50 protein-coding genes, 1 tRNA gene and 2 pseudogenes (1 of these 53 only partly in view) are annotated in these 57,671 nt (G+C 47.9%); 23 read left to right on the top strand and 30 right to left on the bottom strand.

Features of this window, described 5'->3' with window-relative positions; translation table 11 throughout:
- The first annotated feature begins 998 nt into the window (after window positions 1–998).
- From DYC63_RS12645 to DYC63_RS07275, 3 genes are all read left to right on the top strand, one after another.
- On the top strand, window positions 999–1,586 hold the full coding sequence (locus DYC63_RS12645) for a hypothetical protein (RefSeq protein ID WP_172459450.1): 588 nt from the start codon (window positions 999–1,001) through the stop codon (window positions 1,584–1,586).
- Window positions 1,577–2,179, top strand: coding sequence for a transferrin-binding protein-like solute binding protein (locus DYC63_RS12390; RefSeq protein ID WP_147284942.1), 603 nt, complete (start codon window positions 1,577–1,579; stop codon window positions 2,177–2,179). Before DYC63_RS12645 ends, DYC63_RS12390 begins: the two co-directional genes overlap by 10 nt.
- Window positions 2,180–2,438: 259 nt before the next feature.
- Complete coding sequence (locus DYC63_RS07275; RefSeq protein WP_115218617.1) at window positions 2,439–3,860, top strand: surface lipoprotein assembly modifier; 1,422 nt, start codon at window positions 2,439–2,441, stop codon at window positions 3,858–3,860.
- A 558-nt stretch (window positions 3,861–4,418) separates the two neighbouring features.
- On the opposite strand, the gene DYC63_RS07270 is transcribed toward DYC63_RS07275, so the two are convergent.
- The 8 genes from DYC63_RS07270 to surE all read right to left on the bottom strand — a co-directional run bounded on the left by DYC63_RS07270 (window position 4,419) and on the right by surE (window position 16,992).
- Window positions 4,419–4,495: transfer RNA gene (locus DYC63_RS07270), tRNA-Arg, on the bottom strand.
- 205 nt (window positions 4,496–4,700) lie between these two features.
- Window positions 4,701–5,828, bottom strand: coding sequence for an RNA-guided endonuclease TnpB family protein (locus DYC63_RS07265; protein ID WP_115218616.1), 1,128 nt, complete (start codon window positions 5,826–5,828; stop codon window positions 4,701–4,703).
- A 151-nt stretch (window positions 5,829–5,979) separates the two neighbouring features.
- Complete coding sequence (locus tag DYC63_RS07260; protein ID WP_115218615.1) at window positions 5,980–12,336, bottom strand: Ig-like domain-containing protein; 6,357 nt, start codon at window positions 12,334–12,336, stop codon at window positions 5,980–5,982.
- A 321-nt stretch (window positions 12,337–12,657) separates the two neighbouring features.
- Window positions 12,658–13,299, bottom strand: a complete 642-nt coding sequence (locus DYC63_RS07255) for a carbonic anhydrase (RefSeq protein ID WP_115218614.1) — start codon at window positions 13,297–13,299, stop codon at window positions 12,658–12,660.
- Between the two features lies 1 nt (window position 13,300).
- Window positions 13,301–14,911, bottom strand: coding sequence for a peptidoglycan-binding domain-containing protein (locus tag DYC63_RS07250; RefSeq protein ID WP_115218613.1), 1,611 nt, complete (start codon window positions 14,909–14,911; stop codon window positions 13,301–13,303).
- A gap of 13 nt (window positions 14,912–14,924) precedes the next feature.
- Entirely contained in the window at window positions 14,925–15,518 is a 594-nt protein-coding gene (locus DYC63_RS07245; protein WP_115218612.1) for an NUDIX domain-containing protein, read from the bottom strand.
- Between the two features lie 9 nt (window positions 15,519–15,527).
- Complete coding sequence (locus DYC63_RS07240; protein ID WP_115218611.1) at window positions 15,528–16,235, bottom strand: peptidoglycan DD-metalloendopeptidase family protein; 708 nt, start codon at window positions 16,233–16,235, stop codon at window positions 15,528–15,530.
- A 7-nt stretch (window positions 16,236–16,242) separates the two neighbouring features.
- Complete coding sequence (surE, locus tag DYC63_RS07235; protein WP_115218610.1) at window positions 16,243–16,992, bottom strand: 5'/3'-nucleotidase SurE; 750 nt, start codon at window positions 16,990–16,992, stop codon at window positions 16,243–16,245.
- A 181-nt stretch (window positions 16,993–17,173) separates the two neighbouring features.
- On the opposite strand from surE, the gene htpX reads away from it, so the two are divergent.
- Together htpX and abc-f are read left to right on the top strand one after the other, a co-directional pair.
- Entirely contained in the window at window positions 17,174–18,040 is an 867-nt protein-coding gene (gene htpX / locus DYC63_RS07230) for a protease HtpX (protein WP_115218609.1), read from the top strand.
- A complete protein-coding gene (gene abc-f, locus DYC63_RS07225) occupies window positions 18,037–19,950 on the top strand; it encodes a ribosomal protection-like ABC-F family protein (RefSeq protein ID WP_115218608.1) in 1,914 nt (637 codons plus the stop codon). Before htpX ends, abc-f begins: the two co-directional genes overlap by 4 nt.
- A 57-nt stretch (window positions 19,951–20,007) precedes the next feature.
- On the opposite strand, the gene truA is transcribed toward abc-f, so the two are convergent.
- Window positions 20,008–20,799, bottom strand: a complete 792-nt coding sequence (gene truA / locus DYC63_RS07220) for a tRNA pseudouridine(38-40) synthase TruA (RefSeq protein ID WP_115218607.1) — start codon at window positions 20,797–20,799, stop codon at window positions 20,008–20,010.
- Window positions 20,799–23,501 (bottom strand): FimV/HubP family polar landmark protein, encoded by a 2,703-nt coding sequence (locus DYC63_RS07215; protein ID WP_115218606.1) that lies wholly within the window; start codon window positions 23,499–23,501, stop codon window positions 20,799–20,801. Before DYC63_RS07215 ends, truA begins: the two co-directional genes overlap by 1 nt.
- A 143-nt stretch (window positions 23,502–23,644) precedes the next feature.
- Here DYC63_RS07215 and DYC63_RS07210 point away from each other — a divergent pair.
- Both DYC63_RS07210 and DYC63_RS07205 read left to right on the top strand, forming a co-directional pair.
- A pseudogene (locus tag DYC63_RS07210) lies at window positions 23,645–24,141 on the top strand (IS5 family transposase); the annotation flags it as partial.
- 122 nt (window positions 24,142–24,263) lie between these two features.
- Window positions 24,264–24,503, top strand: coding sequence for a transposase (locus DYC63_RS07205; protein WP_115218604.1), 240 nt, complete (start codon window positions 24,264–24,266; stop codon window positions 24,501–24,503).
- Between the two features lie 13 nt (window positions 24,504–24,516).
- Here the strand turns inward: DYC63_RS07205 and lysA are convergent, their stop codons facing one another.
- Together lysA and lptM are read right to left on the bottom strand one after the other, a co-directional pair.
- Window positions 24,517–25,770, bottom strand: coding sequence for a diaminopimelate decarboxylase (lysA, locus tag DYC63_RS07200; protein ID WP_115218603.1), 1,254 nt, complete (start codon window positions 25,768–25,770; stop codon window positions 24,517–24,519).
- The gene (lptM, locus tag DYC63_RS07195; RefSeq protein WP_112862624.1) at window positions 25,763–25,897 is read right to left on the bottom strand and encodes an LPS translocon maturation chaperone LptM; all 135 of its coding nucleotides are present in this window, start codon (window positions 25,895–25,897) and stop codon (window positions 25,763–25,765) included. The genes lysA and lptM overlap by 8 nt, the downstream gene beginning before the upstream one ends.
- 27 nt (window positions 25,898–25,924) lie before the next feature.
- Between lptM and DYC63_RS07190 the strand changes: the two genes are divergently transcribed.
- The gene (locus DYC63_RS07190; protein ID WP_115218602.1) at window positions 25,925–26,569 is read left to right on the top strand and encodes an alpha/beta hydrolase; all 645 of its coding nucleotides are present in this window, start codon (window positions 25,925–25,927) and stop codon (window positions 26,567–26,569) included.
- An 81-nt stretch (window positions 26,570–26,650) separates the two neighbouring features.
- On the opposite strand, the gene DYC63_RS07185 is transcribed toward DYC63_RS07190, so the two are convergent.
- Both DYC63_RS07185 and DYC63_RS07180 read right to left on the bottom strand, forming a co-directional pair.
- A complete protein-coding gene (locus DYC63_RS07185) occupies window positions 26,651–26,965 on the bottom strand; it encodes a cell division protein ZapA (RefSeq protein ID WP_115218601.1) in 315 nt (104 codons plus the stop codon).
- On the bottom strand, window positions 26,958–27,377 hold the full coding sequence (locus DYC63_RS07180) for a hypothetical protein (RefSeq protein ID WP_115218600.1): 420 nt from the start codon (window positions 27,375–27,377) through the stop codon (window positions 26,958–26,960). Before DYC63_RS07180 ends, DYC63_RS07185 begins: the two co-directional genes overlap by 8 nt.
- 180 nt (window positions 27,378–27,557) lie before the next feature.
- Here DYC63_RS07180 and DYC63_RS07175 point away from each other — a divergent pair, with 180 nt between their 5' ends.
- The gene (locus DYC63_RS07175; protein WP_115218599.1) at window positions 27,558–28,049 is read left to right on the top strand and encodes a UPF0149 family protein; all 492 of its coding nucleotides are present in this window, start codon (window positions 27,558–27,560) and stop codon (window positions 28,047–28,049) included.
- Here DYC63_RS07175 and rseP read toward each other — a convergent pair whose 3' ends face one another.
- The 7 genes from rseP to rpsB form a co-directional block, all read right to left on the bottom strand.
- Entirely contained in the window at window positions 28,050–29,456 is a 1,407-nt protein-coding gene (rseP, locus tag DYC63_RS07170; protein WP_115218598.1) for an RIP metalloprotease RseP, read from the bottom strand.
- A gap of 16 nt (window positions 29,457–29,472) precedes the next feature.
- Window positions 29,473–30,306 (bottom strand): phosphatidate cytidylyltransferase, encoded by an 834-nt coding sequence (locus tag DYC63_RS07165; RefSeq protein WP_115218597.1) that lies wholly within the window; start codon window positions 30,304–30,306, stop codon window positions 29,473–29,475.
- Window positions 30,307–30,316: 10 nt separating this feature from the next.
- Window positions 30,317–31,033: a polyprenyl diphosphate synthase gene (gene uppS / locus DYC63_RS07160; protein WP_115218596.1), complete on the bottom strand. Its 717-nt coding sequence runs from the start codon at window positions 31,031–31,033 to the stop codon at window positions 30,317–30,319.
- The gene (frr, locus tag DYC63_RS07155) at window positions 31,033–31,590 is read right to left on the bottom strand and encodes a ribosome recycling factor (RefSeq protein ID WP_115218595.1); all 558 of its coding nucleotides are present in this window, start codon (window positions 31,588–31,590) and stop codon (window positions 31,033–31,035) included. The genes uppS and frr overlap by 1 nt, the downstream gene beginning before the upstream one ends.
- 9 nt (window positions 31,591–31,599) lie before the next feature.
- Entirely contained in the window at window positions 31,600–32,328 is a 729-nt protein-coding gene (gene pyrH, locus DYC63_RS07150; protein WP_115218594.1) for a UMP kinase, read from the bottom strand.
- Window positions 32,329–32,466: 138 nt separating this feature from the next.
- Window positions 32,467–33,348: a translation elongation factor Ts gene (gene tsf / locus DYC63_RS07145; protein ID WP_115218593.1), complete on the bottom strand. Its 882-nt coding sequence runs from the start codon at window positions 33,346–33,348 to the stop codon at window positions 32,467–32,469.
- A 49-nt stretch (window positions 33,349–33,397) separates the two neighbouring features.
- The gene (rpsB, locus tag DYC63_RS07140; protein WP_115218592.1) at window positions 33,398–34,168 is read right to left on the bottom strand and encodes a 30S ribosomal protein S2; all 771 of its coding nucleotides are present in this window, start codon (window positions 34,166–34,168) and stop codon (window positions 33,398–33,400) included.
- Between the two features lie 272 nt (window positions 34,169–34,440).
- Here rpsB and map point away from each other — a divergent pair, with 272 nt between their 5' ends.
- From map to DYC63_RS07125, 3 genes are read left to right on the top strand one after another with little or no spacing between them, the layout of a single operon-like run.
- On the top strand, window positions 34,441–35,232 hold the full coding sequence (gene map, locus DYC63_RS07135; protein WP_115218591.1) for a type I methionyl aminopeptidase: 792 nt from the start codon (window positions 34,441–34,443) through the stop codon (window positions 35,230–35,232).
- Window positions 35,207–37,744: a [protein-PII] uridylyltransferase gene (gene glnD, locus DYC63_RS07130; protein WP_115218590.1), complete on the top strand. Its 2,538-nt coding sequence runs from the start codon at window positions 35,207–35,209 to the stop codon at window positions 37,742–37,744. Before map ends, glnD begins: the two co-directional genes overlap by 26 nt.
- A gap of 9 nt (window positions 37,745–37,753) precedes the next feature.
- The gene (locus DYC63_RS07125; RefSeq protein WP_115218589.1) at window positions 37,754–37,936 is read left to right on the top strand and encodes a hypothetical protein; all 183 of its coding nucleotides are present in this window, start codon (window positions 37,754–37,756) and stop codon (window positions 37,934–37,936) included.
- A gap of 11 nt (window positions 37,937–37,947) precedes the next feature.
- On the opposite strand, the gene DYC63_RS07120 is transcribed toward DYC63_RS07125, so the two are convergent.
- The 3 genes from DYC63_RS07120 to DYC63_RS07110 all read right to left on the bottom strand — a co-directional run bounded on the left by DYC63_RS07120 (window position 37,948) and on the right by DYC63_RS07110 (window position 40,649).
- Window positions 37,948–39,162: an aromatic amino acid transport family protein gene (locus tag DYC63_RS07120; RefSeq protein WP_115218588.1), complete on the bottom strand. Its 1,215-nt coding sequence runs from the start codon at window positions 39,160–39,162 to the stop codon at window positions 37,948–37,950.
- Window positions 39,163–39,226: 64 nt separating this feature from the next.
- Window positions 39,227–40,126: a 50S ribosomal protein L3 N(5)-glutamine methyltransferase gene (prmB, locus tag DYC63_RS07115; protein WP_115218587.1), complete on the bottom strand. Its 900-nt coding sequence runs from the start codon at window positions 40,124–40,126 to the stop codon at window positions 39,227–39,229.
- 52 nt (window positions 40,127–40,178) lie between these two features.
- Complete coding sequence (locus tag DYC63_RS07110; RefSeq protein WP_115218586.1) at window positions 40,179–40,649, bottom strand: PTS sugar transporter subunit IIA; 471 nt, start codon at window positions 40,647–40,649, stop codon at window positions 40,179–40,181.
- A 125-nt stretch (window positions 40,650–40,774) separates the two neighbouring features.
- Here DYC63_RS07110 and hslV point away from each other — a divergent pair, with 125 nt between their 5' ends.
- The 7 genes from hslV to DYC63_RS07075 all read left to right on the top strand — a co-directional run bounded on the left by hslV (window position 40,775) and on the right by DYC63_RS07075 (window position 46,739).
- Window positions 40,775–41,317, top strand: a complete 543-nt coding sequence (gene hslV, locus DYC63_RS07105; protein WP_115218585.1) for an ATP-dependent protease subunit HslV — start codon at window positions 40,775–40,777, stop codon at window positions 41,315–41,317.
- Entirely contained in the window at window positions 41,317–42,687 is a 1,371-nt protein-coding gene (gene hslU, locus DYC63_RS07100) for an ATP-dependent protease ATPase subunit HslU (RefSeq protein WP_115218584.1), read from the top strand. The genes hslV and hslU overlap by 1 nt, the downstream gene beginning before the upstream one ends.
- Before the next feature lie 74 nt (window positions 42,688–42,761).
- Entirely contained in the window at window positions 42,762–43,370 is a 609-nt protein-coding gene (locus DYC63_RS07095; RefSeq protein ID WP_115218583.1) for a superoxide dismutase, read from the top strand.
- A gap of 55 nt (window positions 43,371–43,425) precedes the next feature.
- Window positions 43,426–43,911: a lactoylglutathione lyase gene (gene gloA / locus DYC63_RS07090; protein ID WP_115218582.1), complete on the top strand. Its 486-nt coding sequence runs from the start codon at window positions 43,426–43,428 to the stop codon at window positions 43,909–43,911.
- A gap of 74 nt (window positions 43,912–43,985) precedes the next feature.
- Window positions 43,986–44,843, top strand: a complete 858-nt coding sequence (locus DYC63_RS07085; protein ID WP_115218581.1) for an EamA family transporter — start codon at window positions 43,986–43,988, stop codon at window positions 44,841–44,843.
- Window positions 44,840–45,880 carry an A/G-specific adenine glycosylase gene (gene mutY / locus DYC63_RS07080; RefSeq protein WP_115218580.1) on the top strand — a complete coding sequence of 347 codons (1,041 nt, stop codon included), beginning with the start codon at window positions 44,840–44,842 and terminating at the stop codon, window positions 45,878–45,880. Before DYC63_RS07085 ends, mutY begins: the two co-directional genes overlap by 4 nt.
- 280 nt (window positions 45,881–46,160) lie before the next feature.
- The gene (locus DYC63_RS07075) at window positions 46,161–46,739 is read left to right on the top strand and encodes a hypothetical protein (RefSeq protein ID WP_115218579.1); all 579 of its coding nucleotides are present in this window, start codon (window positions 46,161–46,163) and stop codon (window positions 46,737–46,739) included.
- 413 nt (window positions 46,740–47,152) lie between these two features.
- Here the strand turns inward: DYC63_RS07075 and DYC63_RS07070 are convergent, their stop codons facing one another.
- The 3 genes from DYC63_RS07070 to DYC63_RS07060 form a co-directional block, all read right to left on the bottom strand.
- Window positions 47,153–47,341, bottom strand: a complete 189-nt coding sequence (locus DYC63_RS07070; RefSeq protein WP_218564578.1) for a transposase — start codon at window positions 47,339–47,341, stop codon at window positions 47,153–47,155.
- Between the two features lie 220 nt (window positions 47,342–47,561).
- The gene (locus tag DYC63_RS12640; protein WP_115218578.1) at window positions 47,562–47,741 is read right to left on the bottom strand and encodes a hypothetical protein; all 180 of its coding nucleotides are present in this window, start codon (window positions 47,739–47,741) and stop codon (window positions 47,562–47,564) included.
- A gap of 88 nt (window positions 47,742–47,829) precedes the next feature.
- Window positions 47,830–48,705 (bottom strand): IS982 family transposase, encoded by an 876-nt coding sequence (locus tag DYC63_RS07060; RefSeq protein ID WP_115218577.1) that lies wholly within the window; start codon window positions 48,703–48,705, stop codon window positions 47,830–47,832.
- A 236-nt stretch (window positions 48,706–48,941) separates the two neighbouring features.
- On the opposite strand from DYC63_RS07060, the gene DYC63_RS07055 reads away from it, so the two are divergent.
- The 4 genes from DYC63_RS07055 to DYC63_RS07040 are packed head-to-tail and all read left to right on the top strand — an operon-like array spanning window position 48,942 to window position 55,967.
- Window positions 48,942–50,579: a class I SAM-dependent DNA methyltransferase gene (locus DYC63_RS07055; RefSeq protein ID WP_115218576.1), complete on the top strand. Its 1,638-nt coding sequence runs from the start codon at window positions 48,942–48,944 to the stop codon at window positions 50,577–50,579.
- Window position 50,580: 1 nt separating this feature from the next.
- On the top strand, window positions 50,581–51,858 hold the full coding sequence (locus DYC63_RS07050) for a restriction endonuclease subunit S (protein WP_115218575.1): 1,278 nt from the start codon (window positions 50,581–50,583) through the stop codon (window positions 51,856–51,858).
- Window positions 51,855–52,787 carry a hypothetical protein gene (locus tag DYC63_RS07045; protein ID WP_115218574.1) on the top strand — a complete coding sequence of 311 codons (933 nt, stop codon included), beginning with the start codon at window positions 51,855–51,857 and terminating at the stop codon, window positions 52,785–52,787. Before DYC63_RS07050 ends, DYC63_RS07045 begins: the two co-directional genes overlap by 4 nt.
- A gap of 15 nt (window positions 52,788–52,802) precedes the next feature.
- On the top strand, window positions 52,803–55,967 hold the full coding sequence (locus tag DYC63_RS07040) for a type I restriction endonuclease subunit R (RefSeq protein WP_115218573.1): 3,165 nt from the start codon (window positions 52,803–52,805) through the stop codon (window positions 55,965–55,967).
- Between the two features lie 54 nt (window positions 55,968–56,021).
- Here DYC63_RS07040 and DYC63_RS07035 read toward each other — a convergent pair.
- The 3 genes and pseudogenes from DYC63_RS07035 to DYC63_RS07025 form a co-directional block, all read right to left on the bottom strand.
- Window positions 56,022–56,267 (bottom strand): annotated as a pseudogene (locus DYC63_RS07035) (zinc-binding dehydrogenase); the annotation flags it as partial.
- A gap of 100 nt (window positions 56,268–56,367) precedes the next feature.
- Entirely contained in the window at window positions 56,368–57,027 is a 660-nt protein-coding gene (locus DYC63_RS07030) for an NAD(P)H-dependent oxidoreductase (protein WP_003672168.1), read from the bottom strand.
- A 107-nt stretch (window positions 57,028–57,134) separates the two neighbouring features.
- Window positions 57,135–57,671 carry the 3' portion of an NADH:flavin oxidoreductase/NADH oxidase gene (locus DYC63_RS07025; RefSeq protein WP_115218572.1) on the bottom strand. 525 nt of this gene lie beyond the right edge of the window, so 537 of the gene's 1,062 nt are visible here — the last part of the coding sequence; its start codon lies off the right edge, out of view; its stop codon occupies window positions 57,135–57,137.

The raw sequence follows: 57,671 nt of genomic DNA, 5'->3' as shown, positions 1-57,671 counted from the left end.
ATGGTAAAAATTTTAGCACAAAGGCATAAAACTTTCTATCATACTTAAAACTTTTCTAAAAAATAGCTGGAGTTAAAAGTATGATAAAAACTCACTTTGAAAAAACAGAAACCAAGTTCCCAAAAATCGGCATTCCCTAGCAAATTCAGTCACTTTACACTACGCCCACTGTATCAGACAAAGGCAAACGACCATACAAAACCGTATCTCCCAAATCCTCAATATCAAACATCCTATCGTTCAAGCGCCCATGAGTTGGCTTACCGACGCGCATTTATAGTCAAAGAATCCAAAAAAAGACTACACTAAAACTTATGGCATACTCAAAAGATTACAGACAAATGATATTGAACAAGCTGGCATCAGGTCATATAGTCGGAGAAGTGAAAAAGTAGTACAAGGCGGCGAGCCGCAGACAGTACAGATAGTACGGCAAGGCGAGCCAACGCCGTACGCTCTTGTACTGTCTACGGCTCGCCGCCTTGTATAGTACCTTAACTTCAAAATGAGACTTAGGGATACACATTTTGTCAGGAGAAGCGTTAGAATAATCTCATTTTGAAGTTAAGAGACTATACTACTTTTCCACTTCTCCAGCGATAGGGGATAAAAATGTCAACTTTTCAGACAAAATGCCCTGTACTTTTAGCCTATAATGCAAGAAGAGACCTTCATCCCATTATTTATCTGGATCTGGATGAAACTAGACTTAAGTTATATCTAAGAGCCAGATATAGATACAGTTTGCAAAGATTTCAGACCATATCAAAATATAGATATATTTGAAAGGTAGCTGTAAAAATGTGTTGACTTTACAAAAGTCCAGAAGGTCTCAATTTCAAAACTTTATTTTTAATTCTATGGAGACATTATCATGCAGACAAAAGCACTTTTACTTTTAGTCTTATCAATAACTTTAGCCGCTTGTGGCAGTAGCAATAATAAAAGTAATTTAACAGATTCAAATATTTCAGGCTCAACCGGTAAAACCGGCAGCAATGCTGGCGGCAATACTGGCGGCAATACTGGCGGCAATACTGGCGGCAATACTGGCGGCAATACTGGCGGCAATACTGGCGGCAATACTGGCGGTAACACCGGCGGTAACACTGGCGGCAATACTAGCGGCAATACTGGCGGCAATACTGGCGGTAACACTGGTGGCAATACTGGCGGTAATACTGGCGGTAATACTGGCGGCAATGCTGGCGGCAATACTGGTGGTAACACTGGCGGCAATACTGGCGGTAACACTGGCGGTAACACTGGCGGTAACACTGGTGGTAACACTGGTGGTAACACTGGTGGTAACACTGGTGGTAACACTGGTGGTAACACTGGTGGTAACACTGGCGGTAACACTGGCGGCAATGCTGGCGGCAATGCTGGCGGTAACACCGGCAGCAATGCTGGTGGTAACACTGGCGGTAATACTGGCGGTAATACTGGCGGTAATACTGGCGGTAACACTGGCGGCAATGCTGGCGGTAACACTGGCGGTAACACTGGCGGTAACACTGGCGGTAATACTGGCGGTAATACTGGCGGTAATACTGCTAAATACGAAGGTCTGTTATTGGCAATAGATCCTTCCTCAGTAAATTCTTCTTCTCCTCTTAAATACATAAGTAATAAATTCACAAATGATACGCGTACAAGTATTATTGTTAATGGACAGACTATTTCTCTAGTTCCAGCAGCTGAATTTACTAAAAATTTCCCACAATCTTTTTCTTCTTTCGGCAAAGTTGAGTTATCAGACGGAACGCCTTACCTTTACAGTTTTGGCGAAATTACCTCGGATATGCCAACAGCAGGTAAAGCGAGATATGAGGGTAAATATTATGAAGCAGTATATAATTCAGCTGCTGAAGAGGGCGAGGGCTATGAACGATCAGGAAACTTCGCAGCACTTGTAGATTTTGCTAATAAATCGATTTTTGTAGGAATTGGAACTGAACATTTAGCACGTTCAATTAAAGCTAAAATTGAAGGCTCTAGCTTTACTGGCATTGACAGAGAAATCTTCGGCGGTGACATCGAAAGCGTAGAAGGTAGATTCTATGGTCCGCAAGCATCAGAAATTGGCGGTGTTTATCATGGTAAACATAAATATGTAAAAGACGGCCTTAACTTTATGGGCTCATTCGGTGGCACAAGAGGACACATAGAAGAGTAACAAGCAGCTTTTATCATTAAAGAAAGTGGATAAATCCGCTTTCTTTTTGTTTGGTATTTTTAAATTATATAGTCTCTTAACTTCAAAATGAGATTATTCTAAGCGCTTCTCCTGACAAAATGTGTATCTCTAAGTCTCATTTTGAAGTTAAGGTACTATATTTTTAAATTATACATGATAAATTAATTTATTCTTTATCAAAATCAATAAATTGAATTATCTCACAAATCTGTGTCTATATTTACCGCCAAGAGGTTTTATGTTTTTTCTAAGAATTTTTTCTCAAGCACTGATGCTTACTACAGTTTTTTTATCTACTTCCATATATTCGCAATCTGTTGAACCTCTTTCCCCAGATGAACGGCCAACTTTTCATCTCTCAAAAAATACGCTTGAATTATTGCAAGAGACAGAAGAGAAACAATCAACTGTAATACAAGAACAAAATATGACTTCTCAAGAATTGCTTGCCCAACCTGTATTGCTTACTCAAGCATTAAATTCCGCTATCACTTTACAAGATGAGTCTGCTTTGATATTGCTCCTGCCATTATATGCACAGCTTCCGAAAAAAGACGAAATGCTTTATAAGTATGGACAGGCAATGCTATTTTTTTTACAAGAAAATCCTAAAGAAGCGGTTCAATTATACGAAGAAATTTTAACCTCTTATCCTAATTCTTCCCCCCTTCGCTTTCAACTGGCTTTATCTCTTTTAGCAGACAAGAGATTAGCTGCTGCTAATGAGCAATTTACACAATTAAATAATGAAGAATTACCGCCAGAAATACGGCAAACAATAAAAAACCTGCAAGCAGGCATTGCTAAGCAACTAGAGTGGCAATTCAACTTTCATGCACATGGTTTGATGGAGCGTAATATCAATGGTAGTCCTGTGAAACAGCAAGTCGGCGCTTGGAAATTCGCACCGCCTGAAAAAGCTTATGGATTAGCTTATGGCTTATCGGCAGATAAACTCTGGGCACTAGATGGGCATTGGTATTTAGCCGTTTCTGCTTCCGCAAATGGTAAAACTTTTTGGCAAAAACATGAATACGATGATTTATTACTACGTAGCAGCATAGGTCTAATGTGGAAAAACAGCAAAAATGAATGGGGTATACTCCCTTTTCATGAGCGGAGATTTTATGGCAGCGACAGCTATTCCTATGGTAATGGTTTGCGCCTACAAGGAAATTGGCAGATTAACGAGCATTGGAAATGGTTCGCTAATTATGAAATTGCCGATAACCGTTTTTTTACGCGTAAACATTTAGATGGCATTAGCCAGCGCTTAGGAAATACCTTATTCTATCGTCCAGATATAAAACAATACTTTACCTTTGGTATAGACTTAGGTAAGGAGGCCGCTAAAGATAGAAGTAATGCTTATGACTATTATGGACTACGTTTAGGCTGGGGGAAAGAATGGCAGCAAGGTATTTCAAGCATGATACAAATACATGCTTTAAAAAAAGACTATGCAGAAAAAGACTTTATTCAAATTAAGCGTCAAGATGAGCGTTACGGATTAAATCTCAGTCTGTGGAAACGCGATTGGCATTGGCAAAACTTTACCCCGCGCCTAACTTATCAATGGAAACGGCAGCGCAGCAATCATTTTGCTTATGATCAAGCTGCTGAGCAGAATATATTTATTGAAATTAGCAAGGATTTTTAGCCAGATAACATTAGGCAGATTCAAGTATGATTGCAACGCGCCCAGCTGTTTTAGCATTTTCGGGCGCTCTGAAATATCTATAGTCAAAGAATTGAAAAAGTATTACGGCGTTGGCTCGCCTTGCCGTACGCTCTTGTACTGTCTACGGCTCGCCGCCTTGTACTACTTTTTCACTTCTCCGACTATACTCTGTTGGGAATGTGTCCGCGTCTGTCATGAGCTTTGAAGCCACGTTTGCGGTAGGTTTTCTGACTACGCAGATGACGATATATAGTCGATTCATGACAAAGTTGCACACCTAAAAAATATCAAGCTTTACTATTGTGCGGGCTAACATATATAGTACCTTAACTTCAAAATGAGACTTAGAGATACACATTTTGTCAGGAGAAGCGCTTAGAATAATCTCATTTTGAAGTTAAGAGACTATAAAAACTATGTTTTTATTTGAGCTGAATTGACTATAATTTCCACTTTCCCGATTATCGCGTTGGAAATTCCTGCGAAAATTTCAGCTTAGGCAATAAAAAACCACTGCATTGCAGTGGTTTGGCAATCTGGCGCGCCCGGAAGGATTCGAACCTCCGACCGCCTGGTTCGTAGCCAGGTACTCTATCCAGCTGAGCTACGGGCGCGTTTTGAAGCCGCGCATTATGCAGAACTTGCCGATGTCTGTCAAGCAATTTTCTTGCACAGTCATCTTTACTTGACATACTCCCACCACCAAACCTAGCGGTTATGGTAGGGGGAATCCTTGCGACCCATAACAACTAACTTAGATTGAGTTGTTACCTTTCGCCATGCCACTATCGCTGAATAGTATCGGCATGAGGGAACTCTTTATACAGCACTAAGTCCTAGTGCATCAGCTAAGGCTTGCTTTCGTATATTGCTTGCTGCATTGGCATCACGGTCATGGCGTGTTTGACAGCTAGGACACGTCCAATTTCTCACAGATAATGGCAAATTATCTAGCTTGTGATGACAATGCGAACAAATTTTACTACTGGCAAAGAACCGATTGACTTTTAGAATGTTTTTACCATACCAATTTGCTTTGTAGGTAAGCAGGGTAACAAATTGCCCCCAACCGACATCATGAATAACTTTGGCAAGTTTACGGTTTTTTACCATGTTTTTCACCGCTAAATCTTCAAGTGCATAACTGGTAGCTTGGTTTTCACAGATAAGGCTATGCGTGATTTTGTGGTGTAAGTCTAAGCGCCCGTTGCGTACTTTTTCATGAATACGAGCAACGGCTAATTTTTGTTTTTGATGGTTTTTACTTTGTTTTTGTTTGCGAGCAAAGATTTTTTGTTGTACTGCCAGTCGCTTACTGGCATGGGCTAAATGTTTTGGATTATCAAACTTGCTGCCGTCTGATAAGTTAAGTAAGTGGCTGATACCTAAGTCAATACCAACAGTTAGGCTAGGCTCTATTGTGGTAGGTGTTGGTACAACTTCATTGTTTTCAACTAAAATGCTTGCATGGTATTTGCCTGTGGCGGTTTTGCTAATCGTTACTGTCTTAACCCTGCCCTCAAATTCACGGCTAAATACGGTTTTAATGCCTTTGATTTTGGGTAGATTGATAATGCCTTGTTCAAAGTTTACGCTGCAATGTTGGGGACATTGGTAGCTACGCTGTGGAATTTTTTTAGATTTGAAGCGTGGAAACTTGGCACGACCTTTGAAGAAATTGCTAAAGGCGGTATGCACATTTAGCAAGGCATTAAGTAGCGATTGGCTATTAACTTCGTTTAGCCATGCAAATTTGCTTGTTTTCTTTTTCTTGACTAATTGGTTTTGTATTTGAGTACGGGATAATGACTTGCCAAAGATTTTGTAATATCTATTTTGCAATGCTAACGCCCAATTGAACACAAAACGGCTACAGCCAAAATGCTTTTCGATTAGCAAGGCTTGTTCGCTGTTTGGGTAAATCCTGTATTTATAAGCTTTGAGCATGGCTTGTTAGCTGATTGAAATATGGGTATAAATTTAGCATTGTTGATGCCATCAGACAATATATCGAAAAACAAAAACGCCCTGATTAGAGCTTACTGCTTACATCTCCACCTAAATCAAAGATTATAGGTGGAGAATTACGCAGGATAGGTTAAACAATCGAGAAATGCTCGTATTGCAGGCTGTTAAGCGGATTACTCAAGGTGGCAAAATGAATCGCATCCGTGATGCCCTTGCCGTCGCTATCGTAAGTCAGTTTTCCGCTTGTTTTATCATATTGAATATAATCTTCAAATTCCGACTGCGTGATGTTCGCCAATGCGGTAAAAATCAGCTTGGATAATTCGATACGGTCTTCATTCGGATTGAAATCCTCGATGATATCGACCTTGCCGTTTAATGCCGTTTGGAAAACAAAGGTATCCGCGCCGTTGCCACCGACCAAGATATCCGCCCCCAAACCGCCGATTAAGCGGTCATTGCCGTCCATACCCTCCAAATGCGCGCCGACATTATTGGCAATTAGGATATTATCCAATTCATTGCCGATAGCGGATTTAGCCATCGTGCCGGTGAGCGTCAGGTTTTCCACATGCTCCGGCAGGCGGTAATCAATCAGGCTTAAGACGCTATCTTTGCCCTCATCCGCCAATTCAATCACTTCATCACCGCCATCATCGACCACATAGGTATCGTCGCCGCCCTCGCCGCGCATGATATCCGCACCTTCGCCGCCGTCGATATAATCATTACCCAAGCCGCCTTTAATCGTATCCCTGCCTTTGCCGCCGTAGATATTATTATCGGCTTTATTGCCGGTCAGGGTATCGTCGTGCGCCGAGCCGATGAGGTTTTCAATTTGCGTGCCGAAGCCGATAAAGGCTTGGTTTTCGGTGTAGCTGTTGAAAGAAGCCAAGGCATTATTATTGGCAACCGCAGCATCGTCCGCCAAATCAAAGAATTCGCGCAGGGTATAACTTTCCTTGTTCTTAATGGTCAGGGTTTTGGCAATGGCGCCGCGATAGCTCCAAGAACCCGGGGTTAAATTCACGTTCACCGCCATCTCTTCATTCGAAGCGTCGAAGGTATCCACGCCCGCGCCGTCCCAGATATAGACGCCCGCATCAGAGCTATGCACATTGTATGTGCCGAAGGTATAAACATCATCGCCGGCACGCGCATTCGGATTCACGCCGTAGCGGTACTGCAGTCCGGCAAGCTGATAAATGCGCAAATCATTCTTCACTAAATCATAATTGTAAGAATAAGACATATAAGAAAATTCGCCGTGATCCTCCAAACTGCCCGCGCCGACACCGTACTTTTCTTTCATCTTGGCAAAATCATTGGAATGCCCGAAAGTATGACTCATGGTCAAAGAATGTCCGACTTCGTGCAGTCCAAAATAAGCTACTGCGCCGTCAAATTTGCTCATCGGCTTATTCCAGAACACCCAACCGCCGTTAACCGCCCAAGCGATCGCACTTGAATTCTGCTGCGCCATGCTCACATTGATGCCCGAGCCATCCAGAATATAGCTGCTGCTTTCTACAAATTCGACGTTCAAATAGCTGCTGAGCATCGCAAAGGATTCGCGCATAATCGCCTGATTAGTCGGCGAGAGTTGCTCATACGTGCCGGCAATCGACAAATTGCCGTGTTTGACGCCGTAAGTCGCCTCATCTTCCGCCGTGACGAAATAATAGTAAATCTTATGTCTCTGCTCATTGCCGCCGACGGCGATTTTCGTATTGTAGCCGTAGCTGCCGCTCACGCCTTGTGCATTGATAAAATAGGGGAAATTGTAATCGGCTGCGGTGTGGTCTAATTTACGCTCCGCCTGCTTAATATTCCCATGCTTAGCCACAAAATCGCCGCTCAAGGTCTTAAAGCCGAGATAGGCTTCCGTGTCCTGCACGCTGATGGCATTGCCGGCGCGGTCATGGCTGTGCAAAGTGGCGGTCAGCGATTTCTCATCATTCTGCGCCAAAACATCGCGCGCCACTTCAAGGCTGAAGGAATGATCCGCCTGTACGGTGGTTTTAAAATGCTTATCGCCGATTTGCACCTCAACCGTATCGCCGACGCTCGCCCCTGTCGTTTGCCCGCTAATCTGGGTATTGTCTAACAAGGCTTTGGCATTAAAGGTTTGCACGCCGTTCGCATCGGTTTGGATAAAAGCACTGTTAAAATTAATGCTTTCATACTCAACATTTTCCACCGTCACTTTTCTGGCGGAATGAACGCCTTTATTGTCGACCAATTCAAAGGCTTTCTTATAATTTCCATCCGCCGAATTTGCCGCGCGGTTGAATTCCACACTGATGGCTTTGCCGTCTAGGGCTTTCAAATCTTCGGCGGAAAGATTAAATGTGAAAGTTTTGCCGCTATGATCCAAGCCGATTTTGTAGCTTTTATCGCCTGCTTTAATCACTAATTCGCGCACAAACATGGCGTTTTTACCTTGGGCATAAATGCCTGAATACGTAATTTCGCCATTCATGCGCAACATTTGCGCGCCCGTGCTGGAAAAGTTTTCCCCAATCTTTGTCACATCGATGGATGCCGCCGCATCAGGCGCAACGGCATAAACTTTTGCCGCCGATGCCTGCGCGCTGCCGCTGCGTGCCTGCGCAACAATGCGGTAGTCTTGATTATTCAGCAAATCCTGCGTTTTTACGTCCAGACTAAATTTGCCGCCCTGCACATCTGCTTCAAAGGATTGCTGATTAATCAGCAAACTAACCTTGTTCACAGCGTCAGCATCCGCGCCTGAAACCGTACCGGAGATTTTGGTCGTCGCCGCCTGCGCTTCGCTGACATTAAGCAGATTATCCGGCGTGAGATTATCCAGCTGAATGTGAAGGTTTTGGCTCACGATCCGATAAGCCGCTTGGCTTTGTACGGTCTGGCTGTTGCCCGCCGCATCATGGCTTTCAATACTGGCGCTTACCGTCAAATCAGGATTGCCCGCCAAGACATTCGCCGCCACTTCAAGGCTGAATGCACCGCCGTCTTTGATGTCGACTTGATACGTGTCTTGATGAATCCGAATGCTAACTTTATCGCTAGGCTGGAATTCGCCCGACACCTGCCCTGTCAACAGCACCGTATCTGTGCTGTCGGCAGAGACATCGCCAATCGTCTGCAACTGCAATTGCGTTTTCGGCGGGGTCAAATCCACTGCATAATCTAGGCTGTTTTCGGCTTCGGCAAGATTGCCGTTCACACCGAGCGCCTTTGCATAGACTTTCAGCGTTTGCTCGCCGTGGCGGCTTGCCAAAGGATTCTTGGCATTATCGGCAGCATTGAGCATCAATTGCCAGCTTTGACTGCTTTCATCTACCACCGCCTGATAGCGCTGACCGTGAATTTCCACGCTGACTTCTACCGTGCCGCTGCGCACCGCCGCGCTGTCATAGCTCAGGCTGCCGCTGATTAAGAGATTCTCGCCTGCCTGCGCAATATTAATCGCATTGCCGCCGTTGATGTCTTCCGTGCTTAAAGCTAATGCCGGCGGGCTTAATTCAATCGCAAAACTTTGGCTGTTGGAGGTCTTGCTCAAACTATTGCCCACATTATCGGAACGCGTAGCTTCCACGCTTAAGGTATTTACGCCCGCGGCAGCGGCTTTTTCCAATTCCGCAAAAGGCACATAGAATAAAGCGCCTAATTTCCGCTCGAGACCGACAATCGCATCGGCGGCACTGTAAGTCTTACCGTTCAGGCTTAATACGGCTGTTCCGATATCGCCGTTCACCACATTGCTATACAACGCCGTGATTTCCACCATGCCCTGCTCTTGATGACTTTGATTTAAATAGCCATCAATGCCGATGCTTTGCAAAGTAATGTCGAACTTCGGCAGGCTGGCTTTCCAGTTAAGATGGTAAATACTCTGTTCCGCCGCCACATGGATGCCGTCGCCGTAATCGGCGTTATAGTCCGCCGTAAAGCGCGATTGACGGCTGCCGTTAGCGCTGCCAAAAGTGTTAAGCTGATGAAATACCGAAGCGGCTGTAGCTTGAAAACTGAAACTCAAATCCGCTTGAATCACGGCTTCATGATCTTGGGTTTTATTGCCTGCAAGGGTCTGTTTAATCCGCAGCACTTGCCCTGCCACGCCGTTTTCAACGACGCCGCTAATCGTTATCATCTTATCGCCGCTGAAATTAGACAAATTCAAACGCTGATCACTGCCGATATAGCCCTGCAATTCCGTTTGGCTGATGCCCAATATCTCTGCGATTTCTTGCGCATTGAGCAGATTATCGTCGCTAATCGCATTAAAGCGAATCACCGGTTTGCTATTGCTGTCGATGACGGCGAATGTCTGCGTATGCGTATAAAAAGCCTCATTTAATGCCGCATCTTTGACCGCAACCTCGACCCCGATTTCCGCCTTGCTTAAGGCCGTGAGTTTATTGGCGGCAAGATTGAGCGACCAGCTGCGGCTTGCCGCATCCACCTGAGCCGCCATGACTTCTTCGCCGACCTTGACGCGCACCGCAACACTGTTCCAATCTACATCATTATCTACACTCAACTGCCCCTTAATCGCCACCTCGCCGGCGGCTTCGACTGAATTAATCACATTATCTTCAGCAATCACAATACTGGTAACAGGCTGAGACAGTTCCGTATCGATGGCATAGGTTTTTTCCTTGCTAATCGCCTCATTATTTTTCAGCACCGCCTTAATCGTCGGCACGGCATTATTCGTCAACAAATCCGCGCCTTTGACGTCCAGACTGAATTTGCCGTTCTCATCGACCTTTGCCACGCCCTCCAGCGTCTTCCAACCACCCGAACAAGCCTCACAGGCGCAAAGGAACACCAGCTCATCGCCGGTTTCGCCCAGCACCACATTGCCCGATAAAGTGACCGTGCTTTTGCTTTCCGCATCGTTCAAGACATTATCTGCGGTCACATGATCGACATTAATCACTTTACCGTCGGAAAAATCGATTTGATACTGATGCGAGACTTGCGCCGTATGCGTATTCTGCGCCGCATCCTGCGTACTCAATTGCAGGATAAAATCGTCTTTGTGATTGATTAAGGCGACAGTCCCTACTTCTATCTCAAAACCTAAACTGCCGTCTTGTTTTGCAATCAATTGCGTGCTGTGTTGGGTCGTGCCTAAACGGATAATCACGCTGTCGCCGACTTTCGCCGCCGAACCCTCAACATTTTCCACTTGACCGGAAATCAGGGTTTTCGGATTTTGGCTTTCCAGATAACTGATGACATCATCGCCCGTAATCGGATTGATGAGAATCTGCGGCGCTGTAATCACGGTATCCACCGCATAATGAACCGTCTGCGTCGCCTCTGCCGAACCGGCGGCATTGCTCGTTATCGCCTGCAATTGCAATACATTATCGCCTTGTGCCTGCGCCAATTTCGCACCGGCAACCACCGCCTGCCATTGATTGCCGCTAATCTGCGCGGCAAAAGTTTCGCCGTCCAGCATAAGATTCAAGCGCACATCGCTGCCGCTGTCATAAGCAATACTGCCTTTCAGAACAATATCTTCACCCGCTTCCTGCCGATTAATCACATTATCGTCGGTAATGCTATCCATACGAATGCTTGCCGGCGACGGCGGCGTAAGAGGCGGGGTTTGCTCTTGCGTTGTCGGCTGAGTCGCTTGCTCTTCTTCCGCTGTCGGCTGTGCAGGTTTTTCCGCAGGTTTTTCTTCTTCCGCTTGTGGTTGCGCGGGTTTTTCTTCTTCCGCTTGTGGTTGCGCGGGTTTTTCTTCTTCCGCTTGTGGTTGCGCAGGTTTTTCTTCTTCCGCTGTAGGTTGTGCAGGCTTTTCTTCTTCCGCTTGTGGTTGTGCAGGTTTTTCTTCTTCCGCTTGTGGTTGCGCGGGTTTTTCTTCTTCCGCTTGTGGTTGCGCAGGTTTCTCTTCTTCCGCTTTAGGCTGCGCAGGTTTTTCTTCTTCCGCTTGTGGTTGCGCGGGTTTTTCTTCTTCCGCTTGTGGTTGCACAGGTTGCTCTTCTTCCGCTTGTGGTTGCGCAGGTTTTTCTTCTTCCGCTGTAGGCTGTGCAGGTTGTTCTTCTTCCGCTTTAGGCTGTGCAGGTTTTTCCGCAGTATCGGATTGACCGCCATTGCTTAAAGAGACTGCGGCAACCGCGCCTAATGCCGCCGGTACCGCCACAAGACCTGCCGAAACACCTGCTTGAGCAGGTAAGACTTGCGAAGCCAGCATGGACTCGACGCTTTGAACGGTGGCAAAAGTACTTTCCAATTGCTGTAAATCCTGCCAATCTTCAATCACGATATAGTCCGAATAATTTTCTAAAACCAATTCGGCTTCGGCATCTTCATCAATAAAAACAAAAAGATCATTTCCTAGCAATTCAGTGCGCGGCTGCGCAATCAGCTGTCCTGCCTCATCGAGAATTTGATAACGCACATTAGCCTTCGTTTGTAAGCGCAGAGTTTCAGCTGACAATACATGCGTTTGCACTTCAGCGTTTTGAATTACGAGTAAACGATACATTGATAATAATTTTCCTTTTGAAATAAGATAGATAAACTTTCCGCCTTCAGGCAGGCAAAGGCGGGGGATTATAGCGGATTATGGAAGATAAGACACTGTTTTCGGCATGATTTTTGATGTTTTTTATCACTCTTGCAATAAGTTTATTTAATAAAAACTAAATCAAAAGCCATTTTTAATGAGTTTTACCAAACAAAAAATATAATCTCACTGTCATCAGTGAGATATCTCATCTCTTGCTTTAATAAATTTAAGGAAAATGTGTCTTATGAATAAGAGAATCGATTGCCTGATGCCGGCAATCGATTGAGAGAATAAATGCTAGCTAAATTTCATGCGGTAGGCGCGGCGTACTTGCCCTAAACCATTGAAAGTACAATTGGTATCGATAATCCGCCCGCTGTGCATATCAAAAACCCAGCCATGCACCGCCAATTGCATTTTGCGGTGCCAAGCGCGTTGCACAATCGAAGTCAGCGCCACCGAATGGGTCTGCTCGACCACATTCAGTTCCACCAAGCGGTTCACGCGTTGCTTTTCATCGGCAATCGCCTCAAGCTCTTCCTGATAGCGGTCGTACACGTCTTGGATATGGCGCAGCCAGTTATCCAAAAGCCCCACCGGTTCGCGCACCATTGCTGCCTGCACGCCGCCGCAGCCGTAATGCCCGCAAACGATAATATGCTTCACCGCTAAGGCATTGACCGCATAGTCTAAAACGCTCAGCAAATTGGTATCGGTATGCACCACCACATTGGCAATATTGCGATGCACAAACACATCGCCGGGCTGGGTGTCGATAATGCGGTTTTCCGGCACGCGGCTGTCCGCGCAGCCTATCCATAAGACTTGCGGATTTTGTCCCGCCGCCAGTTTGGTAAAATAATCAGGATCTTTGCGCAAACGCCGCTGCACCCAGTCGCGGTTGCGTTGCAAGAGCTGATGATATAAATCTTCCGCCATGTTATTTACAACGCAAACTCAAGACGGTGCCGGTTTTGCTGATGACCGCATCGCACTGCTTATTTGCGCCAGTGGCGAAATAAGTGCGACACCAGCCGGCATCCAGTTTTTGCCCATTGATATGACAATGGTTTTCCCCGCCGGTATAAACCAAAGTACCGCTCACGGTAACAAAATTGCCTTTGCGCACGCCGCCGCTGATGCTGCTGCGTATGGCGGTTGCCGTGGCATTACCACTGACCGTCGGCGCGGTGGAAGTGCTTTGCAGACGCGTTTGCCGTGCCAAAGCCTCTTGTTTGGCGCGCTCTTCCTGCGCACGGCGTTCTGCCGCCGCTTTCTCCACCTGCGCTTTGGCGGCAGCTTCCTGCTGCTTGGCACGTTCGCTTGCCAAACGCGCAGCTTCGGCTTGCTGCCGTGCAATCTCCGCTTGACGCGCCGCCTCTTGCTGCTGCGCTAATTGTGCCTGACGAGCGGCCTCCGCCTGCTGTGCCGCTTGGGCGCGTTTTGCCGCTTCTGCGGCTTGCTGCTGCGCTAATTGCGCTTGACGTGCCGCCTCCGCTTGTTTAGCTAATTCCGCCTGACGTAGTTGTTCGGCAGCTTGTGCCTGCTGCTGCGCCAATTGCGCCTGACGAGCGGCTTCCGCTTGCTGTGCCGCTTGGGCGCGTTTTGCCGCTTCTGCAGCTTGCTGCTGCGATAATTGCGCTTGACGTGCCGTCTCCGCTTGTTTAGCTAATTCCGCCTGACGTACTTGTTCGGCAGCTTGTGCCTGCTGCTGCGCCAATTGCGCCTGACGCGCCGCTTCCGCTTCTTTGGCAGCCAATGCGGCGGCTTTTTCTTCCGCTTCGCGACGCGCTTTTTCCGCAGCTTGCGCTTGGCGGCGGCGTTTCTCCGCTTCCTGCTTGGCTTTTGCCTGCGCCGCCAAAGCGGCTTTCTGCGCGGCAAGCGCTTCTTTTTCGCGCTGCTCAATCGCTACTTTGGTGCGCTCATTATCGGCAATCATCAATTGATACATCAGCTGATAATCGATTTGCCCGAATTCCGGATGGTCCAATTTCTCGCGCGTACGGAAAGCGCGCATGGCTTTTTGCGTATTCGCGCCGATGATGCCGTCCGCCGCACCGCCGCCAAAGCCTAAGCGGTTCAAATCTCTTTGTACTTGCTTGGTAATTTGCACATAAAAAACAGACAGCCAATCGCCGGAAATACTACCGCTTTGCTTTATGCCCAAGCTTTTTTGATAGGCTTTGACCGCTTGCTGGGTCGTTTGATTAAATACGCCGTCAATCGGGCCGGCATCATGGTCGATATAGCGCATGCCGGTCTGAATCAGGCGGATTAAGGCAGGGCTGTATTTGCCTTTTTGCGCGGCATGACCTTGTTCTAATAAGCTTTGTAATGATGTATTGCCCGTCAATGCCGCCACATCATATAAACCCAAGCCGCGTTCATTGCTGATGTCTAAGGGGCATTGCGCGCTTTGATAAGCTTCAATCACATGGTTATCGCGCTGATAAGCGGCGGCGAATAATGTCGCCGTATCTGTACAATCAAGGGCTTGCGCCCACTGTGCCGACAGCAAAGCCAGCAGCAAAAAAGGATAGCGTAAAGGCATTATCCACCTCTTTTTACATAAAATATTGCGAGTATTTCAAAACAAAGGCCTGCAAAGCGATGAGCAGGGTGGAATTATCCGCCTGCCCCGATTGCAACAGCACATAAGCCTCGGCAAAGGATAGGCGCACAACACGGATATCTTCACCTTCGGCACGTAAACCGGTATAAGCGGCGGTTTCATCGACATCAATGCGGGCAAAATATAAAAGCGTCCGCCCTGCGCTGCCGCCCGGACTGCCGTAATATTCATAAACAAATTCTAAGTCTTGGGCTGTGGTGCCGATCTCTTCCGCCAATTCGCGCTGCATAGCCGTTTCAGGGCTTTCGCCGGCTTTGTCCATAAAGCCCGCCACCACTTCTTTCTGCCAAGGCTGATCGCCCGCCGCCATGGCACCGATGCGAAATTGCTCGACCAAGACGAATTCTTTGCGTGCCAAATCATAGGGCAAGGCGGCAACCACCCGCCCTTTCTTGCCCAAACATTCGCGGATGAGTGTACCGCTGCGACTGCCGTCATAATATTCGATATCGACCGCGTAGCGGCTGACGTGGAAAAAACCGCTGTAAACGCTTTCCTCTTCTAAGACAGTGTATTGATATTGCATAGGATATTCCTAATAACGCGGCGTGGTGCCGATGTAGCCGTAAGGATTGACCGCCTTGCCCTGTTTACGGGTTTCAAAATGCAGAGTCGGCATATTTTGCGAGCCGATGCCCATGGTGCCGATTTGCTGTCCGCGGCTTAATTTCTGCCCTTCGCTGACGTTTACACTGTCCAAATAACCGTAGGCGGACAAAACGCGGTTGGGATGACGGATGATGACCATGCGCCCGAAGCCGGATAAGCCCGTGCCGGTATAAGCCACTTCGCCGGCTGCCGCCGCATGAATGGCTTGTCCACGTTGGCCGCGCAAGCGTATGCCCTGCCGTCCCGGTTGATTGGCGGAATATTGCTGCACCACGTCGCCGCGCGTCGGCCAAGTCCAGCCGGGCAAACCGGCACTGGTTACCGTCGGCGCAATCACTTTCGCCGGCGTCACGCCGCTTGGCGGCGTTAGGCGCAAACGCTGTCCCGCTAAGATGCGGTCTTTGTCGGCAATGCGGTTCCAACGCGCCAGTTCGTTGATATCCAAGCCATAGCGCCAAGAAATGCCGAATAAGGTATCGCCGGCTTGTACGATGTAGTCGCCGCTAGGCTTGAGTGCGCCGCGTTCGCCGTGCAATTGCTCGGCGGTGGGGCGGTGCGGATAAGAAGAGCAGGCGCTCAGCCACAATAAGGGCAAAGATAATATTAAACAATGTAAGCTATTAGAAATTTTCATTTTTTACTTAATCCAAAGCTAAGCAGCGCTCAATAGCGGCAAGCTGTGCGCAGTGAGTTAAATCAAATTGCAAGGGCGTAACCGATACATAGCCTTGCGCCACTGCGGCAAAATCCGTATCCGCCTGCGCATCGTCTGCCATGCCGAAAGCGCCGATCCATAAATATTCGTCGCCGCGCGGACTGTTAACGCGTTGTATGGGCTGCGCCGGCAAACGTCGCCCCAAAACAGTCGTTTTAAACCCCTTAATCTCCGCATAGGGTAAATCCGGAATATTGACGTTTAAAAACGTTCCCTGCGGCAGGGTATGTTTTTGCAGACGTTTCAGCAAATCCACAACGAGCAAAGCAGAATCGGCAAAATGCTGAGAACGATGTGAAACATTAGACACCGCCATCGCCGGAAAGCCCAAATTCCGCCCCTCATAAGCTGCCGCCACCGTGCCGGAATACATCACATCATCGCCTAAATTCGCCCCGCGGTTGATGCCTGAAACCACCATATCGACTTTATGTTCAAAATAACCGTTTAATGCCAAATGCACGCAGTCGGAAGGCGTGCCGTCCACGCTGAAGACATCGTTACCGTGCGCCTGCACGGACAAAGGGCGCGAGAGCGTTAAAGAATGACTGGCGCCGCTCATATTGCGATCAGGCGCCATAATCAGCACGCGGTCGGCATAGCTGCGCAAAGCCGATGCTAAAGCCTGCAAACCGGGCGCTAAATAACCGTCGTCATTTGAGAGTAAAATTAACATAAACACCTCAGCAAAAATTGCTCGTCAATTTACCTTAAGCTAACCCCCTTTATCAAGCCGAAAACATAGAAAAACCGAATTTGCTCAAAGGCGATGCGTTACATGCCCTGCAGCGGAAAAAGCAATTTTTTCCGCTTATGTTATTATCCGCCCTTTCAATCATCTTGCAGGAAAGAATTCTATGAAAGCCGTTTTTCTACTGATAGCGACCAATTTAGGCGTCATGGCAGTACTCAGCCTTGTCTTACAAATACTCGGCATCAATCAAATGCTAAATCAATCGGGCATGAACATGCAGAATTTGCTGATATACGCCAGCATTTACGGCTTTGCCGGTTCATTTATCTCTCTGCTCATGTCGAAAAACTTGGCAAAGCGGCAAATGCGCGTGCAACTGATTGATGCCGGCACGTCCAATCCTAGCGAACGCTGGCTTTACGACACCGTCAAACGCCAAGCGGAAAAAAGCGGGGTCGGCATGCCGGAAGTCGGTATTTTCCAGCAGCCTGCACCCAATGCTTTCGCCACAGGGCATAATAAAGATGCCGCCTTGGTTGCCGTCAGCACCGGCTTACTGCAACACATGAACGCCGATGAAATCGAAGCGGTTCTGGGGCATGAAATGGCGCATGTGAAAAACGGCGATATGGTAACCTCTGCTCTCATTCAAGGCACGATTAACGCCTTTGTCATCGTCTTTGCCAGTCTTATCAGTAGCCTGCTTGCGCGCGGCAACCGCCGCCAATCCGGCGCGGCATTTCACGGCACCTATATGCTCTTGCAAATGCTATTAGGATTCTTAGGCTCGATGGTCGTCATGTGGCATTCGCGCCACCGCGAATTTACCGCCGACCGCGGCGGCGCCGAACTGGCCGGCAAACACAAAATGATTGCCGCCCTGCGCCGCTTAGAACAAACCCAAGCCGCCGGCGCACAAGGCGCTTTGGCGAAAGACTTCAAAGCCTTCGGCATCGTACCGATGAGTGGACTCTTTTCCACCCACCCGCCGCTGGCAAAACGCATCGCCGCACTCGAGCAAAATCTATGATTACACTCAACCAATTACGCCTAAGCCGCGGCAGCGACATCCTCTTCTCACAAGCCGATGCCGCTATTTACGGCGGACAAAGAATCGGCTTAGTCGGCAATAACGGCTGCGGCAAATCCAGTCTGTTTGCTCTGCTGCGCGGCGAAATCGAAGCCGATAGCGGTGAACTCATCATGCCGCCGGATTGGCGCATTGCTAGCGTCCGCCAAGAAACCCCCTCTCTGCCGCAATCCGCGCTTGATTACGTACTTGACGGACATCAGCCCTATCGCCAAGCGCAACATGCGCTCAAACAGGCAGAACAAGAAGCAAATGGACTCGCCATCGCCGCCGCACACGAGCAATTAGCCGCCATTCACGGCTATGCCCTGCCCGCCCAAGCCGGCGAACTCCTCAGCGGCTTAGGTTTTCTGCCTGCGCAGCAGCAATTAGCGGTCGCCGAATTTTCCGGCGGCTGGCGTATGCGACTGAATCTTGCTCAAGCCCTCATCGCGCCTGCGGATTTATTACTGCTTGACGAACCCACCAACCACTTAGACCTAGATGCCATCATCTGGCTGCAAGACTTCTTGAAAAGCCACCCCGCCACGCAAATCATCATCGCCCACGACCGCGAATTTCTCGACAGCCTCTGCCAACACATCTGGCACATCAGCGGCAAACAGCTTGAAAGCTACCGCGGCAACTACAGCCAATTCGAGCGTATCCGCCACGAACGCCGCCTCCAAGCCGACGCCCAATATGCCAAACAAGCCGCCCAACGCGCCCATTTACAAAGTTTCGTCGACCGCTTCCGCGCCAAAGCCAGCAAAGCCAAACAGGCACAAAGCCGCTTAAAAGCGTTGGAAAAACTAGATGCCGCTCCGCCGCCGGCGCAAGAACAAGGTTTTCAGCTCGAATTCGCTACGCCCGAACATATTCCCGCCCAATTGCTCAAATTGGAAAAAACCGCGCTCGGCTATGGCGAGACTAACATCCTTAAAGCCTTCAGCCTTGCCATTGAACGCGAAGACCGCATCGGACTACTCGGACGCAACGGCGCAGGCAAATCCACCCTCATGAAAGCCCTTGCCGGACTTGAAGTTATCCAAAGCGGCGAACGCAAAATCCACCAATACTGCCAAATCGGCTATTTTACCCAACACTCGCTCGACCGCCTCGAAGCCACGCAAAGCCCCCTTTGGCATATGCAGCAAATCCTGCCTGCACAAAGCGAACAAGAACATCGCAACTTCTTAGGCAATTACGGCTTCGGCGGCGACCGCGCCTATGATGCGATTGCGCCCTTTTCAGGCGGCGAAAAAGCGCGCCTTGCCCTTGCACTGATTATCGCTATGCGCCCAAACCTGCTGCTCTTGGACGAACCCACCAACCATCTCGATCTCGCCATGCGCGACAGCCTCAACCTCGCCTTGCAAGCCTATGAAGGCGCAATGGTCATCATCTCTCACGACCGCAACATGCTGCGCAGCACCTGCAACCGCTTCTTCCTGATCGATCAAGCCCAAGTCAGCCCCTTCGACGGCGATTTGGACGACTACCGCCGCCATCTCCAACAATCCCTGCAAGCGCAGCTGGAAGCGACAAAACCCGATAAAGGCAGCCCAGCACCACTTAGCCGCCAAAGCCAAAAACGCAATGAAGCGGAAATCCGCCGCCTATTGCGCCCTTTCAAACAAATCTTGGAAAAAGCGGAAGCCAAAGTCACCGCATTAGAGACGCAAAAACAAACGATTGAAAATCGGCTGGCGGATGCCGACATCTATCTTGAAGAAAATAAAGACAAACTAAAGCAAATACTTGCCGAACAAACTAATCTCCAACAAGCTCTTGCGCAAGCAGAAGCGGCATGGCTGGAAGCGGCAGAAAATCTGCAGGCAGAAGAAATGAAATATACTCCCGAACCTTAGGAAACTTAATTTCTGCAGCTTCGCACAATATTCTTTTGAGCCGCAGAAGTCGTACAATCAACAGGGAAATAAAAGCGGAGCAGGCTGCGGAATACGATCTTCTGCCGGATAGTCCACGCGATAAAAATACAGACCATAGGCAGGCGCCGTCGGGCCTGCTTGGCGACGGTCTTTGCCGGCAAGTACATCGGCCAACCATTGTTTTGAGCGTCGACCATCGCCCACCATCAGCAAAGAGCCTACAATATTACGCACCATATGATGCAAAAAAGCATTGCCCACAATATCAATTAGTAAATAATTGCCACACTGCCTAACATCCAAACGATGCAAAAAACGATTAGGACTGGTCGATTGGCATTCCGCCGCTCGAAAAGCGCTGAAATCATGCTCGCCTAATAATTGCTGGCCGGCAGCTTGCATCAGTGCTGCGTCTAATGGATAGCAATGCCAATAAGCACGCATACGCCATAAAGCGGAAGCATAAGGACTGTTTAATACGATATAGCGGTAATGGCGCCGATAAGCATCGTATCTTGCATGAAAATCTTCGCGCACCGCCACAATCTGCTGCAAACGTATATCGGACGGCAAATAACGGTTTGCTCCTGCAAGCCAAGCATAGTCCGAACGCCGGGCATGGGTGTCGAAATGAATGATTTGCCCTAAGGCATGTACGCCGGCGTCGGTTCTGCCTGCGCATACGATTTCTATCGATTCGTTGGCAATTTGCCCCAAAGCAAGCTCTACTTGCTCTTGAATCGTCGTCGATAAAAAAGGCTGGCGTTGCCAGCCTGAATAGGCACTGCCGTCATATTCGACAAGTACCGCATAGCGATGATAAGACATTATGAGGGCAATTTAGCCATGAGTTCTTGTGCAATTTTTCCTTGTTCATCATTGCCTCTTTCCAACACTTCTTCTAGCCAGGCGCGAACTTTTGCCACTTTCTCAGGTTTGATGCCGCTATTGATATAGGCAGCTGCCAAATCCAAATTAATGCTCATTGCTTCAATATCAGCCTCAGAAACGCTTGCTTTTTCTACAGGCGCCTCTTCTTCAGGCGCATCAAAATCAGGCACTTCAAAAGCGGCTATATCTTCAGAAGCATCTTCTGTTTCAAGCCTTGGCTGCTCATCAATAAGCAGACCGCTATCTTCGTCCATAAAGGACAAAGCATCCAATACTGCAGAGTCTTCTTCTACCGCCGGCGCTTCCTCTTCAACCGCTTTCTCTTCATCTATAGAAGAATCGGCAAAGAAGTCGAGCGATTCTGTATCAATAGCAGCAAAATCATCTTCCATAAGAGCAGGAGCTTCATGGGTATCTTCGCTTAATGTGTCATCTGGTAAGAAAAGATCCAAATCATCAAAAACTTCGTCATCTGCTGTTGTCAATGGACTGCTTTGACCGGCTTTTGCATCCGCATCGGAGTCGGTGTCGATGAAAAAGTCTTCCACATCATCAAAGACATCTGTTGAAACATGGACAGATTCTTTTTGATGCGTTTGGCTTGGCTGCGGATCTTGATCAACATCGGCAAAGAAGTCATCCAAACCTTCAAATGATTGGCTGTCAATCTGAGTGGCGCTTATTTCATGCTGACTGTGATTTTGCACTTGCGCATCGGCATCGGCAAAGAAATCGTCTAAAGCATCAAGCTGCGCTTCATCATTATTGTCTTGAGAAGATTTGTCTAAGCTGAGCGGCTCAAGATCTGGCGCAGTATCGGAGGACTCGTCATTTGCAAAGAATGTATTGTCATAATCTGACTGTTCGACTTTATTTAGCGACAGGGAAGAATCATTTTCCAATTCATCTTCCTCAATCAATGCCGCAAGACGCTGTTCTTCCGCTTCGTCCATACTGTCGGCTAAAGCCTGAATTTCTTCTTCGCTCATATCAGTACCGGCAGCGGCTCTGCGTTTTTTCGCTGCCGCCAATCCTGCCAAAGCCAATAGCGCGATCAATAATCCCCCAATCGAGGCAATCGCCCATAATGGCAGACCGAATAAAAAGCCTTCATCTTCTTGTATAGGAGCAGCAGGAGGCGGTAGCGGCAGGGTATTTGCCGGCTTTTGCGGTTCTGCCGCTGCAGTTTGCGGTTCAGCTGTCGCTGTTGCGACGGGCTCGGCTTCCTGTGCCGGCATTTCACTTACGACCGCTTCTTCTACTTGAGCAGGCGGCACAGCAGGCTCTAGCATATTTGGCATTTGCGAATTGAGTTCTTGCTCGGCAGTATTTTCAGCGGCTTCAACAGGCTCGTTTTGCGCCTCTTGAATCAATTCTTCTGTACTCGTTACGATAAGGTTTTCATTAGTAGCATCGATGCTATTGACATCATCCAAAGCCATTATCGTATTAGCATCTGCTGAAGGCGCTTGCTCCGCTGCCAAATCGTTTTCTGCTTCTGTTGTCTGCGAACTTTCTGTGATGATTATTTCTGCCGTCTCAGCTGTTTCGGCATTTGGAGATTGCTCGGCTGCTAATTTTGCCGCCTCGGCTTCGGCAGCTGCAATTTCCTCAGCGCTCATCTCAACAGGACGCACATCTTCTTCATTAGCGGCTGAAGTAATCACATCTGCAATTTGTGCGCCTGTTTTTGCCTCGGCTTGGCGGCTTCTCTGATCTGCGGGCCGGGTTTCTTCGCTATCAGCATTGGCGCTGCTGCGTCGGCTGCTGCTAGAAGCACTGGGATTGCTTGGGATAACTAAGGTTTGTCCTGCCATCAGGCTATCCATGCTGTTGTTTGCAAATGCGCGGCGATTGGTATTAAAAATCGCGCGCATCATTGTTTGCACGGATACGTTGCTAGGACGCGTTGCATTAGCAATCGAATATAAAGTTTCTCCGCGTCCTACCGGTCCGTAACGATTGCCGCTGATGCGCGCGCTATTTGCATGCGCTTGCTGCGTGGCAGCTGCTCTAGCTTTAGACGCTGAGGCAGGTTGAGCGGAAGCGATAGGCTCATTAGCAATCGTCTGTCCGTGTAGGGCAACACGCTGCGCGCCCGGAGGAACGTCTCCCCAGCCAGAGCTATGCGGCGATGCTGCTTGAATAGTAGGATTGGGCGCCGCCATCGGTTGGGCTACCGCTTGTGCGGGCGGTACATTCATCACTGCCGGTGCAATACCTGCTTTTGCCGCCGGATCTGGATCTAAAAATACAGAATATTCGCGGGTATGGACTTCTGCGCCACTTCTAAATGTCAGAACAAAGTTTACGAAAGGATCGTTCATGCGTGCGGCGCTCGATACGGCAATCGTATAGGCATTGCCGCTAGGAACCAAGCGGAATGCCAAAGAAGATTGCTCAGGAGTTTTGACGACGCCGCGTTTGCTGTATTCCGCACCATCGGCTAGAGTCACACTGGCGCCTTGCGCTTGGGCAGGCGTGAGACCGTTAACGCGAATGGCTGCATTTAGGGGTTGGCCCATGTATGAATTCACTTGAATAGGACCTAAAGAGGCAGCATAAGTAAAATGCGTTACTCCCACTCCTAATGCTAAGCCAATAAGTGCCCGAATTGTTTGGGGGCGATGTCCTTTCATATTCTCTCCTTAGAAAAAAATCCTACCATGCAGGCATGATGCGCGAAATTATAAGCAGACTGCTCTGTTGTGGCAAGTAAAAAGCGCATTTACGACAGACTAGGGGCTGTTGACATACGTTGAATTAATGGCATGCTATTGATATGAACAGATTAATGCTAAGTGATACCCAATGGGCCAAGATAGAGTCGCTTTGCGCCGATAAAGTCACAGATGCCGGAAGAAGCGCAAAAGACAACCGATTGTTTATCGAAGCAGTATTGTGGATTATTCGTACAGGCAGTCCCTGGCGTGATTTGCCTGAAGAATTTGGTAAGTGGAACAGCGTGTTCCAACGCTATCGCAGATGGGTCAAGGCTGAGCGCTTTGCCGTAATCTTTGAAGCACTGCGAGGAGATCCTGATATGGAATACGCTATAATTGACGGCGCCATTGTTAAAGTCCACCGCCACGGACAAGGTGCAAAAGGGGGACTTCAAATCAGGCTATTGGTAAATCCAAAGGTGGTATGAGTACCAAAATCTTGGCCTTGGTCGACGCATTGGGCAATTTGGTTTCATTCACCCTATTACCTGGACAACGTCACGACATTGTCGGTGTCGAAGCGCTAATTAAAAACAAAGAGTTTAATGCTTTACTGGTATAGTCGGAGAAGTGGAAAAGTAGTACAAGGCGGCAAGCCGCAGACAGTACAGATAGTACGGCAAGGCGAGCCAACGCCGTAATACTTTTTCAATTCTTCGACTATAGACAAAGCCTTTGATGCAGATTGGCTTGTTAGAGGAACTGAACGAAGGAGCTTGCCAAGCGGTGATTGCGCCGACGAGCAAGCGAAAACTGCAACGTGCTTATGACCGGCATATGTGCAAATGGCGTCATTTGCTAGAAAATGTTTTCTGTGATTTAAAGGAGTTTAAGAAGATAGCCATGCCTTCGGAGAAAACAGACAGCTCCTTTGCGGCAAACATTTACCTCGCTGCAACCATTATGACCTTAAGATGATTGTCAACAGACCCTATTCGATAAAGCTCGTACCAATTTCATTTTCCCATAGCTGTTCATAAGAATCACGGCGACGAATTAAGTCGGCGGTGCCGTCTTCAATCCATACTTCCGCTGCCTGCAAACGGCTGTTGTAACGGCTAGCCATCGACATACCATAAGCGCCTACCCCGGCAATGGCGATTAAATCGCCCGCTTGGGCGGCGATAGACACGGCTTTTCGCAGCGTATCGCCTGTTTCGCAAACAGGTCCGACAATATCGCTCTCCTGTTCGCCTTCCATGCGATCAAGATTGCGCACAGGCGGCTGTGCTTGATATAGAGCAGGACGCATGTAATCGTTCATGGCGGCATCGATAATGACAAATTGCTTTTCTGATTGCTGCTTGACGCTCAGCACCCGACTGAGCAATATTCCCTGATTGCCGACCAATGAGCGCCCCGGCTGCAAATGCAGGGCATAGTCGCTGTTTGCCAAAACCTCGCTATATAAGGCAAGCAAATCCTGCGGCGCAGGCACTTCTTGCCCGGTCTGCATTTGAATGCCCAAACCGCCACCCATATCAATATGAGAAATGGCGATCCCCTGCGCGCGCAAACGCTCTGCTAATGATTTAATGCTTTCTACAGCTTCCCGAAAAGGCGATAATTGCGTAATCTGCGAACCGATATGACAGCCCAGACCGATAATTTCCAAATCGCTGCATTGCGCCGCCGCTTGATAAAGCCGCTCGGCATTTTCGATGGCAATGCCGAATTTATTATCTTTCATGCCTGTTGAAATATAAGGATGCGTTTTGGCATCGACATTCGGATTGACGCGCAAAGCGATTTTCGCTCTTTTCTCCATCTGCTTAGCCACATCTGCCAATTGCCATAATTCCGCTTCGGATTCCACATTAAAACAGCCGATTTCCGCGGCTAAAGCATAGCGCAACTCTTCTTGCGTTTTTCCCACACCGGAAAAAACAATATCCGCCGCCTTACCGCCTGCCATTTGTACCCGCCGCAATTCGCCCAATGACACAATATCGAAACCGGCGCCCCATTGCGCCATTTTGGCCAACAAACTCAAATTGCTATTGGCCTTAACCGCATAATGGATTTTCGCTTGAAGCGCCGCTTGCTGATAAGCAAGCAAACGGGCACGAATCTCATTGCCGTCATACACATAGAGCGGCGAACCGTATTGTTCGACCAAATCATGTAAAGCGATGCCCTGCACCTTTGCGCCGTCCAGCCATGCCCAATAAGCGGCCTTACTCATTAATATTCTCCTGTGCTTCTTGCGCAGGCGGATTGGCGCTTAGCGTTTCAGGCTCGGCTAAGTATAATGGACCTTTCTGACCACAGGCGCTGAGAAGCAGCGCCAACACTACAATACTTACTTTCATTAACTCTCTCGCTAAAAAAGGAAAATTATGACACAAGCACTCACACAAATCATACGCGGCGCAGATAAAAACGCGACGCACTGCATCATTTGGCTACACGGACTGGGTGCGACAGCCGATGATTTTCTACCCATTCTGCCTTATTTGTCCTTACAAAACAGTACGAAAATCATTTTCCCGCAAGCCCCCTCGCGCGCGATTACCGTCAATAACGGTATGTATATGCCCGGTTGGTACGATATCGTCGATTTTACTTTGCGCGATGCAGATACCGCAGGCATCGAGCAAAGCGCCGCTCAAATCCGTGCAATTTATCAAAGCCAAATTGACGCCGGCATTCCTGCTCGACAAATTTATTTCGCAGGCTTTTCACAAGGCGGCGTGATTGCCCTGCATCTTGGCACGCGGGTTCTCTGCGGCGGCATTTTAGCCCTCTCTACATACCTTGTCCAAGCGCAAGAATTACCTGTCGCCGGCGATGCCGCACCGGCAATTCTGCAAATGCACGGACATCATGACCCCATAGTGAATTACCAATTGGGAGAAAAGGCTCATGAAACCTTAAAATCTAAAGCTTATGCGCCGGTGTGGAAAAGCTATGACATGGGCCATGAAATCATAGCGCCGCAAATTAGCGATATGGCGCAATGGCTTAAAGCGCAGGGCTTGTAAAACACAGCCGTATCCGACGCATAATTTAAGGCTCTTAGCAGCATCAACGCCAAGAGCCTTGTATTTTACCAGCAATGACGCTCAGGATTCCTGCGTATTAGCCTCTGCAAGCGCCGCATCAAGCGCATCTGCCAAGCGCTTTGCCGACTCGTTAACAATACGGACTTCCTTAGTCAGAGTTTCTCTTTCCTGCTGCAAATCAAAAGCCATTTGAATCGCCCCCATCATCACCAAACGATCGATGGGCACGCGCGGATTATTGCGGCGCATTTCCGTTAATTGCATATTCAAATTATCCGCCGCTTCAATCAAGGCATTGCGCTCATGTGCTTCACACATCAATTGATATTCGCTTTCCAAGACTTGCAAATTGACTTTTATTTTCTGCTTACTCATGATCCACCCCTCTTACGCGCGCAATCAAAGCGGCTTTGACATTTCTTTCTTGTTTTAATTCCTGATGCAGCGCATCAAAGCGCAATTGATTTTCCGCCTGCTGTTGCTGAAAAGTAATATCATGTTTTTGTTGCAATTCCTGCAACTGCTGATTCAGCGCGGCGACATCTCGTTCATAGCGCGTATTCCATTGCTGCTCCAACACATTTAAAGATTCGCGATGCGAATCGCCCTGTGCGGCAAGCACTTCTGCATTCTTATCCACGGTTAAGCGGAATTCCTCTTGCAATTTGGCATGTTGATTTTGCAAATCGGCAAAATCTTTTTGCAATTTTCGCCATCGCTTTAATACATTGCTGGCTTGTTTTTCAATTCTTTTTAATTCATCAATTGGCAATCGTTCAACTGACATCGCATTTAATCCTGTTTTTCGTCTTTAACACTCCGCTGCTCATGCTTTTTAAATCCCAAAAGCCCGACGTCAGACTTTTTATATTTAAAATCATATGATTAATCACCATAATTTGATTTAAACCGCTACCGCAGCCGAAACTTCGCTTATACTACCATTTTTTTCACATAAGGACACATAATGCCCACACTAAATTATGCTGCTCTCGCCGCTTTAATCGCTCAAGAAGGCTGGTGGTTTGACGGCGCAGAACTGCACGGCATACTCAGTGCATTTTCCGCCTTCAATCAAGCCGCCCTCGCTCCCAACCTGCTGGCAGAAGCCGATGCGCAGCAGTTAAGCGAGGAATTGCTGGCACATTGCGACAGCAGTTTGCAAGACAATTCCCTGACTTATCAACTCTTGCTCAGCGACGAAGAGCCGCTGTTCTTGCGCGCCGAAAGCCTCGTGAATTGGTGCCAGGGATTTTTGCTGGCTTATCAATTCATGCAGGAACAGGGCAAATTAGAAATCAAAGACGAAAGCATCGGACAATTCATTGCGGAACTGCGCGAAATTGCCGAATTAGATACCACCTTGGAAGATAATGAAGACAATGCTCGCCAATTAACCGATATAGAAGAACATTGCCGTCTGGGAGTGCTGATGATTTATGCGGAATATCACCGCTGATTAGCGGATAACATAGCGCCACAGGTCGTTGAGTAAGACCAAGGCCATAAAACTCAACACAAGGCTTGTACCGATCCGATAGCACCAAGTCATGGTTTTTTCCGACAAACCTTTACCGCGAATGGTTTCCAGTGCAGTAAAGACCATATGCCCGCCGTCTAACATCGGAATCGGCAATAAATTGATTGCCGCCAAAGACAGGCTCACAATGCCGAGGAAATTCAAAAATTCTTCCCAACCGATTTTTAAGGTTTTACCCGCCGCATCGCCGATAGTAATCGGGCCGCCCATATTGTCAAAAGAGATTTGACGCTGAATCAGGCGTCCGAACATGGCAAAAGTCATGCGTACATAGCCAACTGTTTTTTCCACGCCTTTGCCCAATGACGTCAGGGGAGAATAGCGCTCCACAATTTCATATCGGGCGAAGAAATCGCGGTTAGGCATCCGCATCCATGCCACGCCTAAGAAAGGATAAGTTTTGTCCTCGACGATTTGCCGCCCCAACTGTCCGCTTATGCTGAATTCCTGCCCGTCGCGCAGAATATGCAGGGTAACCGTATCCTGCGGTTTCATCGCAAACAGTTTATCCGAGATGCGGAAAGCGCCGTCATGTTCCTGCAAGGCTTCGCCGTTAATCGCCAAAATCTGATCGCCGGCCTGCAAACCCATTTGTGCGGCGGCAAAAGTACTGCCTTCATGCAGACGGTAAGCAGCGCGATCTTTTTCCGTCAGCACCGCACCCACTTTCGCCGGCCACCATTCATCAGCCAAATACATGCCCAAAACGGGTGCCATATTCAGCTCATCGCCCGCTTTCAGCGCCGATAAATCCAATTGCACCGCTCCTTGCTGTCCGTCGCGCTGATATTGCACCTCTATCACGCCGCGATCGGCGGTCGCCAATGCCACATGGGCGTCGGTGGCCAATTTAACCGTCCGCCCGTCAATTTTCGTAATCACATCGCCTACTGCCAAGCCGGCATTAGCTGCCAAACTCTGCGGCGCAACGTGCAATACCGTCGGCGAAATTCCTTTCACACCCAGCATAAACAAGAGCGCAAAAGCCAAAATGGCAAACAACAGATTAACCGCCGGACCGGCAAAGGCAATCAAAAACCGCTGCCATGCCGGACGGCCGAAAAAGGTCCGCGCCTTATCTTCTGCGGGAATCTCTTCGCCATCTTTTTCGCCGTACATTTGCACGAATCCGCCTAGAGGAATCGGCGCTAGCGTATATTGCGTGCCGTCTTTTTTACCCGTCCAACTTAAAATCGGTTTGCCAAAACCCAAAGAAAAACGCAGAATTTTAACGCCGAAAAAGCGCGCTACCGCAAAATGTCCCCATTCGTGAATCGTGACCAATACGCCGATGGTAATCAAAAATCCTAAAATTCCCCAAATCATTATTTATCCCAATGAGTTAAATCATACGCAGCCATTCGAAAGTCAGCGCCCATATGACGATGGCGGGCAGCCAACTATCGATGCGGTCGTAAACGCCGCCATGTCCCGGCATGATGCGCCCGCTATCTTTTACTCCGGCGCGACGTTTTAATAAACTTTCATACAAATCGCCCAAAGCGGCATAGACCAATGCCGCAAGGCTCGAAACAAAGAAGAGTATTTTTGCCGAAAAACTCTGTAATAAAGGGTGATCGGAAAAGCAAAACAGCCACAAAAGCGTGCATAATGCGGCTAAAAGCAAGCCGCCGACAAAGCCTTCCCAGGTTTTATTCGGGCTGATTTGCGGCGAAAACGGCGTTTTGCCAATCTGTCTGCCGATAAAATAAGCCCCCGCATCGCTTGCCCAAATCAAGACCAATAAAGTTAAGAGTCCGATACCTGCTACCGCCTGATAGACCCGCATGACTGCCACCGCAAAAGCCAAATGAAAAATAAGGCATAGCAGCGCGAAATAACGGTCGCGCCCTTTGGACAAGACTTGAAAACGGTAGGTTTTCAATACATAGGGAACCGCCAACAGCCACAACAAGGCGCCGATATATAAAATCCCCGTCGCCGCCGCAGTCAGCGGAAAAAAGAACAATAAGGCGGCGCTTAATAAACCGTTCAAGCCTACATACATCCACAAATTGCTCGGACGCAGGGCGAAATCAAACATTTTGCCCACCTCATACGCCGTCAGACCCAAGGTCGCCAGCCAAAACAATTTAAACAGCCCGACAGGCGCGAGCAACAGCATGCTAATAAACAGCGGTATGGCGATAAGGGCAGAGATAATACGCTGTTTCATAAATCATCCTTTAAGTCGTACATAATGCGCCGAAACGGCGATCGCGTTGCGCATAAGCGGCTAAAGCGCGTTGAAATTCCTGTTCGTCGAAATCCGGCCATAGGGTTTCTGTGAAATACAACTCCGCATATGCCAATTCCCATAGTAAAAAATTGCTAATCCGCATCTCGCCGCTGCTACGAATCAGCAAATCCACCGGCGGCAAATCCGCTATCGGGCGTGCCGCCTCAAAATCTTGCAGCGACAATTCTTCCGATAGTCCGCCGGCTTGCGCCTGCGCCAATAAATTGCGGCAGGTTTGCAAAATTTCCCATTGCCCGCTGTAATTCAGGGCAAAAATCAACTGCATGCCCGTACAATCCGCCGTCAATGACTCCGCTGCGTCAAATTGGCGGCACATCTCTTCGCTCAATCGCTCTCTTGAGCCTAAAATCCGCATGCGGATATTTTGCGCTTTCAGGCGCTGCGACTCTTCGGCGATGCTGCGCCGAATCACGTCCATAATCAGCTCGACTTCCGCCGCCGGACGATTCCAATTCTCGGTGCTAAAAGCAAATAAGGTCAGCGTGTCGATCCCTGCCTGCACGGCGGCGGCAACAATCTTATCGACGCTCTTGCGCCCTGCGCGATGCCCGAAGCTGCGTGGCTGCATTCTTTGCTTTGCCCAACGTCCGTTGCCGTCCATAATGACGGCAACATGCGCAGGAACGGCGGATAATTCCGTCATTACATTTCCATCAGTTCTTTTTCTTTTGCCACCAAAGCCGCATCGATTTTCTCGACGTGCTTATCGGTCAGCTTTTGCACTTCGGTTTCGCCGCGGCGTTGATCGTCTTCGGAAATCTGCTTATCCGCAAGCAGTTTGGCAATCTCATTATTGGCATCGCGGCGGATATTGCGCACCGCAACTTTGGCATCTTCGCCTTCTTTTTTCACGACTTTAACCATCTCTTTGCGGCGCTCCTCGGTTAAAGGCGGCAAATTGATGTGAATATTCTGCCCGGCGGTATTCGGCGTTAATCCCAAATCGGAATTGATAATGGCTTTTTCGATTTTGCTGACCATATCGCGCTCCCAGATTTGAATCATCAGGGTGCGGTAATCGCTGACGCTCACATTCGCCGCCTGCGACAAAGGCACCATCGCCCCGTAATATTCCACTTCGATATGATCGAGCAAGCCCACATTGGCGCGCCCTGTGCGGATTTTGCTTAAAGCTACGTCCAATGACTGCAAAGACTTATTCATACGCTCGTCAGCGTCTTTAAAAATCGGATCTAACATTTTCTCTCCTTAAGAATGAATCACGGTTCCCACAGCCTCGTCAAAGACCGCGCGGATAATTTCATCAGGTTTCGTCATATCGAAAACCAATAAAGGCATTTCATTATCGCGACACATCACGATGGAGGTCGCATCCATCACCTGCAAATTCTCTGTCAGCACCTGCTGATAGCTCATTTCATCATATTTTACCGCATCGGCATGTTTTTTCGGATCTTTGGAATAGACGCCATCAACTTTTGTTGCCTTAAACATGGCATCGACTTCCAATTCAATCGCGCGCAAACTCGCCGCCGAATCCGTAGTAAAGAAAGGATTGCCCGTTCCTGCGGCACAGATCACCACACTGCCCTTTTCCAAATGGCGAATCGCGCGGCGGCGGATAAACGGTTCGCAAACCTCGTCCACGCGCAGAGCCGACATCACGCGCACCGGCACTTCGAGCTGTTCCAAAGCGTCCTGCATCGCCAAAGCATTCATCAACGTCGCCAACATACCCATATGATCGCCGGCAACGCGTTCCATGCCTAAAGCCGCCAATTGCGCGCCGCGGAACAAATTGCCGCCGCCGATGACAATGGCGACTTCCACACCTGCACGATTTAATACCGCAATCTCGCCGGCAATGCGGCGCACCACATTAGCATCCAAGCCGAACTGCTGCTCGCCCATCAAAGCCTCGCCGCTCATTTTCAACAAAATACGGCGATATTTCGGCGTTTTATTCTCTACATTCATGCGAACCTTCTTTTACTACTCTAGGATATGGCGCGCTATTTTACACACTCTCAGCCATGCGGCATAGACCGTGGGAAAAAAGCCTTGGCAGCGATAAAAAAACCGCCGGCAAGCGGCGGTTTCGGCAAGCGAAAAGTCTTATTGACCTTTTGCCTGCGCCATGACTTCGGCAACGAAATCAGATTCTTCTTTTTCGATGCCTTCGCCCAGTTCATAGCGGACATATTGAATGACTTTGGCATTTTTGCGCTTCAGTAATTCTTCGATAGTAATATCTTGGTCTTTGATGAATTTTTGTCCGAGCAAAGTGACTTCGCTGAACAATTTTTTCATCGCGCCTTCCACCATTTTTTCAATCACATTCGCCGGTTTGCCGGAATCTTGTGCTTTGCTGCGGTGAATTTCGTTTTCACGATCCAAGAAATCCTGCGGCAGAGATTGCGCATCTAAAGCAATCGGATTGCCTGCGGCAACCTGCATCGCCAAATCTTTTGCCAATTCCGCGTCGCCGCCTTCGATTTCCACCAAAACGCCGATTTTCTTGCCATGCAGATAAGAACCCAAAATGCCTGCGGCGGTTTTTAAGGTAATTACACGACGCACCGACATATTTTCACCGATTTTGGCAATCAGCTCGCGGCGGCGGTCATCAATGCTGACGCCATTGGCAAATTCAGCGGCAGACAAGGCTTCCACATTGGTCAATCCTTGCTCGCGCGCCACTTCCGCCACACGTTTTGCAAAGGCTTGGAATTCATCGCCCATGGCCACGAAATCGGTTTCGCAATTCACTTCAGCCAAAGTGATTTCTTTGTTATCGGCACTGGCCGAGAATACCAAAGTGCCTTCGGCAGCAATACGGCCGGCTTTTTTATCCGCTTTCGCCAAACCGGTTTTACGCATATGGTCAACGGCCGCTTCAATATCGCCATTGGTTTCGACGAGCGCTTTTTTGCACTCCATCATGCCTGCGCCGGTACGCTCGCGCAGCTCTTTCACTAATTGTGCAGAAATAGACATACTTTCTCCTTCAAAAAGACGGCGCTGCAAAAAACAGCGCCTTAGATAATTATTCGGCGTCTTCTTGTGCCGCTTCTTCAGCTTCGTTTACGCTTTCTTCCAGTTTCTCCGCCGCATCTTCTTGACCGCGGTTGACTGCAGTGCGTTTTGCCGCTTCTACCGCATCGGCGACAGATTCGACATACAGACGGATAGCGCGCACAGAGTCGTCATTGCCCGGAATGATGTAATCCACGCCGTCGATATTGCCGTTGGTATCGACTATGCCGATAACCGGAATGCCCAATTTGCGCGCTTCTTGAATGGCGATGTCTTCATGACCCACGTCAATAACGAACAATACGTCGGGCAATTGCTTCATGTTGCGGATGCCTGATAAGGCACGCGCTAATTTTTCGCGCTCGCGCTCGATGATGATGACTTCTTTTTTCGCTAATTTGGCATAAGTGCCGTCTTCGCTCATTTTTTCAATTTCTTCTAAGCGGCGAATCGATTGGCGGATGGTTTTGAAGTTTGTCATCATGCCGCCCAACCAGCGGAAATTGACATAAGGCATGCCGCAGCGGCTAGCTGCTTTTTCAACGGCTTCGGAAGCGCTGCGCTTCGTGCCGACAAACATGACGCGTCCGCCGTTAGCGACAACCGTGCCTAAGAAATTCAAGGCATCGTTGAGCATCGGGACGGTTTTTTCCAAGTTAATGATATGAATGTCACCACGCTTGCCGTAGATGTAAGGTGCCATTTTCGGATTCCAAAAACGGGTACGGTGACCAAAGTGAGCGCCTGCTTCAAAGAGTTCTCGCATGCTAACTTGACTCATTAAATACTCCATATTAAAGGGTTAAGCCTCCAAACGCCTGCCCTACTCAACGCGTTTTACGCGCACCCAAGCAGAGGATTTCAGCGTTTGTGTGTTTTCGATTTGCCTTTCGGCGGCGTGCTTTATACCATAGCCGCTTGTTTTTACCAAATTCTCTCGCATTCGGGCAGAGAGCATAGCGGCGCAGTCGGATATTTTTTCTCTTAATAATCATCATCCAAAGCGCTACTCCGCCCACACGAACAACAGGTCTTAACAGACAAAGGACTTTTATGAGTATCATCATTAAAAACGCGGACGAAATTGCCAAAATGCGCGTCGCCGGCCGCTTGGCAGCCGATGTATTGGATATGATCGGCGCGCATGTCAAAGCCGGTATCAGTACGGAAGCCTTGGACAACATCTGCGCGCAATATATTGCCGAGCGCGGTTCCGTCTCGGCTTGTCTGGGCTATGGCACACCGCCCTACCCCAAACATACCTGCATCTCGGTCAATCATGTGATTTGCCACGGCATTCCTAATGAGAAAAAGCTCAAAAACGGCGATATTTTAAATATTGACGTTACCATCATCGTCGATGGCTTTCACGGCGATACCAGCCGCATGTATATGGTCGGCGAACCCAGCATTCTTGCCAAACGGCTGGTGCAAAAGACTTACGAAGCCATGTGGGTGGGCATTAAGATGGTCAAACCCGGGGTACGCTTGGGCGATATCGGACATGCAATTCAAAAATTTGCCGAAGCCGAGCGTTTTTCCGTCGTGCATGAGTTTTGCGGACACGGCATCGGGCGCGGCTTCCATGAAGAGCCGCAAGTTTTGCATTACGGCAAACCCGATACGGGAGTGGTCTTGGAAGCCGGCATGACTTTTACCATCGAGCCGATGATTAATGCCGGCGCAAGACATTTGCGCATTCTGCCCGACGGCTGGGTCGCCGTGACCAAAGATCGCTCGTTGTCCGCACAATGGGAACATATGCTTGCCGTCACCGACACAGGCTACGAAATCTTTACTCTCAGCCAAGCCGAACGTGATGCAGGCATCAGCGCCGTCAATTGATTTTCCTTGTTTTTCGGCGGCAGAAGCGCCGCTTTTACCCTTAGACTACTGCCGCTTTGCCAAAACTTTCTTAGACAATCTCAGTCATCAACAAATCGCCGCGCTCTGCGCGGATTTTCCCGTTGCGGCGTGGATTGCGCATCGCAGCGAACAAATCGACCGCATCTTGCAGGGGCTGCATGTCCGTTATCCGCAGCGCGACAGCATCAGCCTCATCGCCATTGGCGGCTACGGGCGCGCGGAACTCTTCCCTCATTCCGACATCGATTTGCTCATCCTCTGCCCTGAAGGACAGCAATCCCAAGCCGAAGATTTCATCCGACTCTTATGGAATTTAGGCATCGACATCGCCCACAGCGTGCGCAGCCTCAGTCAATGTCGGCAAGACCTTGCCGCAGACCATAGTTTTCTTACCGCCCTGCTGGAACAAAGATTTCTCTGTGGCGATGCCGAGCTTGCCGCGCATATCCATCTGCTCTCGCCGACAACAGCCGAACAGAAAGACTTTCTTGCGGCAAAACTAAACGAACAGAAACAACGCGATGCGCGGCAAATTTCCCTAGGACGCTTGGAGCCGAACATTAAAACCGATCCCGGCGGATTGCGCGATATTCATATGATTGGCTGGGTACAGCGCTATTGCTTGGGGCAACAAAATTGGCAGGAGCTTCTCCGACCTGCCGAATATCGGCAACTGATGGACAGCCGCGACATACTATGGCGCATCCGCTTCAGCCTGCATCTATGCATCAAGCGTCCCAAAGACGTGCTGTCCTTTGAAGCGCAAAAACAGCTCGCCGCGCAATTCGGCTTCAAAGGCAAATTAGCCATTGCCGTTCAGGAATTTATGCGCCTGTATTACATCAGCGCCCTGCATATCCGCCGCCTCAACCGACTAGCGATAAAACTCTGCGACGAAGCCCTGAACAGCCCCGTCCTCATTCAATCTTTGGACGCAGATTTTATCCTGCGCAATCAGCGCTTAGCCTTGAAAAACCCGCAAAAACTCTCTGCCGAACCCGCATTTGTTTGGCAAATCTTCCTGCGTTTGCTCGCCCGCCCCGACATTGACAGCCTCTCGCCGCAACTGGGCAGGCAACTGCGCGAAGAATATGCGCAATATTTCATGCTCGAACAAGACATGCAATCGCATGCCGCCTTTTTGCAACTTCTCAGCCAAGACGGCAATCTCTACCGCGAAATCCGCCGCATTCACCGCTACGGCTTACTCAGCCGCTATTTGCCACCCTTTCGTCACATCGTCGGGCAGATGCAATACGACCTCCTGCACGAATACACCGTTGACCAGCACAGTCTGCGCCTATTCTATTTTCTCGACCTTTTCAAACAATCCTGCCCGCAATATCCCGAAGCACAAAACATCATGCACAGCCTCGAACGTCCTGCCATCCTCTATCTAGCAGCCCTCTTGCACGACATCGGCAAAGGGCGCCAAGGCGATCACAGCCAGATCGGCGCAGACATTGCCGCCGACTATGCCGCGCACAATCCCTGTCTCAGCACCGAAGAAGGCGAACTGCTCGTTTTCCTCGTCCGCCAACATCTGCAACTCTCGCTCACGGCACAGAAAAAAGACCTGAGCAATCCGCAAATCATCGCCGATTTTGCCGCCCTCTTCCCCCGGCCTGAGTATTTGGACTACCTCTATTTGCTCACCTTGGCGGACATTTCCGCCACCAACGGCAGACTGTGGAACAGCTGGCGCGCCGGACTGATGCACAACCTCTACCGCCTGACGCGCGAACATTTGCAGACAAAGCACCCCAGCCACGACCGCCATATCCAGCAATTGCAAGCCGCCGCACTCGCGCTGGCACCTCAACAAGCCGCCGACTTAAAGCAACTGTGGACGACACTGCCCGCCGCCTTTTTCAGTAATGAAAGCCCCGCCATCATTCTTGCCAAAAGTCGGGCATTGCTCAATTCCGAAGAAGAAAACACCGTTATCGCCCTCGACAGCCCCAACCAACGCTTATTTATCGCAGCGAAACAGCCGCCCGATATCGTTTTCGCCCATACCAGCCATTATTTGGAAAAAGAAGGATTTGATATTGTAGAAGCCCGCCTCTACCGCCAAAACCATGCGCAGGCGCGCACCTTGCAGCAATACAGCTTAAACGGACAAACACCGCTGAACGCGGCAATGATTCAAGCCTTGAAAAACAGCATTCAATCCGATGCGCCGCCGCAAGCGCCGAGTCCGCGCCTGAATAATCCTGCGCTTAAACATTTTACCGCCGCACCGCGCATCAGCTTCCGCCATCATGCGCGCCACAGCGAAATGGAGCTTATCTGCACCGACCGCCACGGACTGCTATCCTTAATCAGCCGCGTGCTGCTCGAACAGCATATCCATCTCAGCCATGCTAAAATCGCCACTTTCGGCGAACGCGTGGAAGACAGCTTCTATCTCAGCGACCGTCACGGCAACGCCTTGGACGCGCCCGCCGCAGAAGCCTTGCGCCGCCGCCTCTTGCAACTCTTAGAATAAGGAAAACCCATGGATGCACTTGCCCTCGTCTCGATTTTCATCATCATTGTTTATCTGTTCAGTCGCGTCAAACAACACGGCAGCATCAAAGCCCTATTTGAACACAGCCGCAATCAACCGCAGCATTGGGACAGCTTCGCCCTGCTGATGGGCGGCGTATTATTATTTACCTATATCCTAATCAAACTCTAAAGCGCGGCGGATTAAACCACCACCTCGGGCAAATAGCCGGCGCGGATGAAAAACGGCACATTCACAATCAATAAACCCAAAACAATAATCAGCCATAACAGCCAATTACCACCCCATAGGCGGTAAGGCAAATGCGGATACTGACGGCGCGCCTTCCACACCAAAGCCGCCGGCAACACGACCGCGTAAAAGACGAACATTTGGCTGGCATACTGCAAAGCCTGAATAAAGCCTTCCGGATAAAAAAGCGCGAACAGCAAAGGCAGGGCGAAAGTCAGCACGCCCAATAACAGGCGCTTGGCTTTAAAGCCAAAACCGTGCTGCAACATATCTTCAATCGTTTCAAACAAGCCCAATGCCACGCCTAAAAAAGAAGTCACCAAAGCCAAGACCGAAAACATCTGCAAAATCTTGGCGATTCGCGCGCTGCCGGTCATCTCTTCCACCGCGCTCAACATGCCGCCTAAAGTGGGATCATTTTTCAAAATCTCGACAAAGACCGCCTGCGTCAGCACGCCGTGCGTTCCCAATTGCCAAAGCATATAGACCGATAAAGTGATGCTTGTGCCGGCTAAAATTGCGATACGCAAAGCCTTCACATCGCCGTTCAAATATTTGTTAAAACTGGGAATCGAGCCATGAAAACCGAAAGAGGTAAAAAAGACGGGGCAGGCGGAAATTATAAAAGCCTTATCCAAAGGCATGGCGGATAAATTCTGCATCGACACTTCCGGCATCATCACGATCAGCACAAAAACCAATACCGCCAACATGCTGTAAAACAAGAGGCGGTTCAAACCGTCAATCACCAAAGTTCCCAAGACCACCACCGCGCCCAGCAGCAAGGTAAACAGCAAGACCGAAACAATCTTATGCGTCTGCGCATCGCCCATCGGCGGCAGATAGGTGGCTAAAATACTACCGCCGCCGGTCATATAAGCCGCCAATAAAGCAAAGAGAAAAATCAGCATGACTGCGGTAGATACGATTCTGCCGAAGCGGCCGAAATACTTGGCGCTTAAGGTGCCGATGCCGGCATCTGCCGGCACGGTTTGATACACTTCCACGAACAATAAAGCGCTGTAACTCAGCATCGCCCAAATCAGAATCAGCAAAACGGCGGTGGCGGCAAAACCGATACCCGCCGAAGTCAGTGGCATTGCTAGCATGCCGGCGCCGATCATCGTGCCGGATACCAATAAAGTCGTGCCTAAAGTCTTATTCATCTCTTGCTCCTATGCGCATGATTTCTCTATTAAGCCCAAATCACAAAGGCTGTGCCGGCGGCGTTTACAGCAATCCTGCCTCGCGCCAAGCCAATAATTCATCGCGACTGACCGCCAATACGCCCTCGCCGCCGCGCTCAAATTCAATCCAATCAAAACCGATTTCCGGATAAGCGGCTTCAAGATTCTGCCAACTCATGCCAACTTCCAAAATTAAAACGCCGTTTTCGCTCAAATAATCCGCTGCTTGGGCGAGAATCTTGTGGCTCAAATCCAAGCCGTCCGCGCCGGAAGTCAGGGCAAGGCGCGGTTCATGTAAAAATTCCGCTGCAATCTCCTGCATTTCCGCCTCTTCCACATAGGGCGGATTGCATAAAATCCAATCAAATTCCCCGCTTAGACCGCTAAACAAATCGCTTTGTACCGTCTCGATGCCATAGCCGCTCATATCAGCGCGCGCCAAATTGATTTCCGCCACCGCCAAAGCATCGGCATTGATATCGCTCAACAGCACTTCCGCTTGCGGATAGCGGTATTTCGCCAACATGCCGATGCAGCCGCTGCCGCAGCACAAATCCAAAATACGCTGCGGCTCGCCGCCCTGCCAATAAGGCTGCAAATCGCGCTCTATCAGCTCCGCAATCGGCGAACGCGGTATCAATGCACGTTCGTCAATATAAAATTCATAGCCGCCGTAGAGCGTACGCTTGCTTAAATAGGGCACGGGAATACGCTGCGTAACGCGTTTGTCGATTGCGGCAGCCAATGCCTCTTTTTCCGCCTGCGTGAGGCGGGTCTGCAAATACAGCGGCTGCAAATCAAAAGGCAGTCTTAATATCCCTAAGACCAATGCGGCGGCTTCGTCAAGGGCATTATCGGTGCCATGCCCGTAATAAATATCGTGGCGGGCAAACTCGCTGGCGGCATAGCGCAGATAATCCAAAGCGGTGTGTAAATTTTCCATATGATTCCTGACAAGATTCCCGAATAAAAAGGCGCAGTACGGTCTAATCGCCTCAAACGAAATAAGGGCGTTTTTGGCTGACTTCTACGCCTTGCCCCGGCGCATTGGTAAAAATGACCGGTACCAAGGTGGATAAACCGGCAGCTTTCACCACCTCCCAATCCACGCGCACCAAGGCTTGCCCGACATGCACGGCTTCTCCTTGCGAGACAAGGGCGGTAAATCCGCGCCCCTGCAAACTGACGGTATCGATGCCGATATGAATCAAGACTTCTAAACCGTTATCGGCAAGCAGAAACACCGCATGCAAAGTGCTGAACAGCTCGCTCACCACACCATCGACAGGCGAGAGAATTTCATCGCCGACGGCATGAATGGCAAAACCCGCTCCCAAAGAGCCGCTGGCAAAAGCCGAATCAAGTACTTTATCCAAACTGACGATATCGCCTGCCACAGGCATTTGCCAATTATCGGGAATGGTGCGGCGCTTTTCGCATTTAAAAATTTTATCGATGAATGACATTTCCTTCTCCCAATCGCTAAATCATGCGCGTTTATACCGCATAAATTACCATTCGTAAATGCCCTTGCCTTGAAAAACGCGCTCCCTGCCGCCACATCGGCAGAAATTTAAACAAAGGACATTTTATGTTTGATGCACATTCCACAACCATACTTTCCGTGCGCCGCGGCCGCCATGTGGCGATAGCCGGCGACGGACAAGTCTCGCTGGGGCAGACGATTATGAAAAGCAATGCGCGCAAAATCCGCCGCCTCTACCGCGGGCAGGTTTTGGCGGGCTTTGCCGGCGCTACCGCCGACGCCTTCACTTTATTCGAATTATTTGAAGCCAAATTAGAAGCGCAGGACGGACAATTGCTGCGTGCGGCGGTCGAAATGGCGAAGGAATGGCGCACCGACCGCGCCCTGCGCCGCTTGGAAGCCATGCTGATTGTGGCGAATCAGGAACATACCCTGATTTTATCCGGCAACGGCGATGTAGTAGAAACCGAAGACGATATCGCCGCCATCGGCTCAGGCGGCATGTACGCCCTTTCGGCGGCACGCGCCCTCTTCCACAACACCGATATGCCGGCGAACGAGATTGCCGTCAAGAGCTTGAATATCGCCGCCGATATCTGCGTTTATACCAATCATAACATCATCTTAGACGAATTAAAGGACGAATAATGGACAAATCAGACAATGAGTACCGCGACCTCAACATGACGCCGCGCGAAATCGTGGAAGAACTCGACCGCCATATTGTCGGACAAAAAGAAGCCAAACGCGCGGTGGCCAATGCCATGCGCAACCGCTGGCGCCGCCGCCAAATCGGCGAACCGCTGCAAAGCGAAATCACGCCGAAAAACATTCTGATGATCGGACCGACCGGCGTCGGCAAAACCGAAATTGCACGCCGTTTGGCGAAATTGGCGGAAGCGCCCTTTGTCAAAGTCGAAGCCACCAAATTTACCGAAGTCGGCTATGTGGGGCGCGATGTGGACTCGATTATCCGCGATTTGGCGGAAACCTCGATTAAATTGGAGCGTGAACGCGCGCGCAAACGCGTACAGAGTAAGGCGCGCGAAGCCGCCTTGGAGCGCGTCTTGGACGTACTCGTGCCGCCGACCAAAACCCCGACATGGTTTGAAGGTGAAGCGGAAAGCAGCGACAGCGACAACATCGCCCGCCGTACCTACCGCGAACGCATTCTGCGCGAAGAACTCAACGACAAAGTGATTGAAATCGAGCTGAGCGGCAACCGCGAAACCCAATTTGAAGTTATGGCGCCGCCCGGTATGGAAGAAATGAGCAGCCAACTCAGCGAAATGTTCAAAAGTTTGGGCAAGCAAAAGAAAAGCAAGCAAAAACTTACAATTAGCGAAGCCTTAGTCCAATTAGCCGAAGAAGAAGCGGAAAATCTGGTCTCTGACGAAGAAATCAAAAGCCTGGCGATAGCCAATGCGGAGCAAAACGGCATCGTCTTCATCGACGAAATCGACAAAGTCGCCAAACGCAGCGATGTAGGCGGAGCGGACGTCTCGCGTGAAGGCGTGCAAAGAGATTTGCTGCCGCTGGTGGAAGGCACGGCGGTATCGACCAAATACGGCGTGATTAAAACCGACCATATTCTCTTCATCGCCTCCGGCGCTTTCCATCTGGCAAAACCTTCGGATTTGGTAGCGGAATTGCAAGGACGGTTACCGGTGCGCGTGGAATTGCAAGCCCTGAGCATTGAAGACTTCAAACGCATTCTGACCGAACCCGACGCCAGCCTGATTAAGCAATACACTGCCCTCTTTGCCACCGAAAATCTGCAACTGAATTTCACAGAAGACGGCATCGCGAAAATTGCGGAAATCGCCTATCAAGTCAATAAAAGCACGGAAAACATCGGTGCGCGGCGCCTATACACGCTCATGGAACGCCTGACCAGCGATTTATCCTTTGCAGCGGCGGATCGCAGCGGCGACAGCATCACCATTGACGCCTCTTATGTGGAAAAAACCTTGGGCGACATTTCCGACAATGAAGATTTAAGCCGATTTATTTTATAAACGTAACTTGCCATCATTGATGAAAGAACTTATCTTGGCATCTGATGATAAACCACACTTAACAGGAGAAAACTATGAGCTATACTTTTCAAGATCTGCCTTATGCTTACGATGCCTTAGAGCCGGTGATTGACGAAGCCACCATGCATTTGCATAAAGACAAACACCATAAAACCTATTTCGACAAATTCGTCGCCGCCATTGCGGAAACCGATTTCAACGGCAAATCTCTGCCTGAAATCTTTGCCAATATTTCCGCCCTAAGCCCGGCGATTCGCAACAACGGCGGCGGCTATTACAACCATGATTTATTTCTGAACGGTATGCGTGCGCCGCAGGAAAACAATACGCCTAGCGGCGAACTGGCGAACGCTATCAAAGCCGCCTTCGGCAGCTTTGAAGACTTCCAAAAAGCCTTTGCGGATGCGGCAGTCAATCAATTCGGCTCCGGTTGGGCATGGTTGGTATTGCAAGACGGCAAATTAGTGGTTAGCAGCACGCCGAACCAAGACAATCCTTTAATGGATGTCGCTGCTGTACGCGGCACACCGATTTTGGGCTTAGACGTGTGGGAACACGCCTATTACCTGAACTACCAAAACAAACGCCCCGATTATGTGAGCAATTGGTGGAAAGTGGTCAATTGGGACTACGTCAGCGAGCAATACGCCGCCGCCAAATAATTCAAACAAGCAAAGCGCCTTTGGGCGTTTTCGCTTTTCAAACCAGGAGAAAATCATGAGCAATGCACCTAATGAAACCCAAGGCTTCGCCTTCGCCCATACCATGTTGCGCGTTAAAGATCTCGACAAATCTTTAGCCTTTTACACCGACATTCTGGGCATGAGCGTCATTCGTTTAAACCACTATGAAAACGAACAATTCAGCCTCTGCTTTCTAGCCTATCTCGCGCCCGACGAAAACCTGCCCGAAGACGACAACGCCCGCCGCGAATGGCTCGCAACCCGCCGCGGCGTTTTAGAGCTCACGCATAACTGGGGTACGGAAAAAGACGAAAACTTCTCTTACCGCATCGGCAACGGTGAGAACGGCGGTTATGGGCATATTGCCCTCAGCGTGCCGGATTTCGACGCGGCAATCGCTTGGTTGGATAAAAACAAGGTGAAATTTAAAAAACGCCCTGAAGACGGACGCATGAACGATATCGCTTTTATCTATGACCCGGACGGTTATTGGGTGGAAATCATCAAACAGAAGCATTAATCTTCTGTTATTCTGTTACACACTTTATTTAAAAGTCGGATACACTATCCGACTTTTTTTATGGTCAAAAACTTATGAACTATCTCTTACTCAGCATCTGCTTCAGCGTCGCTGTCTCCGTCATGATTAAAATCTGGCGCGCACGGGGTATCTCCATCGAGCAAGCCATTTTTATGAACTACCCCACCGCCGCCTTGCTGACCTTCTTTATCTCCAAACCCAATCTACAAGCCGCGGATAATTATTTGAGCCATTGGTGGCTGTTTGCCGCCTTAGGCATTTTGCTGCCTAGTATTTTTATCGTATTGGGCAAATCGATTGAAAAAAACGGCATCGTGCGCACCGATGCCGCGCAAAGACTCTCCCTCATCATCAGCATCATCGCCGCCTTTTGGCTGTTTAAAGACCAACTCAGCTATGCCAAAGCCATCGGCATTGCCCTGACCTTTATCGCCCTCATCCTATTGCTAAAAAGCGACAACCAAAGCCGACAGCATGACTGGCTGTGGCTGATTGCCGTCTGGGGCGGTTACGGCGTGATTGACATCCTGCTCAAACGCATCTCGCTGGTGGCGGAGAAAAGCACCCTCAGCACCCTCTTCATTACCTTTATCCTTGCCGCCTTGCTGATGCTCGCCTATCTGCTTATCATGCGACGCCGCTTTGATTGGCGCTCTCTCGCCTGTGGTATCGTCTTAGGCATGCTCAATTTCGGCAATATCTTTACCTACATCCGCGCCCATCAAGTGTTGAAATCACAAACCGCGCTGGTCTTTACCATCATGAATATCGGCGTGATACTGCTCGCTACCCTGCTCGGTCTGCTCTTTTTCAAAGAAACACTCAGCCGCCGCAATACGGCAGGCATTATCCTCGCCGTGATTGCCGTATATGTACTGTATAACGGCAGCTATCTCTTAGGCGGCAAATGAGCGCCTTCGCACAGAAACTCATCGCTTGGCAAAGGCAGCACGGGCGGCATCATCTGCCTTGGCAATGTGATGACCCCTACCGCATTTGGCTGTCGGAAATCATGCTTCAGCAAACCCAAGTCGCCAGCGTCATCCCCTATTACCGGCGCTTTGTGCAAAGCTTTCCCGACGTGCAAAGCCTAGCCGCTGCCACGCAGGAACAAGTACTTGAACATTGGAGCGGCTTGGGCTACTACGCCCGCGCCCGCAATCTGCACTACGCCGCCCAACAAATCTGCCGCGATTTCGGCGGTCATTTTCCCCGCCATAGAGAAGGCTTAGAGCAATTAAAAGGCGTGGGCAGAAGCACGGCGGCGGCCATTGCCGTCTTTGCTTGGGGAGCGCGCGAAGCCATCTGCGACGGCAACGTCAAACGCGTATTGGCACGCCATTTCGCCATTGATGCCGACATCAAAGCCGCCAAATCGCAGGATATTTTTTGGCGGCAAGCCGAAGTCCTTCTGCCCCACAACGCCGCCGATTTAAAAAGCTACACACAGGGGCTGATGGATTTAGGCAGCCTCATTTGTAAACGCAGCCGCCCGCAATGCGGCGCATGCCCATTTGCCGACGATTGCCAAGCCCTGCATACGGACAGCGTCGGCGAATATCCGAAAAAAAGCGGCGGCAGCAGCAAAAAAAGCCGCGACGGCTATTTTCTCTACTGTCGCCGCGCAGACGGCAAAATCCTCTTCCGCCGCCGCGCAGAAAAAGCTTTATGGGGTAATTTGTGGATACTGCCGTGGTTTGACAGCATTGAAGCCTTGCAAGACTATGCCCAAGAGCAAAACTTACAAGCCCAATCCGCAGCGGCATTCGCCTTCTGTCATGTCTTTACGCACTACCGCCTCAATATTCATTACCAAAGCTATCACACGCATCAGTGCGAACTCTCGGATAGGGATGCGGCAATACGCTGGCTTGCGCCGCAGGAAATTCACGGCGCCGCCCTGCCCGCCGCCATGAAAAAGCTCATTGACCATATTTCCTCGACATAAAAAAAGCCCAAGCAGCCATCTGCTTGGGCAAAACTTTCCTGTTTTCGGTATGAACCGACTCCTAGAATGTATAGAAAAGCGGCTAAACTTTAGCTTGAACAGTGCCAGTATTAAAAATTCGTCGCCCGCATATATTACATACATTTTTCCAAAAACTCATTTCATTCAGAAAATAAAACGCCAAGTAAATAAATAATGGCAGCTGCCCAATATTGTCAGCTAAAAATCAGCAATATCTGTCGAAAATCCTTACAATAAGACTTTCATCCTAGGAAATATCATGCAAGACGACATCGGACTCAACCGCCAAATCAGCATCATGCTTGTTCTCAACGCCCTGACAGGATTTCTCTACACCTCCCTGCCCAACACCTACATCGTCAAACAAAATGCCTATCCGCTCAGCCTTATCGGCATGGCAGCCCTCGCCGCCTTAATCAGCTATTTCATCTGGCAATACGGCAAAAGCCATGCCAAACAGCAAGCCAAATACCAAGCGCAAAACAGCCCCGAAAGCCTGTGGGAAAACAGCCTGAAATGGCTATTGCCGCTATGTTTCATTCCGCTATTTGCCATTGTCGGCACCCGCGCCCTGATAGTATTGTGGGCGTATCAAGGCGAAATCGGCTATAGCGAAGCCAAGATTACGGCGCATGCTCCCGCCGCACAAAGCAATTGGTGGACACTGTCATTCGACGCCCCCTTTCAGCAAGACATCACTTTAGCAGTTAACCCCTACCTGCTCGAAAAATTCCGACAAGGCGACCGCATCCGCATCCAATACCGCGAAACCTCGTTGGCCTTTAACTTCACAAGCATCAACCACTACTGGCAAGTGGAAAAAATCAACGCTCGTTAAAACGCTCCAGCTGAAACATCACGCGATCGCCGCGATGATAAGTCGCACCTGAAAGCAATGACCACCGCTGCCGCCGCATACCTACTCTCTCCCGCCGCCGATGCCATAACAGGGCAAAATCTTAATCTCTGCGGCGGCACCTCATTGCCGCATTAACAAGTTTATGAAAAAAGGAAAATAAACGATAAAATACAGATACACAGCGATAATCGGAGAAGTGAAAAAGTAGCACAAGGCGGCGAGCTGCAGATAATACGAAGCGTACAGAAGATGAACCAAGACCGTGATACTTTTTCAATCTTTCGACTATATAGTCAAGGAAATCAAAAAGAGTTACAAATCCACAGGAAGTAAAAGAATAGTTTATCGATGCAATCTAATCGCCAATCCTTGCGTTTACGTTTAAGCCAAGCTCACATTTTCTCGATTGGGTTCAGATCCGGACTGTATGGCGGCAGCCATAAAATATGATGTCCCGCATCTGCAATAAGCTCTTGGGTATCCTGTCTTTTGTGAAAGCTGGCATTGTCCATAATAATGACGCTGTTTTCAGGCAATTGTGTTAACAGCAATTCTTCTACCCAACAATGAAATATAGTCAATTCATGGCAAAATTAATCATTTTTCAATCGGGTAAGTCGGATACTTGTATCCGACATTACTTAAAATATCAATTTTTCGGATTTAAGAATTCGTTCTACTTCCTTATAAATTAGTGGTTTAGATATTTATACCCAACACAATTTATCATGGCGTGTGCTTTCCGGCATAAACGCCTAAGCTAAGGTTAAAAATATAATGTTCGTATTTATCATGAATCGACTATACATCACTATTAATACTGCAATCGTAAAGCCCTACCGCAAACAACTTGTTCTTATGTATTGCCCCAATAGCATTGCTTTGATTCTTGAGTTGCCAGTTGTACTTTCCTAAACAAGGACGGCCTTTGTGGGAATAGCCGTAAAGCTCTGTTGTCATGAGATTTAAAGCCGCTTTCATCTAAGTAAATGAAGTAAATGAGGGTTCTGCCTTCAGCTTCAAATGCCGCTAACTGCTTAAGAAAACCTGAGTTCGGGATAAGCCACCTCTATTTAGCAGCCGCCAAAGCATTCTTCCCAAACATCTGCGGCTTATACGCAAACAAGCAATATGCCGTTAATCCAGAAATCAGATTCAACAAAAATCCCTTCTCTGAATGATGGCGAGTATGTTCAATTTGGCATAGATTCTTTAACTGATCAAAAATTGTTTCAACAACACATCTTTGTTTTAACAACCTTTTTTGTTCAGGACTTTGGGACGGGGATTTCATATTCTTTTTCTTGCCTGTCAGTAAAGTGATGTTGTATCTCTTTTCTAAGCAATCGCTTAACTCTTTGCTGATATAGCCTCTATCCCCAATCAACAATCCAAACAGTTTGTTTGCCATTTGTCGTAAGCCTTTACGGTCATCAACATTGCCTGGCGTTAGGCAGAAATTGACTAGCTCTCCTACATGATTAAACACTGCATGAAGTTTGAATCCATAGAACCAACCCATGCTGCTTTTGCCACGTTGAGCAATGTTTTTAAACACTTTATGCCTATGAATTCGACGATTGTGGCAAACAGATAAGATGGTGGAATCCACGATACTGATGCCTGTACATTTCCCCATTTGAATACTGAGAAAAACCAACATAGCAGGTAATGCATGTTGTGCTAATTCGATAAATCGATTGTAGCTTGGCATGGTGGGGAATGCTGTTTTCCAAATGGTTTTAATTTGCCATAGATAGTAGCTTTTGAAATCACGTATGCGGATATGGTGGAAATAGATCCATACGGTAATGATTTCGGAAGTGCTGATAGAGGCTTTTCGGTTTCTGCTGTTGGGTTTGCTGATGAGTGTGCGGTTAAAGTCTGCTTCAAATGTTTTACAAAAATCATCTACTTGGCAGAAAAGTGTTGTAAGATATTCCATGTTAAAGGGCTTTTGTGATGGTTTGTTTTGTCAAAACAGTAGATTATCACAATTGCTCTTTATTTTTTAGTGGGGTGCTTATCCCGAACTCAGGTTATTATAGCAAATTTGGGTTATTTTGGAAAATTGAGTGTTGTTATGGGTGGGTATAAGGTGGGGTAATAATGGGAAAACTTACTTATAAAAATACTCTAAAAATTATATACTAACGCCATCATTAAAATAGGATATTTATTATGCGAAATGCTCATGCCATCAACCAAAACTTTTTAAACAAACTTGACCAAGACCTCTGGACTGCCGCCGACAAACTGCGTAAAAACCTAGACGCCGCCAACTACAAACACATCGTGCTTGGTTTTATCTTTCTAAAATACATCTCCGACAGTTTCAACGACTTTCGCCAAAAACACGCCCTCAATCTTACCAATCCTGACAGCGAAACCTATCTTGACCCAGCCTTGTTTGATAAAGCCGAATATCAGCAAATTTTAAACGATGAAATTGAAGAGCGGGATTATTACACCGCCGAAAATATCTTTTATGTACCACAACAAGCACGCTGGGAAAACATCAAAGACAACAGCAAACTAAACGCAGGCGATGAATTGCCTTGGGGTGGCAACTTCAAAAATGTCAGCATTTTGCTTGATGATGCCTTTGAAGCCATCGAACAAGAAAACCCCAAACTAAAAGGCGTACTGCAACGCATTGCAGGCTTTGGCGTGCCTGATGAAATGCTTCGTGGCTTGATTGACCTTTTCTCTCGCACCGACTTTACCCGCCCAATGTACAATGGCGAACCTGTGCATCTGCAAGCCAAAGACATTTTGGGACACGTCTATGAATACTTCCTTGGGCAATTCGCCCTAGCCGAAGGCAAAAAAGGTGGTCAATATTTCACGCCAAAATCCATTGTTACCCTGATTGTGGAAATGCTCGAACCCTATTCAGGGCGAGTGTATGACCCTGCGATGGGCAGTGGCGGATTTTTTGTGCAAACCGACCGCTTTATCCAAGCCCACCAAGGTAACCGCAACGCCATTTCGGTCTATGGGCAAGAATCCAACCCCACCACCCGCAAACTGGCGGTGATGAATATGGCGATTCGTGGCATTCCCTTTGACTTTGGCGACAAGCCTGAAGATACTCTGCTCAATCCGTTACATATTGATAAAAAAATGGATGTTGTGATGGCAAATCCGCCCTTTAACCAAAAAGAGTGGTGGAGTGAAAGCCTAGCAAACGACCCACGCTGGGCATACGGCACGCCCCCACAAGGCAACGCCAACTTTGCATGGTTGCAGCATATGATTTACCACCTTTCGCCAAAAGGCAAAATGGCACTCCTACTTGCCAACGGCTCAATGAGCAGCCAAACTTCAGGCGAAGGCGATATTCGCAAAAACATCATTCAAGCCGACCTAGTCGAAGCGATGATTGCTCTACCCAATCAGCTATTCACCAACACGCAAATCCCAGCCTGCATTTGGATTATCAATAAAGCCAAAGCTCGTAAAGGCGAAGTGCTGTTTATCAACGCCACCCAAATCGGCTATATGAAAGACCGTGTCTTGCGTGATTTTACCGCTGATGACATTGCCAAAATCAGCGATACCTACCACAACTGGCAAAAACAGAACGGCTACGAAAATATCCCTGCGTTTTGTTACTCGGCAACACTGGACGAAATCGCCAAAAATGACTTTGTGCTAACGGCTGGGCGATATGTGGGGGCGGCAGTCGAAGAAGATGACGGCGTGCCATTTAGCGAAAAAATGCAGGAATTGACCGCTTTATTAAATGAACAGTTTAAACAAGGGAGAGTATTGGAAGAAAAGATTGTGGCAAATTTAAAGGGGTTGGGGTTTTAAGATGAGTGAATGGAAAGTTTATAAGTTGGAAGATATCGTTTCTTTTTCTCAGGGATTTCAAATCTCAACTGATCAACAATATGAAGTAAAAGAAAAAGATATGGATAGATTTATTCGTATTGTAGATTATACGAATAAAGATGAAAAGCCTAGATATATTAAAAAAATAGACAAAAGGTACTGGGCGTATAAAGACGATGTTGTAATGATAAGATATGGCTCGAATACTGCTGGAAAAGTGGTTCGTGGGCTATCTGGCTATATTGCTAATAATATGTTCAAAGTAAATATTATTGACAATAATATTTTAGACAAGGAATTTCTTTACTATTTTCTTTCACAAGAACGCATTTACAAATATTTGAAGAATAGCCAATCATCATCAACTATGCCAGCAATCAAATTTAGTGATTTATATAAAATTGATGCATATTTACCAATTATAGAGCAACAACGAAAAGTTGCTACTTTCCTAAATTTTATAAATGAAAAAACCCAACTCAACACCCAAACCAACCAAACCCTAGAAGCCATAGCACAGGCAATCTTCAAAAGCTGGTTTGTGGATTTTGACCCTGTACGAGCCAAAGCCCAAGCCCTAAGCGAAGGCAAAAGCGAGCGAGAAGCGAATTTATCGGCAATGGCGGTCATTTCAGGCAAAACGATTGAAGACCTAAGCCAAACCGAATACCAAGAGCTTTGGGAAATCGCCGATGCCTTCCCAAGTGAGCTTGTGGCGAATGAAGAATTTGGCGAAGTGCCGAAGGGGTGGGGGGTAATGAAAATTGAAGATGTCATAAACAAAATCCCAACAGGGAAAAAATACAGTCAAAAAACCGTAGAAGAAACAGGCAAAGTACCTGTACTAGATCAAGGCAGATCGGGATTAATCGGATTTCATAATGATGAAGCAGGTGTGAAAGCCAGCATAGAAGATCCTGTTATCGTTTTTGCAAACCATACCTGTTATATGCGTTTAATTAGCTATGATTTTAGTACTATTCAAAATGTTTTTGCATTCAAAGGCAATAATTGCAATATCTATTGGCTTTATTTAGCCACACTAGGAAAGCAAAAATTTACTGAATATAAAGGGCATTTTCCTGATTTTCTGATTAAAGATATTATTTATCCCCAAAAGAAACTAACCGACCTATTTGGAAATTTTGTAAAATCAATATTTTTTCAAATTACATACAAAAATAGTCAAAATGAAACATTAGCCCAAACCCGAGACCTGCTCTTACCCAAATTATTAAGTGGGGAGATGGAGTTGTGAGTAATCAAGAGAATATTGAAACCGTAAAAGAAAATCTTTTAGAAAATGCCAAAATTTCAATACAGCTTGGTATGGAAGATTATAAGCTAACTAAAAATGATAACAAAAGAAAAATATCTGCGATACGCAATATTTTTTCAGGATTACTTTTGCTTTATAAATATAAATTAATACTGATAAGTCCAAAAGATAAACCATATATTTATATTACTGCTATTAATTCAAAGGTAACAAAAGAAATTTATGATGGCACTTTTGGTGAAAAAACACCAACAAATACTGTTGATGTACATAACATCAAAAAAAATCTAAAGAATCTAGGCATAAGAATAGATGGAAATTTATTAAACTTTATCAATAAAGTAAGAAATAGTATTGAGCATTTTTATCACACACAAGATATCGATATTTTAGAGCTTATTGTAAAAAGCTTCCTTTTAATTGAAGGCTTCTACGAAGACTATCTAAAAAATAATTTAGAGATGAGTTTAAAGGATTTTTTAGGAAATGAAATTTATCAATTAATCCTTGAGAATAAAGATATTTATGATAAAAAATTAAGTGAATGCCATCAATCATTTACCAACATAGAGTTTCCAGATGATATTTTAAAAGATATTTTTATTAAAAATATTGAGTGTCCTTATTGTCTATCGCATTTAATTAAATATCAATCTGGTGATTATGAAAATTTATCTTTACATTGTACCTATTGCTTAAATGGTCAATGCTTAGATAAATATGATGTGTTAGGTCTTACTCATCATACTATCAAAGATGGTGGAGATTTTCGTAAAGAATGTCCTGAGTGCGGGGAATACACAATCTTTTTAGATAATATTTGCTTAGAGTGTGCTTTTGAAAAAGACCCAGACAAAGATTATGAACGAGAAAACTATTTAAACTATTTATTGGAAAAAGACGATTAAAACGGAGAACCCACAATGCTAGGCATCAACGAAAGCACCATTGAACAATCCGCCATTGCCACAATGCAATCTTTGGGCTGGGATTATACCTACGGCAAAACCATTCTTTTGGGCTGCCAAAATGAATGGCGAGAACGGACAGGTGAGGTGATTTTAAAGCCCTTGTTGGCGGCCGCCATTGCAAAATTAAACCCCAATTTGCCTGCTGCCGAGGTGGAAAATGTGGTGGCGATGGTTTGCCGTGCCGACACTGGCGACCTTGCCGAGCGTAACCGCGGGGCCTATGAATGGCTAAGAAATGGCGTGCCATATCGTTATCAGGCACAGGGTGAGCAAAAGTTTGAAGTGGTGCGTTTGGTGGATTTTGGGGTGCCTGCCCACAATGATTTTCGCATTGTCAATCAGCTGGATATTGGCGGTAAAAAAGGCAAACGCATTCCGGATTTGATTGGCTTTGTTAATGGCTTGCCACTGGTGGTGTTTGAGCTCAAAAATCCACTCAAAGAAAATGCCGATATTGGCAAAGCGTACGCACAGCTACAAACCTATAAAGAAGAACTGGCTGAATTGTTTGTGTTTAATCAGGCACTTGTGATTTCAGATGGCATTGTCGCCCGTATCGGTTCGCTGACGGCTGATTTTGAGCGTTTCACCCCTTGGCGTGTGGTTGATGAGAAAAACAAAAGCCAACGGATTGTGTTTGAAAATGAGCTAGAAGGCTTGCTTACAGGTTTGATGACACCCAAAAATCTCTTGGATTATGTACAAAATTTTGTGGTGTTTGAACGAGACAACAAAAACCGCACCATTAAGAAAATCGGGGCATATCATCAATTTTATGGCGTGAATGAAGCGGTGGAATGCACCCTACTTGCCAGCAGTCATACAGGCAACCGCAAAGTAGGCGTGTTTTGGCATACGCAAGGTTCGGGCAAATCGCTTTCAATGCTGTTTTATGCAGGCAAGGTATTAAGTCAAGGCAGCCTGAAAAATCCGACTTTGGTTTTGGTCACCGACCGCAACGATTTAGACGGTCAGCTTTATGCTACCTTTTGCGGTGGTGAGGCATTGCTCAAACAAACTCCAATCCAAGTCGATGGGCGAGACGAACTTCGCTCTGCCCTTGCCAGCCGTTCGGCTGGGGGCGTGATTTTTACCACCATTCAAAAATTTGGTTTGATGGAAGATGAGCTAAGCCACCCAATTTTGAACGAGCGGCAAAACATCATTGTCATTACCGATGAAGCCCACCGTTCGCAATATGGTTTTAGCCAAAAAATCAACGACAAAGGACAATACCGAGAGGGTTACGCCAAGCATTTACGCAGTGCCCTGCCCAATGCGTCCTTTATTGGTTTTACAGGCACGCCAATCGCCCTTGATGACAAAGACACCCAAGAAGTGTTTGGTAAATATGTGTCTATTTACGATTTTGAAGATGCGGTGAAAGATGGAGCAACCGTGCCGATTATCTATGAGCCACGCCAAATCAGCTTGGGCGAAAGTCATGATTTTAACAAGGTGGTCAAAGAAGCTCAAACCCTGCTTGATGACGATGAACAAAATCCGACTTTTCGTTTGCGTGAAAAATTGCACGGTGTTGAAAGCCGTTTGCAAAAAATGGCGGAAGACATCATTGCCCATTATGATGAGCGTACTAAACAGCAAGACGGCAAGGCGATGGTCGTGGTGATGAGCCGTGCCATTTGTGTGAAATTGTACGAAAAAATCATTGCAATTCGCCCCGATTGGCATTCTGACGATGTGTTGCAAGGAGTGATAAAAATCGTGATGACAAGCAATGCCAGCGACCCTGCCGAATGGCAAAAATACAATCAGGACAAAAAAACGCTGGAAAAACGCTTTAAAGACCCAGATGACCCCCTAAAAATCGTCATCGTGCGAGATATGTGGCTCACAGGGTTTGATGCCCCTTGTTGTAACACGATGTACATTGACAAGCCGATGAGTGGACATAACCTGATGCAGGCAATCGCTCGGGTCAATCGGGTGTTCCGTAACAAAAGCATGGACAATGGCGGTTTGATTGTCGATTATGTGGGCTTGACCGATGAGCTGGAAAAAGCGATGAAGCAATACACCAACGCAGGCGGCAAAGAAAAACCTGTACGCAATATTGAGACGGTTTTGGAAAAAATGCTCGAATATGTCAGCATTATTCGGGGGCAATTTGCCACACCTGTGGATGGACAAACGGTTGATATTGGCAAAATTTTGCAAATTAGCGAACCTGCCAAATTGCTGAATGCGATTTTGACCTCTGCCAACCATATTTTGGCGTTAGACCGTGTCAATCCGCATGATGATACGGACAAACAGGACAAAACCCCACGCAAAAACGCCTTTTTGCAGGCGGTGCGATTTGCCAAAAAAGGCTTTTCTTTGTGCGGGGCGTTAAAAGACGTTGAACCATATAAGCAGGAATTGGCGTTTTATGATGCGGTGCGAGCGACCATCATCAAAAACAGCACTGCCTCTCGCAATCCTTCGGGCAAAGACCGCTTGTTACAGCTAACCGTCTTGATGAACCGTGCGGTGCAGTCGGACGGTGTGGTGGATTTATTTGATTTATTAAAAAAAGAACGCCCAAACATCAATCTACTTTCTGATGAATTTTTGGAAACGGTAAAAAACAGCCCAACCAAAGATTTATGGCTGTTGGCGATGGAGCGGTTTTTATCGTCTGAACTTAAAGAAAAAGGCGGTGTCAATCTTGCCACCAAAAAGGAATTTGAAGAACGCCTAAAAGAGGCGATGAACCAATACCACAATCATAATTTATCGGTACTTGAAATCATCGAAGAGCTTATCGCCCTTGCCAAAGAGTTTGAGGCACGCCAAAAACGAGGGGAAGAGCTGGGATTAAGTCCTGCTGAAATGGCGTTTTATGATGCATTGGCTCGCAACGAAAGTGCGGTGCGAGAAATGGGTGATGCGGTTCTTTTGAAATTGGCACGAGAAATCACCGAAAAACTGCGTAAATCGGTAACGATTGATTGGCAATATAAAGACTCGGTGCGTGCCAAAATGCGAACGCTGATTCGTATTACCCTACGCACCTATAAATATCCGCCTGATTTACAGAATGAAGCGATTGAATTTGTACTCAAGCAGGCGGAGGAGATTGCGGAGGATTTGGTACCGAAAGAAACGGCTTGATGCTTAATTCGTAAAATAAACCCCTACGCCCATCAAGAGGTAGGGGTTTATTTTTTATGCTTTAAGGCTTGCCATATCAATCACAAAGCGATATTTGACATCAGATTTAAGCATTCTTTCATACGCATCATTGATGGTTTGCATATCAATCATCTCCACATCTGGCACGATATTATGCTCGGCACAAAAATCCAGCATTTCTTGGGTTTCGGCAATGCCGCCAATCACAGACGCAGAAATGCTACGGCGACCCATAATCATCGGCACGCAGTTCACGGCGTTCAAAACTGTGTGGAGCAAGCGGTGTGATTGGGCTAAATGCGACTTAGGATTGGGTAGGATAGGTCATGATGTTTCCTCAATTTATGTTTTTAATAAATATTTTGTTGAGAGAATGTGTTTATTCCACAAACTTCACAACCTGTTCAAAAGTTTTGCGTGCTTTGGGCTTAATCTCTTTATCACGATAGCCAAATGTTACCATGACCGACACCGCCCACTCATTTGGATCAAACAAACCCTCGTCTGCCAAAAGCTGGTTCACTTCCTTATAAGCAAAACCCTCAATCGGACAAGAGTCCACACCAATCATGGCAGCCCCTGTCATCATATTGGCAAGTGCGATGTAGGTTTGTTTGCTTGCCCAGTCATACAGACTGCGTTCGCTGTCTAAGATGGCGATGTCTTGTTCTTGGAATTTTTGGTACACCTCCAATGCTTTGGCACGGTCATCACCCATAAGCCCTCGTCTGTCCATGATTTCACCAAAATAAGGCGTGTCATAACGGGCATTTTTCTTGGCAAGTATGGCAACAATGTGGCTTGATGTTTCCATGGTCGGAATGCCCCAGCAGTAAGGCTTTAACTTTTGGCGTAAATCGGCATTTTGTAACACCAAAAATTGCCAAGGCTCAGAACCTACCGAGCTTGGGCTTAGACGACCCAACTCCAAAATATAGTTAAAATCCTCAGCAGGGATTTTTTTATCGCCATCATACGAACGAGTAGACACACGATAATGAAAGGCGTTTAAAACGTCATCTTTGTTAAAAAATTGCATGGTTGAACTCCAAAATAATAAATGATTATGACAATGCATCTAAACACGATTTTAAGCATGATTAAACAGCCCAAACCGCCCAAAAATACCGTTCATTACTAAAAAATTTACATAAACCCTCGCTCATATTGCCTTGGCACAAACTGCACATCTTTGCCATCTGAGCAGTTTTGCTGATACTGGGCATTTAGCACCCAATATGGGTCTCGAAGCAGCCCACGACCTATCGCCACAAGGTCGGCATCGCCCACGCCAAGCACATGGTCAGCCACGGCAGGGTCATCTAGCATGCCCACAGCAATCACAGGTTTGCCTGTGGCGTGTTTGACTTTGCGAGCCAGTGCCACCTGATAACCTGCATAAAACTCAGGGTGCTTGCCCTCACACAATACGCCATCGCCGCCGCCGCTGACATGAAACACATCTGCCCCAGCCGATGAGAAGCGTTTGGCAATCTCCACACCATAATCACTGTCAAAGCCGTTTTCGCCATACTCTTGGGCAGAGATACGCACGATTAGGGGCATCTCATCAGGCATGACGGCACGAACAGCGTGAATGACTTGCTCACCAAACAATAGGCGGTCTTGTCCGTATTCATCGCTTCGTTGGTTGGATTTGGGTGCACAAAACTGGTGAATCAA

This window comes from Suttonella indologenes (assembly GCF_900460215.1).
GTDB classification, from domain to species: Bacteria; Pseudomonadota; Gammaproteobacteria; order Cardiobacteriales; family Cardiobacteriaceae; genus Suttonella; species Suttonella indologenes.
This window is presented reverse-complemented; position numbering and strand designations above follow the sequence as displayed.

What these genes read in the sequence shown, in the direction of transcription:
- DYC63_RS07240 (WP_115218611.1), bottom strand. Translation starts at nt 16,235, where the DNA reads ATGAAAATTTCTAATAGCTTACATTGTTTAATATTATCTTTGCCCTTA.
- DYC63_RS12645 (WP_172459450.1), top strand. Translation starts at nt 999, where the DNA reads ATGCTGGCGGCAATACTGGCGGCAATACTGGCGGCAATACTGGCGGCA.
- DYC63_RS07030 (WP_003672168.1), bottom strand. Translation starts at nt 57,027, where the DNA reads ATGCAATTTTTTAACAAAGATGACGTTTTAAACGCCTTTCATTATCGT.
- htpX (WP_115218609.1), top strand. Translation starts at nt 17,174, where the DNA reads ATGAAAGCCGTTTTTCTACTGATAGCGACCAATTTAGGCGTCATGGCA.
- uppS (WP_115218596.1), bottom strand. Translation starts at nt 31,033, where the DNA reads ATGACGGAATTATCCGCCGTTCCTGCGCATGTTGCCGTCATTATGGAC.
- prmB (WP_115218587.1), bottom strand. Translation starts at nt 40,126, where the DNA reads ATGGAAAATTTACACACCGCTTTGGATTATCTGCGCTATGCCGCCAGC.
- DYC63_RS07175 (WP_115218599.1), top strand. Translation starts at nt 27,558, where the DNA reads ATGCCCACACTAAATTATGCTGCTCTCGCCGCTTTAATCGCTCAAGAA.
- DYC63_RS07205 (WP_115218604.1), top strand. Translation starts at nt 24,264, where the DNA reads ATGCAGATTGGCTTGTTAGAGGAACTGAACGAAGGAGCTTGCCAAGCG.
- DYC63_RS07110 (WP_115218586.1), bottom strand. Translation starts at nt 40,649, where the DNA reads ATGTCATTCATCGATAAAATTTTTAAATGCGAAAAGCGCCGCACCATT.
- hslV (WP_115218585.1), top strand. Translation starts at nt 40,775, where the DNA reads ATGTTTGATGCACATTCCACAACCATACTTTCCGTGCGCCGCGGCCGC.
- DYC63_RS07050 (WP_115218575.1), top strand. Translation starts at nt 50,581, where the DNA reads ATGAGTGAATGGAAAGTTTATAAGTTGGAAGATATCGTTTCTTTTTCT.
- DYC63_RS07190 (WP_115218602.1), top strand. Translation starts at nt 25,925, where the DNA reads ATGACACAAGCACTCACACAAATCATACGCGGCGCAGATAAAAACGCG.
- DYC63_RS07255 (WP_115218614.1), bottom strand. Translation starts at nt 13,299, where the DNA reads ATGGCGGAAGATTTATATCATCAGCTCTTGCAACGCAACCGCGACTGG.
- rseP (WP_115218598.1), bottom strand. Translation starts at nt 29,456, where the DNA reads ATGATTTGGGGAATTTTAGGATTTTTGATTACCATCGGCGTATTGGTC.
- map (WP_115218591.1), top strand. Translation starts at nt 34,441, where the DNA reads ATGAGTATCATCATTAAAAACGCGGACGAAATTGCCAAAATGCGCGTC.
- DYC63_RS07040 (WP_115218573.1), top strand. Translation starts at nt 52,803, where the DNA reads ATGCTAGGCATCAACGAAAGCACCATTGAACAATCCGCCATTGCCACA.
- rpsB (WP_115218592.1), bottom strand. Translation starts at nt 34,168, where the DNA reads ATGAGTCAAGTTAGCATGCGAGAACTCTTTGAAGCAGGCGCTCACTTT.
- surE (WP_115218610.1), bottom strand. Translation starts at nt 16,992, where the DNA reads ATGTTAATTTTACTCTCAAATGACGACGGTTATTTAGCGCCCGGTTTG.
- DYC63_RS07260 (WP_115218615.1), bottom strand. Translation starts at nt 12,336, where the DNA reads ATGTATCGTTTACTCGTAATTCAAAACGCTGAAGTGCAAACGCATGTA.
- gloA (WP_115218582.1), top strand. Translation starts at nt 43,426, where the DNA reads ATGAGCAATGCACCTAATGAAACCCAAGGCTTCGCCTTCGCCCATACC.
- truA (WP_115218607.1), bottom strand. Translation starts at nt 20,799, where the DNA reads ATGTCTTATCATCGCTATGCGGTACTTGTCGAATATGACGGCAGTGCC.
- pyrH (WP_115218594.1), bottom strand. Translation starts at nt 32,328, where the DNA reads ATGAATGTAGAGAATAAAACGCCGAAATATCGCCGTATTTTGTTGAAA.
- lptM (WP_112862624.1), bottom strand. Translation starts at nt 25,897, where the DNA reads ATGAAAGTAAGTATTGTAGTGTTGGCGCTGCTTCTCAGCGCCTGTGGT.
- frr (WP_115218595.1), bottom strand. Translation starts at nt 31,590, where the DNA reads ATGTTAGATCCGATTTTTAAAGACGCTGACGAGCGTATGAATAAGTCT.
- abc-f (WP_115218608.1), top strand. Translation starts at nt 18,037, where the DNA reads ATGATTACACTCAACCAATTACGCCTAAGCCGCGGCAGCGACATCCTC.
- DYC63_RS07185 (WP_115218601.1), bottom strand. Translation starts at nt 26,965, where the DNA reads ATGAGTAAGCAGAAAATAAAAGTCAATTTGCAAGTCTTGGAAAGCGAA.
- DYC63_RS07125 (WP_115218589.1), top strand. Translation starts at nt 37,754, where the DNA reads ATGGATGCACTTGCCCTCGTCTCGATTTTCATCATCATTGTTTATCTG.
- DYC63_RS07250 (WP_115218613.1), bottom strand. Translation starts at nt 14,911, where the DNA reads ATGCCTTTACGCTATCCTTTTTTGCTGCTGGCTTTGCTGTCGGCACAG.
- DYC63_RS07120 (WP_115218588.1), bottom strand. Translation starts at nt 39,162, where the DNA reads ATGAATAAGACTTTAGGCACGACTTTATTGGTATCCGGCACGATGATC.
- DYC63_RS07095 (WP_115218583.1), top strand. Translation starts at nt 42,762, where the DNA reads ATGAGCTATACTTTTCAAGATCTGCCTTATGCTTACGATGCCTTAGAG.
- tsf (WP_115218593.1), bottom strand. Translation starts at nt 33,348, where the DNA reads ATGTCTATTTCTGCACAATTAGTGAAAGAGCTGCGCGAGCGTACCGGC.
- DYC63_RS07215 (WP_115218606.1), bottom strand. Translation starts at nt 23,501, where the DNA reads ATGAAAGGACATCGCCCCCAAACAATTCGGGCACTTATTGGCTTAGCA.
- DYC63_RS07165 (WP_115218597.1), bottom strand. Translation starts at nt 30,306, where the DNA reads ATGAAACAGCGTATTATCTCTGCCCTTATCGCCATACCGCTGTTTATT.
- DYC63_RS07075 (WP_115218579.1), top strand. Translation starts at nt 46,161, where the DNA reads ATGCAAGACGACATCGGACTCAACCGCCAAATCAGCATCATGCTTGTT.
- DYC63_RS07265 (WP_115218616.1), bottom strand. Translation starts at nt 5,828, where the DNA reads ATGCTCAAAGCTTATAAATACAGGATTTACCCAAACAGCGAACAAGCC.
- hslU (WP_115218584.1), top strand. Translation starts at nt 41,317, where the DNA reads ATGGACAAATCAGACAATGAGTACCGCGACCTCAACATGACGCCGCGC.
- lysA (WP_115218603.1), bottom strand. Translation starts at nt 25,770, where the DNA reads ATGAGTAAGGCCGCTTATTGGGCATGGCTGGACGGCGCAAAGGTGCAG.
- DYC63_RS12640 (WP_115218578.1), bottom strand. Translation starts at nt 47,741, where the DNA reads ATGAAAGCGGCTTTAAATCTCATGACAACAGAGCTTTACGGCTATTCC.
- DYC63_RS07180 (WP_115218600.1), bottom strand. Translation starts at nt 27,377, where the DNA reads ATGTCAGTTGAACGATTGCCAATTGATGAATTAAAAAGAATTGAAAAA.
- glnD (WP_115218590.1), top strand. Translation starts at nt 35,207, where the DNA reads ATGCAGGCATCAGCGCCGTCAATTGATTTTCCTTGTTTTTCGGCGGCA.
- DYC63_RS07060 (WP_115218577.1), bottom strand. Translation starts at nt 48,705, where the DNA reads ATGGAATATCTTACAACACTTTTCTGCCAAGTAGATGATTTTTGTAAA.
- mutY (WP_115218580.1), top strand. Translation starts at nt 44,840, where the DNA reads ATGAGCGCCTTCGCACAGAAACTCATCGCTTGGCAAAGGCAGCACGGG.
- DYC63_RS07275 (WP_115218617.1), top strand. Translation starts at nt 2,439, where the DNA reads ATGTTTTTTCTAAGAATTTTTTCTCAAGCACTGATGCTTACTACAGTT.
- DYC63_RS07245 (WP_115218612.1), bottom strand. Translation starts at nt 15,518, where the DNA reads ATGCAATATCAATACACTGTCTTAGAAGAGGAAAGCGTTTACAGCGGT.
- DYC63_RS07085 (WP_115218581.1), top strand. Translation starts at nt 43,986, where the DNA reads ATGAACTATCTCTTACTCAGCATCTGCTTCAGCGTCGCTGTCTCCGTC.
- DYC63_RS07055 (WP_115218576.1), top strand. Translation starts at nt 48,942, where the DNA reads ATGCGAAATGCTCATGCCATCAACCAAAACTTTTTAAACAAACTTGAC.